This window comes from Lysinibacillus sp. NPDC096212, assembly GCF_044763105.1.
Lineage (GTDB): Bacteria > Bacillota > Bacilli > Bacillales_A > Planococcaceae > Lysinibacillus.
On record NZ_JBIWFQ010000029.1, the window covers coordinates 1 to 57,671 of the forward strand.

Here is a 57,671-nt window from a genome sequence, read left to right on the forward strand (position 1 = left end):
ATCTTATTAAATTTAAAGTATAAAGAAATCGGGGTTCATCTGGGTTAACGTGCTGAAAGATTTGTACACCCCAACATTTGACTTAGAACCTTTTTAACAAGGCGCTAATTTCCTCATGGACAAAATAAAATTCATCATCATCCCAATAATCAATACTGTCTTGTCGACATTTTTCAAGCTGCGCTCTAGTTTCAAACGCAATATCACCGATAAAAATTTTGCCTGCAGGCGTAAGTTGCTGCAATAATGCTGTAATGTATTGCACCTTCATTTCATCGGTAAAATGATGCAGCGCATAGGTGCTAATAATGGCATCATATTTTTGATGAAGAAACTCTACTGGCAGCCCTTTTGACAAATCCCACTCCATTAAGTTTGCATCAGGCATTTTTTCTTTGGCGATTTCGATCATTTTCGAGGAAAAATCGAGTCCATTGATAAAATGGCCATTGTCATAAAGTTTTGCCGTTAACACCCCTGTGCCAAATCCAATGTCTAATACAGTTGATTTTGGAATGGACATGACCTCGTTAAATATCGTATTTAATACTGCTTTATATCCCGCAAATGGATACTGATTGCTTTCTTCACTTAGCTGAACCGTTTTATCGTAACCATCAGCCCATAAATCAAATCCTTGTTGATTTAGTAGCATAATCGTCCTCCTATGTTTTCCATCGATTACTAGTCTGATAAATGAATAATCATAGCCCTCGTTTATAAATTGATATGTGTATTAAAAAATTCGAATATTTTCTCATACACGTAAATTTCATTCGCCTTTTTCGTGAATCCATGTCCCTCATCCTCTAGCACAATATATTCCACTTCTCGCCCCTTGTCCTTTAAAGCAGCAACGATTTGGTCAGATTCCTTTTGCACAACACGTGGATCGTTCGCCCCTTGAATGACTAACATAGGTTTCGTCATACCATCTAAATACGTAATTGGTGAATCGACTGTTAATCTTTCTTTATCCTTCTCTGGATCTCCTATCCATTGCTTCATATATGGCGCCCAAAAATCCGGAACAGACTCAATAAATGAAAACAAATTACTTGGACCAAAAATATCGACAACTGCTTTAAAGTAATCTGCATGGCGACCATGTAATAACAGTGCCATATAGCCACCATAGCTACCACCTGAAAGCAGCATTTTATCACGATCCGCATAGCCCTTCTCAATAAGCCAATCAACCCCAGTAATATTATCAAGACGTGGACCATGACCCCAATCGCCCTCAACCATTTTCATAAAGTCTAGACCGTAGTTCGATGAGCCTCTAAAGTTTGGTGCAAAAATAGTGTATCCCTGGGTCACAAGGAATTGGAACATCGGTCGAAATGATTTGCGTTCAATTGATTGCGGACCACCGTGTGGCCATAAAATAACATGGCCATTCGAATTTTCTTCCTTCGCCTTGAACAAGAGTGCCTCAATTTCCAAACCATCAAACGATGGATAACGTAGCACTTCGGGTTCCACCAAATCCTCGTCCCGAACACCCGGTACTCTATAGTGAGTTAACTCCAACCACGAGCTTCCCATTTCCTTTGAAACAAAAATATTATTTGGCTTCGTAGCCGATTTTCCAAGCAAATATAAATGTCCGCTTGGCATAATAACCATTTTCTCAATAATATCAACAGGTGTTTCTAGTTTTTCATTTTTCCCATCTGCCACTGTATAACGATAAAGCCGATCCTCTACACCATAGGAACCAACTAAATAAAGTGCATGCTCTTCTTTCGAATAATGAATACTTGTAAAGTTTTCTTTTACTAATTGAAGCAACTTTATAAATTGTTTCGACTGAATATCAAATTTTGCTAAGTAGCTAAAATCTTCATCGTAATCTGTTAAAAAATAAATTTCCATTTCAGAAGTATACACAACATCGGAAACTGTATGTTGCTTATCCGTTAATGGCGTGAGCAATATTTCCTCACCATCAATTTGTACATATGCTAAGGAATGCGTATTACCAAACTGTTTAATATAAACAAATGATTTTTCCTCTGGGCTAACTGTAGCGATAAAAGTAGGTGCATTACTACCCTCAATAAGTAACTTTTCCTCTTCACTCTCAATGTCATAAACTAAACTATTTAAATACGTCGAATTTCCAGCTGTAGTTGAGTAATAAAGATGTCTACCATCCTCAGTCAAATGTGCGTAGAAATGACGCTCTCCCTCTTTATAGCGAATTGGTACTAGGCTTCCTCCCTCAGGTGAGATTGCGTAAATTTGACTATTTTCATCGCCATCTTTATCAAATCCTGCTAAAAGGAATTCACCTGTTTTCGAATATTTAATAAAATTCGAAGTTTGATTATTAAAAGTCATTTGATAAGGAAATTTTTTCTCTAAATCCATTCCCCATAGATTAAAATATCCATTAAAATTCGTACTTAGTACCATCTGCTTTTCATCAGGACTAATCGCAAAATCACTTACCGTTAAATTTTGCAAAAAATGCTTTGTGTTCATCTTTTCAAACTGAATCATAGACGTTCCTCTTTTCTTAAAAATTTTCTCTGGTAACAGTACTTTTAAAAAAGGGTTCCATCCCTTTTCCTGTGATAACGTCTTCAAGGCCAAATCGGCTTATCAGATGCCCCCAGGAAGCTTTGCTCTGCGCGAAAGCGAAGCGTCAGCGACAATTGTTTTATCTGCGCGAAAGCGAAGCGTCAGCGACAATTGTTTTATCTGCGCGAAAGCGAAGCGTCAGCGACAAAGCACCCCGTCGAAATGGAAACCAACCCCATGTCATGATGAAAATCCTAATAAATACAATTATACCATTTATTTTAATATAAAAATCTGAATATTGTAACTTTATTTATTTCCTAATAAATGTTATGATAAAGATAGTTTTCTTTTCAAGGAGGAATCGAAATGGACGCATTCTTTTGTAATGCTTGCTCTAGACCAAACACTTTACAGGTCAAAGAGGTCTAGAAAAGTTAACGCAAATAACATAATTGAATGATCTCTTTAGGCCATAAATTTTATGAAAAGCCTACAATACAGGAGTGAATTCAAATGGAAAAACCAACAATTCAGCCGTTTTTAACGGTGGCAAACTATCATTTACTTGAACAGCAAATGAATAAAATCATACGAACACTTGCAACGACGAAAGATAAGGACGTCATCCTTGCCGTACACGGTATCATTGAAAACGAGATCACAGCAAAATTAGCGTTGTCCGCTGAGGAAGCTGAGCTAATTGAACAGCTTTTCGAAGTGACAAATCGTGCACAGGGTGATGAGTATATTGAACGATTAAAACCATACGTCATCCCTTTCAAAGCAGTCACTGCCAACACACTGAAGAGCCTTTTTAAAAAGGAAAAAAAGCTAAAACTACCGAAGCTTGAAGAAATGGATTTTCAGGAGATTTGTTATTTAGCATGGGATGATCCTGGAACACATCGAAAATATGTCTTGCTGGAACAAGATGAAAAGTTCAAATCGATTAAAGGCACATTCTCCAATGATACTATTCGTGGAATATGTGCAATATGTAACCGCCATTCCGATGTAGGCTTATTTACTACATCCGTAAAAGGGCAAACCGTTGGAACGTTCACGAATTATAGTAATTACATTTGCGCAGACAGCCAAACATGCAATCGACATGTAACAGATATCGAAAAAACAAGGGAATTTTTCGATCGCATCACTCAATAAAGTGAAACATTATTATTCAGTGGGGTTTTATCATCCCCACTGATTTTTATTTTTCACCAATCTCACTGAATGTACAGTTATAGAGGAATAAAAAGAAGCCTTCTCCATTGCGGGGAAGGCTCTATAAATAGTTTTTATTAATTAATAACGAAGCTGATTTTGATCCACTTTTATAATCGACGAAGCAATGATGACAAAGCCAAGCATTAAAACAAAGATTAAATCGAGTAAACCTGTATGCATAGACACCGTAAATACCGTAATAGTAAATGCATAGGCGACAGAATGGAAACTACGAATGCCCTCCTGTTTCACTTTATTATAAAGAAGCGAAATTAAAGCACCATATAAAAAGAAGCCAATTGCTACTAATAAATAGCCCCCATCTAAAAATAATTGACCGATAAAAGTTGGTGTAGTTGTACGATTTCCACGGGTAATGACCTTACCCTTCTCCACACTTATGGAATTGACAACTTCAGTTACCACCATACGAGGTGAAATTTGTTTACCAGGTAATATCGTACTAAAGATACCTTTATGGATTTCACCGTTTAAATAACCGTTTTCCTGCGTATACTCAATAATTGTACTTAACACAATATGCCCTGTTACACTTTCTTCATTTAATGCACGCACCCATAACGGCGTTTGATTTACCTTTTGTTCAGCCGTTAACAGTTGGTCTCTTGCCTCTTCCGTTAGCTCCACATCAGGCTGGTCTCGGTTATTAAATTCTAATGACCGATCCTCCGTTAACACACGAATAAAACTAAACGTAGAGAAAGCTACACCAATAACTAACAGCGTTGTTAAAAACCACGTTAATTTCACTCGTTTTACTACGTAGTGGACAATGATGATCCCTGTAAATAGGATAATAATTAATGGCGTTCGATAGGCAACTAACACAAATAAAAAAATGATAAATACATAGATAGAACCGTAGATAAACCCTTTCTTCCACGTCATATGCTTTTCTAAAATCATTTTATAGGATAGCAGCAATAAAACTCCAAACCATAGTAATTGACTAAAGAAGTTCAGCTTTGGATTTAGGTTTCGGCGATTTGACTCATCCGAAATACCAAGTCCGCCTCCAAAAACCATCCATATGTACGAACATAAACCAAGTAACGTAAGAAACACGATAAAATGAATCACATATTTGCCTAAAAACGACAGACCAAATGAAGGAATTGTCCATTTCATCTTGTCTATAACGTAAACACCTATGTAATAACAAATAACTGCTAAAATAACTGCTGGCCAAATGGAAACATGTATATTGAACATTTCAAACCTATGCCAATCAAACATGCTCGTAAAGAAATATAGCAGTAAAATAAATGGTAAAAAGAAATACGGCGAAAACGTATCGATTTTATTTAATTTTCTAAAAAATTGTTTCATGTCCTTTCACACCCCAAAACACTTTCTCCCCCATACTTTATATTAATTTCCAATTATGTAAAACAAGAATAGTATATCATACCAATGGATTTTTTTGCATATCTACTTACTATTTTTGTTAGTAAATTTAAACATTTAAAGCCTAGTAAGTAATTTCTGTCTTCGTTGTTCGGGATACGCATGCCGAGTGCACGAAAAAATTCTATAGCTATCAATATCCAAAACGAAAACGAGTACGGCGCTTTTGTGCTTCCTGTACTCGTTTTAAGGTTTTATAATTTAATTTCCGAGAAGCATAACCTTCATATCACCGTAATGGAATACCATGGAAGGATCTGCAACAGCAAGACCAGGATTTGTAGGACTAGAAAGGCCTGATCCACCAACCACTTCGATTTCAAGTCTTCCACGTAACGGGCGTTCTCCTACTAAATAATCGCCTGTAGATTTAACATGAAGAATTCCATTTACAAGAGAACTAATATCAAACTCCAATCGAGTACAACTCCTTGGAGGTATAACAGTTGACGGAAGACCTTCTAAAAAAGGTTTTTCATTCTCATTCGTTATAAAAGGAAGTGATATTCCTTCCATTGAAAGCTGTAAAGAAGGGCAATATTCAATCACAACATCAGCCTCTAGTGGTTTGCTTGTAGGGTTTTTTATAAGAATCACAAGTCGATTATTAGGCTGTCCAACCGCAGCATCCAATGGAACAAGAAATGGTCCTGTAGTAATTGTATACTTTCTATTTTGACATGTTGATGTTTGATTTGACAAAGATTCACCTCCTAATAAAAAGATATTACTTTCTGTATATCTTATTAAAATCCAAAAACAATTGTATAGACGGTTGTAGAAAGAATCCTACTTTATTTTTAATTGTAAATGTAGTGGCTGGGAGCTAATTTCTCAAATTTACCTATTGAAACAATTCAATTCATTTAAACAAAACTATTAAAAAGATGGAGTACACGCATCTTTTTTAATACATGAAATCGAAAAATAATGAAATTTTAATGTTGGGTGCATTTTGGGGTACATGTTTTTTCTTCGCTACCATTAGAACAATCTGCTACAAACGGTGATTTATCAATGTTTTCCAACAAAAAAACACTCGTATTTTAAACGAGTGTTTCGACTAGGATAACCATTTCGGTGGTGTATTTTCTCCCAAATAAATTTGCTGTGATAGATACTCTATCTAATCTTGCCTATAGACATTGATAATTCAATGCACAAAAATAACTATCATAATTTCAAACTATGCAAAGCATAAAACAACTTTAATCATGGGCTGTAAAATGTATATGTTTTGATCAATTTCATCTGTATTAGTTTAAAAATTATCAAACTTTTTTCTCACTTTCTTTCGAAACATAAAGCCAAATCGATTAGTATATACTTCATTCCTGGCAAGAAGTTTATATGCATCTAGGATATTGGACATATGGGTATAAATGTAGATACCGACTGCAATCAGCCCAATACAAATCGGATAATAAGGTGTCAGAAAACCAGCGGAAATAAATTTTTTCCTTTCTAATCCAATTGGTAAGAACCCCACTACAAATAATCCGAATCCTGCTATCATAATAATTGAGTATTTTCTCTTCATATTTTTATATCTAATGTTTAGCTCTTGGAGATATTTTTCATCAAACAATAAAGGTTCTTGTTTAAGCACTTTATATTTATCTTCTTCAAAAAAAGATGTTGACGCAAGTAAACCTATTCCTATGGTTGCAAGAATAATCGTTGGTACTAAATAAGTTGATGGGTCTTGTTTAAAAATAAAATAAGGGATAAAGGATAAAGCAATAAAAAATAAACCCATTGAGAAATATTTAGCTGATTTACGAACAGAGAGTAAAAAACCTTCTGCCATTTCTTTGCTAACATAATATCCTGACTCTTTATCATTGCTTGGTTCGACAGAGTCCTTTAACAGATAATCCATAGAAACACCAAAAATATTTCCAATCATAAGAAGTCTTTCAGTTTCAGGATACCCTTGACCATTCTCCCATTTGCTAACGGCTTGTCTCGTCGTGTTTAATTTTTCAGCTAAAGCTTCTTGAGAAAGCCCATTTTCCTTTCTCAAATTAAAAAGTTTTTCACCAAATGTCACTTGCTTTGAACCCCTTCCATTAGTAAAAAGTGATAAAAATACCGCTACCTTCATACAGCTAAACGTTTAGTTAGTAATAATACTTCAACAAATGTTACACAGGGAATATATATCACATCTAGCGGGTTATCTTTTAAAAAGTAGTGGATAATGAATATTTATCCAATTTACGAACTTTCACATTCCATTTTATTCCTATACATCACGATAACACGGGTATCTATTTGTTTCAATTCATTCGATTAGAATTGAAAGATATCATTTACCAGTTACCACTTTAGATATATCATATAAAGCAGCAACTATTATTTGGAGTGCAGCGAAGATTGCAACTATATTGAAAAAGGGATTTTCATAAAAACTTAACCTCTCGGTAAAAAATTCAGTCTGTAATATCCTATTTCCAAAATCACCGAAATTAACATTAGTAACTACAAATGTACCATCCAAAGTTGAAAAGATGAGGTTAAGAATTAAGAAGCCTCCAAGATTAATTATCCATTTTTTTATTAAACTCATCTTGTTATTATCCTCTCTTAATAATCTTGATTAATTTCAAATGTAGTAAACGACTCAAAATATTATTTCATTAAATCATAGTTTAAATAGCATCCTAATACTCCACCGAGGATTCCCCAAAAACCTATACTAACGGAATGCCAGAAGATAACTCTTCTTTTATTTGTTCCTGCAGCTAATGAAGTGAAAGCAGCAATATGGGCGGAAGCGACTAATGGAGCAATAAGTGCAAGTCCTGGAACTCCATATTTATCGTACCTTTCTCTCGCTTTCGTTGCGCGATTATGAATAAATCCTTTTTTTATTGAATTACGATTACGAATTTTTGTAAACAAAGCATTAAAAGGTAAAATAACGAACAAGATTGAAATCCAGTTTCCTATCATACTAATAATTACTGCAAAAATAATCGGGATCCCGATGAGAGAACCGACTACAGCCCCACCAGGAGATTCTACGAACGGAATGAACGATATAACAAAAACGCCCAAATACTGTAAAAATAAATCTAATTCAGATAATTGACCAACAAACTCTTGTACCATTTGACGGAACATGTTGTACTCTCCTTCTTTAAAGAACATTCCTTTTTATTTTCCAAGGTGTGTTCACTATTTTTTTCTAAATCGAGACATGCCATATATAATAGCAACAAAGACAAAACCTACAAATACGAATATATTTGTTATTGGCTCATTAACTCTTGGGATTGAGTCCTGAAAAATCTTTAAACAAATTAATACACCGATGGTAAAAACAATCCCGATAATTGATACTTGTTTCATTGTTTCTCCTCTCTAATCACTTTCAATAATGCACTGTTTTTTAATTTCGATTAAATATGAATCTCCTTTCTTAATTACTATCTAAATCTTAGAAAAACATTACTCTTACTTCTACAATGCTGCAGTTGCACTTTGTCAACTTACGGTTGCAATCATGTTAAACAGTGTATTTTGTATAGAAATTCCTCACCGAACCTTAAAAACATAACTCAACGAGAAATTATTATCTGTTTAAACCGTTATTAAGTTTCTATAAACTTAGCTATTTATCAATATGAATTTATTAACGCACACGCTATTTTTTTAATCACCATTAATGCAGTTATTGAAGAAGAAATACTTCATCGAAAAAAAATTAAGAGGTGTAAGCTTACCTAGCTAAGTATCAAATAAGGTAATACTATTCTCACGTTTAATTATCAACGTCCACCAGCTTTGCGTCTTGTATATCATTAAATGCAATACGTTTCACTGCTACATCAGTCTCTAGTAACATTTCCTTTTTGTGCTGGATCCGTCCCTGTTATCAATCCAGTTTTGTCGTGTAAATTATTATTTTGCCACAGCGTAAGAGTAACTAATTTTCGCAATTTAAAGGCACGTTGAATTGTTTGCTCAATTTCTTCTAGTTCCCACTCGGTTAAATCACGCTTCTTCTCATGAAATTGCTCTTCTTCCATTTTCTAATTTCAACTAAATGTTCAGGCAGCATCATCGCTGTCCATTTTATTGAACCACGGTCTTTTATCATAATATTGCCCCCTGATAAGAACGTTTGTTCGTATATATTGTAGAACTATCGCTCTGTTTTTGGCAATAAAAAACCAGGCACACAAATTTTTGTGACTACCTGGTTTTTAATGTTCTATTTAAGTACTGTTAACTATTATTTTCTACGTATTTCATCGTACGAGCCAAGAATGCTGCCATGTGAGCTCGAGTTAATGCATTGTGTGGTTTAAAATTTCCATCAGGGTAACCATTTGTTATACCTAGCTTTACAATACTTTGAATAAAAGGAGCACCATAAATTAAATAATCCACATCTTTAAACAACCTAGTTCCTATTGGTACCTCATCTAATGGTAATTGAAACGCTCTAACCAAAATTACAGACATTTGCATTCTTGTTAAAGGAGCTTTCGGCATAAAATCATATGGTGTAGATCCATAAATAATTTCTGCTTCAACAGCAGATTGAATATAACCACTATTTATATTTGATTTCGGTACATCATCAAATTTTGTTTCTCGTGGTGTACCATCAAGTCCCACAGCTTTAGCGATCATAACAATCGCTTCTTCTCTTGTAATCAATTCGGCAGGTCTGTATTTACCGCCTTGTTCTATAATGCCAGTCTCCACTAAATAACTAATGTCTTTGAAATTAGGGTGAGTTGAAGGCACATCATCAAATACTTGAATTTCTTTCGCTGAAACACCAGGTAAGACTAGAGTTAGGACTAAAATAGATGTGATGATCGGTATCAGTATTTTTTTCATCAAAATTCCTCCTTTAGATTATTATACCTAATCTCATTATTATTAACATTACAATGTGCGTTTCACTACTGAAATCAGCAGCCCTAAAGCTTCACCATCTGTCATAGAGCATACTTTTTCGCTGTGATCCACTTTTAAAATCCCTTTTTGATATGTCGTTTTTAATAGTGCTTTTAAATCCTCTTTAGCTGTTGAAGTTAGTGAGTTTGCCATATTTGTTTCCTCCTTTGGTTGTGTTGGTGTTATCGTTTGGGTTGTTGGCTTCATAGCCTGTTCAATTCGTTTCAAAAAGATATTCCAACGACTTTCACTTAAGATACGATGCGGACAGTATTTTCCGTTCCAATCATGGTGTTTTTTCACTCGCTCAATACCCCAACCGTATTGCTTTAATAATTTAGCGATGTATTGTACTGCATTCTCCTCTGCAGCAACATAACGAGCTCCTCCACTTTTGGTGAACCAATTGGTGAGCGTTATTTGAAACGGATTATTGACTTAATATGCGAGAGAGAAAAAATTACTCACTTTACACCTCACTACTTACGACATACATTTGTTACGATACAATTATCGAATAATATTCCTATTTCTACAGTTGCAGCATTGGTTGGTGATACTCCTGAGACAATTTATAAAGTGTATGCACATTCATTTGCAAAAGATGAAGTACATGCGTCTAATCTTATGGATGAAATTATCAATTTGAGTTCATTTGAAGAATCTGAGGAAATCAAAAAACGATGAATTTGGGGCACTTTTTGGGGCACTCGTCTTTCTTCTCCCTCCCCTACCCAGATAATGTGTAAATATAATAACTCAACAAATCGGTATAAATGTTGATATATCCATGTTTTCAAACAAAAAAACACTCGTATTTTAAACGAGTGTTTCGTGATTTTTTAGGATAACCATTTTGGAGGTGTGTTTTTCTCCCAGTAAATATCTCCTAAATTGTTATGTGCCATAAAGTCGTCCTCGGCACTATGGTAGTGGAAGTTGTAATAATAGCCTTCCTGTGGTCTTTTTTCTGTGCGGACATGGAAGCGAATTAAATCCATGCCTGTTTCATTGCTACTAATATTGAAAATTTTTTCGCCATAGTTGCCACTTGGCTTTTCAGAAATTGTTAACGATGCTAATGATGAATCGTCTAAGCTTGCTACTGTCATCGCAATAGCTTCCTCCATTTTCGGGAAGATAATGGAGTCAAATTCATTGCTAATTTTTGGGCCGATTTTTGTGCCGAATTTTTTATAGGATTGCTCTTTCGCAGCGTCAACGAGCAATGAGCCATAGTCGACTGGTTCTTCTTGTATTTCTGTTTCTATCGGAAGAGCAGCCGCTTCTGCAGTGCTTGTCCCAGGTGATGGTCCGATAGAAGCACGATTTGATGGATTTTGATCAAATGCTTCCCATATCTCATGTGTTGGCGTAATTAATCCAAAAGTTAAAAACGCAACCATAATGACGATACTTTTTTGAACCCATTTCTTCATTAATTAACACCTTCTCTTTATGTACAAATTGGTAATTCTATTACTTATATATACGCATAAGCCTATAAAAGGTTTCATATTTCTATAATTCATTGTACAATATTTATGTATAAAGTAAAAACTTCACATCCTGTGAAAACGTTTGTATGATCATCATCCTGTTGCCTCAAACTAATCGGGCATTTATTAACAGTATGCTGGTTAAATGTGTCGTTTTTTTTAAAAGGAGGTACAGAACATGGAAATCGCAATGGGTATTGGTCTTTTAATAATGTTAGGTTACTTATCATCTTTATGCTTCACGAACTAATACAATTCCTTTTTACAAAGAAAGTCCGCGAGCTTGCGGACTTTTCTACTTTGATAGCCAATTCTTCCGCTCACAGTCCTGAACTTTTTGAGCTACTTGCGAATCTTCCCCAGACCTCCTCTCTGATCATTAATTTTCGACAAAATTAAAAAGACTGTAGAGTAAATTTATCTATAACATCTACAGTCTGGAACGTTCTTTTTAGTCTTGTTATAAGTATTCAAGTACCATTCTTGCTACTAAAGTACGTGGCAAAATTGTAAAAATACCACTCTCTGTTCTAACAAACTGCCTATGCTCATCATTGTATCCCATACAATCTAAAATAATTAAATCCACCCGGTAATCTTTAAGATAACGAGCTGCTTCTTTAAAGTTCCCATAATCATATGGTGAGGCAACAGCAACTGTGATATCATCCGAAACCTCTTGCCACTTTTTAAGCTTACTTCTCCTCTGTTCATCTAATGGGATAATTAAACCTATCTTCGGTTTTTCGGCCATTGCACTTACAGCTTGGGTTACGATTCGATTTGGATAAAAAATGGGCTTTCCACATGTTAAAGTCGGCAAATCATCTGTGCTTAATACGACGACCATATCAACCGCTTGTTCCAACTTCGATAATTCATTTTGTAATAATGGTAGCAGTTTTCTTCTGCTCATGATTATCGATCTACCATCACGCAATCGCGAAGCACATATATTCTTTTCGTTTCTCGCAATAACTGATAGTAATTGTGCTTCATTTAAGGAATCCAATGCTCCTCTTTCAACAATTTCTATATCTTTATGAAATATTTCTTTAAATGTTGGTGTAATGTCTGAACGAGGTGATTGTCCGATAGTCAAAAAACCGACTTTATTCATTCATAGTCACCCCTACTTTTGGTTGATCTAATACATCTAAAATCAATAATATCTGCTTTACCGCCATATCTATTCCTCCACAATTTTTCTCTATAATTTTGGCACGACAGCTTTTAGCTAGTATCATTTCTAAAATAAAAGTAGAAATATTCAGAAAAAAAGGTTCAGTAAGGCTATTTTGCACTTTGATCAATTGATATCTTCTAATTCAATATGTCACTTTACTACTTTCCATAACATCCCATATTAACAAAAGGCATCGCTTTTGAACATGGTATTAACTTGTTACCAACGAATACGACAGTCGGTAGCTATTTCGTTTTCAACATTTGCACTATAGTAATATTGTAAATAACTCACAAATTTTATATAGGTATTTTTAAGTTAAAATATTAATAAACATTGTTACATAAGTTCATATATATTGAAATATTCATCTGAAAAAATAATCAAAAAGAACTATATAGAATGTAACCGTTGGGAATTCATTATATAAAAAAGAGTAGACAAAGTTCGGTCTACTATCAGATGGCTCTTCTATATGTCTTTTTGATGGTTCTTTTCGTCGCTTCAGCTTTTCTATCCGCAAATTAGACAAGGGGCAGCCTCGCTTTTGCGAAACCACCCCTTTAGTATTTAATAGGTAACATTTTTCGTAAATTGTAAAGTCTCAACCCAATCATCTGGGGAATATTATCTTGAAACGTAAATGTTTCATCACCGCGGTAAAATTCCACTGTGTGCTTTCTAACTTAAGCAACGCAAACCCAACCTTCTTTTGCGTCCTTGCAGCCCTATAGCATGCGCCAGTGTGAATAAGTATCTACAAAAACAAAAAGCAGAATTCCAGATTACGTAAATATGCCACCTAAAATAGCACGATTCATATTATATCATAGAGTTTTCAAAAAGTAAACAGTTCATTTTAAGTTACAAAGGTATAACAGTTGAACATTCAATTTGATACCCATGTTGAGAAGACCATTTTAGTAATGAATCCCAATAGTTCTCGCAGATCGCAATAATATGTTGTGGGTTTGAGAGATTCCCAGACATCACCAATTCGCATAGAACGTCAAACCCTTCAGGCTTATCTGTTAACGACAATGCTTCAGGTAATACTTGTGCAGAAGTTGTGAAAACTTGTTTATTGTGTAATCCCAAAATCATTGCACCAGCAGTAGCAATTTTCATCGCCAAAATCGGTAAAAATGTATGAGGACCATTCATTTCAATATTTCTCAATTTACCGATATACTCGTACATTTCTTCTATTAACGTTCGACAGATAGCTTCTTTAAATATTGAACTAGCTACTGAGTTGGCTTTTGTTTTTAGTTCATGAAAAAAATCTTCCGGGTCATACACAGGTAGAATGTCGAAAAATTGCCCATGTGTCAATGGCCAATCTTCTTCAACTGTAATTGCCTCTTCCATAATATCTTCTGCACTTTCAAAGTTCACTTCTGCCTTCCAATCACCAGCTGTCCATTCATAGTTAAAACTCTCATCTAAAGAGTTTAAAATACATTTAATTTCTATATCTGAAAATAGTCCATCACTTTTTCGAGCTAACGAACCGTAAATTCCTATAGCTTGAACCTGTGAACCATATCTTTCTAAAACTTGGTTAGCAATTGAATAAGCAATTTCCATTCTTTCTTCTCTCGTTACTTTTTTCGGACCAATCATATTTGTCTCTCCTTGTTAATTATTTAAATGAGATTATAATTGGCCGCGGAGGACCACGAGCTTAACGAGGAATTTTGTCTGCCGTCATGTGCAAAATCTCCTTTCCTAAATTAACATTCTGCTTCTTTTTTCCAACAAATCAGAAATTTTTTCTATATCCATTTCAAACATAACCGAGTCATGTAATAGAGGTGCAAAATAATAGGTAACTTTTTCTTCCCCATAGTAAAAAATAAATTATCTTCACTTATACTGTCATAAGCCGTATTAGCATCATAAGCTCTATGTATGCGAGAACCAGTAATTGGCTCTGTCATGCTGTATCCTGAACCGCTAATCAGAACAACGTTTTCATCTTGATCCCATCCACACGCAATTACACCAGATGCAGGGATTACTGTTTCATGACCCCACGGACTAGAGGGTTTCGTAAGTTCCATTGACTGTGCCTTTTTTAATAAATCAAGTTCAAATAATGTTCTTATTTCTTTTTCAGATCGCCACATCTTTCTTTTACTTATTAAATTATTCTACTATATTAGTAAACGCACTAATGCAGCTGTGATTTTTAGAGGTGTCTAATACGGCAAACCTAATCTCTGTGAACAATTGTCCAAAGCCTTCATCCTCTAAAAGCTCACGCCACCATGTAGCAATTTTTTGTGGATCATTTCGAAAGACACCACAGCCATATGCTCCTAAAATTAAATGCTTGTCTCCTTTATATGCGAATAGCGCTAATGCTAATCGCATTCGATCTTTCATTACACGTTCTGCTTCCTGACTATCTTCTCCCTTCGCCAAAGCCTGTCCGTAGTTCACAGCAGGTAAAGTTAGCACCGAGGCTGTCACGGGCTGTTTCATCAGAGCAAAGCGCTCATCACGGAAAAAGACTACATCCGGAGAGTAGATTGCATAATTCGTATACATCATCGATCGATTCGAACGATTTGCCTTATAATAGCCCTCGTTACAAAGCTGCGTTTTATATAACCCACTGGAAGCTGCCAAACTTTCCTCCTGAGCCATAGCCCCCTTTAAAAATCCACCACCAGGATTTTTTGCACTCGCAAAGTTTAACACCCCAATTTTCTCTTTTCCTGTTGCAGCAAAGTCAATAATTGCTTTTACCGTTGCTTCATTTCCCAAGGAATATACAGATTGTTGTTGCAGTTTAGGAAGATTAAGATATTCTTTGACAATGTCTTTCCCCTGTTTCGGGTCAATCAACTCACTATTCTTCTCCGAAAATTTTTGTGCTTCCGCAAAATCTATTTGCTCATTGCCATATTTATAATAGCCTTGCTCCTGAATTCGCAATGTCTCCTGGGCAATTTCTTTTCGATTCATTATTAGTGCTCCTTTTTATAGAAATTTCGTTTGTCTTGGAATCAATTCTATTCTTCTCTTTAAAAAGGAATAGATATCACTCTAATTAACTATCCAATACTGTTTTATATTACCATATTTTGATTTTTAGATAAAAAAATAGAGGCCCGTTCACAATGAACAAACCTCTTGAAAACACAATATTTACTTCATTCAACATCCAGAACACCATAATGAAACTTCGCAGTTGTTCTTGTTAATTGTCTAAATTGATATTTGGTAAACCATTCTGAACGAAAATGAGCCTTTAACACTACCCGTTTTTTTGCCACTCGTTTTGCCTCACTTACCCATTCATCCGTTAATGTCACATGTTCCCCAGCGAAGCGTAATGCTTCAAAATTATTAGCTTCTTCAATAATCTCTTCAAACATCGGATCCATATATACGACATCAAAAGTATTGTCCGGTAAAGTTTTCAAATAGTTAACTGCTTCAGCCTGCACCACTTCAATTTGGCGCATACATGCAGTTAATGGCAACTCAGTAGTATCGTAAGATTGCATTCCATGCTCAACAATAAAGGCCACATTAGGATTCGCTTCTAGCCCAACGACTCTCCCCGCATCGCCAACTGTATAAGCCGCTAGCATAGCATCCGCAGCAAGCCCCAATGTACAATCAAGCACTGAATCTCCTTTTTCAAGCTGTGCCGCTTCTAAAAACGGCTCCGCTTCTCCACGAGCTACACGCTTTAAGCGAAACGCTGCAGAATTTGGATGGAAGAAAAATGGCTCATTGGCTCCAAAAGCATAATACTCAAAACGATTTTTCCCAGCAACGATCACATGTGCATGCAATTCCTGAGAGATCTTCCGAACAGAACGCTTTTTTCTTGGCTCAAACGAAGCACCTAAATGTTCACACGCAAAAGCAGCGAGCCCCAACGATAAATCGTCTGGTCTGCCCGCTGTTGTAATAATGGTTTTTACTTCTCGCATGTTTGCTCTAAAACACCTGTTAAATGTGAAACAATTTGCTCCACAGGGAATCCTTCAATTTGTTCACGTGGAATAAAGTATGCCAATTGCCCATCCTTTAAAATTGCCATTGATGGTGAACTTGGTGGCACATCCTCAAAAAAGCTACGCATTGCAGCAGTCGCTTCAGGATCCTGGCCTGCAAAAACAGTCACAAGATTATCAGGCTTTACCGCCTCCACTGCCTCACGAGCAGCCGGACGAGCCAACCCAGCCGCACAACCACAAACCGAGTTAATTACAACCAACGAAGTCCCCTTCGTCTCCGCCATAAACTCATTCACCGCATCAGCCGTCGTAAGCTCCGTAAATCCAGCCCCCACTAACTCCTCACGCATCGGTTTCACTACCTGTTTCATATATTCATCGTAAGCGTTCATGCTTTTACCCTCTTTCATATGTATTCGCAATGGTTATTATAGCAAGGTTTTTCGTCATTGTATAATGATTCGATTTCACCGTTATTCACTTACTTTCGGAATTTTGGTTGCTTTTTTGTTGCTTTGGTTGCTTTTTATTTTTAGATAAACGTTTGTATTTTAACCGAGAACCAAGGGAATAAAACTGACGGATCTTCTTGGAGAATAAGATAACTAATCAAAGTTGTCTGTTTTTTTGTATGTACTTTTCCCTCTGAATTCCCTAAAATGGTAATGTAGAGGAGGAATATAAATAATGAAAAAATTAGTCTACATAGGAGTTTTGTCTGCACTTTTACTTACTGCTTGTGGCGAGGAAAAAGCTGAAGTAACAGATAAGCCTCAGGAAGCATTAGATAAAGCTAAAGAAAAAGATGCGGAGAACGAAGCTAAACAAAAAGCTAAGGAAGAAGAAAAAAAGGCTAAAGAAGAAGAGAAAAAAGCCAAGCAAGATGCTAAAGAAGCAGAAAAAGAGGCTAAAGCTAAATCGAAAGAACAAGATAAAATAGCTAAACAAAAAGATTATTTTATTAAAAACACTCAACCAGCCATCGACGAGTGGACCAAATCGTACGATCAATTATGGAATAAATATTGGAAACCAACATTCGAAGCAATAGGAAATGGTAGTACTGATGTATACACAGCTTACGATAATATGAAAGCTTTGAAAGAAGGATATGGAGAGTTAACTCTTAAAAATTCATTACCAGTTGATGAATTAAGTAAGCAGCAGAAAAAAGATGTTAAAGATGCTATGGATCAGTTTAAATATGCAGCTGCTTCAAGACAAATGGCTGCTGAAAAGGCTATGAAAATGTTCGATGAAGGCAACTTTTCTCCTTCTCAGATGGATAAGATAAAATCTGATATTACAGCTTCTGATAGTCAATTATTGCAAGGAATTGTCGGGATTACAACAATTAAACAAGAATTAGGCTTAATTGAAGACGTAAAGAAATAAGTCCACTCAAATGAGTGGCTTTTTTCTTCACATAAAAAATAGGCACTTTTCTAATCAGTCCCTTTCATTTGTTTATATGGCTTAAAAGTAATTTCTCAACCTTCGTTTTCAATGTTTGATTGGCATATCGTAATACTAGGTCATCTCTAGGTGTTGTAACGGTCTAGTCACTAAAATTGTCGTCAATCTTCTCCCACTTAACGATTTTTATTTTTTCTTTAGCTAATACCCTTTTGATGTTGTTATAGTCGTTAATTGCCTTTTAGTAGTTTTTTCAATAATTGGTAGATAAATCTTACTCAATTTAAGATTTCCTAACACTGAGAAATCTCGCTGTAATGATTGTATTGCCAAATCCAATTTTAGTGCCTAATTTTGAAGTAGCCGTTTGGTCTACAAAGGGACTAGCTGCAAGTGTCTGTTTACTATGCTTGTCACACACCCCAAAAATGGATTTTAATCCGCACTAACAATTTAGCAGTTACTAATTTAATAGGTATTAATTACAGTTTTCTATTTGTCTATGTACTTCTTCCTCCAAATTTCCTAGAATGGTAATATAAAGGGAGGATTTTTAATGAAGAATAAATTAATTTTTAGTGCAGCATTAGTATTAAGCTTAGGATTAACTGGATGTGGAAGCGATTCATCAAAGGACGATAAGCCAAAAGAGAATGGTGCTAAAACTGAAGAACATCAAAAAGTTCTAGCTAAAACAACAGATGATGTAATTAAACATTTTAAAGATGATGGTTTAGAACTAGGAGAAGCTTCAGACTTACCAAAAGATGAATTTGGAAATATCCGAAAAGAAGGTAAAAGAATTTTTATCCCTTCTCTCGGTGATAATTCAGGTGGTCGAATATTTTTATTCGATAATGAAGAAAATCTAAAAAAAGCAAAGAGTTATTATGATGAATTAGGAAATTCAAGTCCTATGTTTTATTCTCACACTCATCAAAGTGGAAAATTTTTATTACAAATGAATGGTGATATGGAAGATAATGAATTTGCTAAGTATGCATCTTCACTAGAAAAAGCTGTAACAGGTTCGACTGACATTAAAATAGAAGAAAGCAAATCCAATAAAGTAGATAATTTAACAGAAGCGAATGTTGGTGATGTAGTGAAAGATGATTTTGCAGGTACATATACAATCACGGATTTATATGAAGCACCAACTGAAAAATACAAAAGTGCTGATGTTGAATTTTCAATTGATGGCATGAAAACAGCTAAACTTGTTGCGCGTGATCCAAAAATGATTGAAACAGAAGCTGAAACAAATGTACTTATCCTATCGATAACGGGAGAAAATTTATCTGATGACACTTTAAGTTTTCATCCAAATTCAGCGAAAATGACTACTGATACAAAACGTCAAATCAATTCTATTGTTGAAATTTCTCATTTTGAGTCCGAATTTATTGGCAAAGTAATACAAAAAGGTGAAGTTATATTTGATTTAGGAAAAGAAGGTTTAGAAGGTGTCAAAGAATTAAAATTTGTTTTTGATAGTGCTTCAAAAGATAACAGATTTATTGGCGAAAAAGTAACAGTAGTTGTGCCAGTAAATAAAAAATAGTCACTCAATCGTATTTCACCCCAAAAGTTAGACAAAAAATCTATCTTTTGGGGTGACATACAGTTAGATGTGACTCATAATATTATTTTCTATGTAATTTAATCCTTTCGATTCAACCTTGGCGTTATACAAGGAAACCGATATTAATTTATTCTCTAGACATTCACGATAAATGCTCGCACCAGAAATGAACCCTTTTTCTTGGATCATTTCAACTATTTCTCCGAATGTTTGTTTTTCTATTTCAAAATCATAAAATTTAGGCTCTTCCTGATTAATTAATCCTTCTAGAATATCTAATATTAATTTTTCCTTATCCAAACAATGCTACCTCCAATCTATTTAATAATATAGATTAAAAGGTAACATTTGTCACATAATGACTCCATAATAAATAGCCTTACCGTGCTAGCCGTCAAAATGCTGAATAGAGCTGTAAAACGTATTGCTTCAAGAACACAAAAATAGAAAAGCCTTTTAACACTGAAAAACATACCGTTTTTATTGCTAATATCCGAGTACAATTCTTGCTCATGATATTGAACAAGAGTTAGTCTTCTTCTATTCTCCACTACTATCTTCTCTCTAATATAATGATTGTTTCAAATTCACGGTGATTGTATTTCCATATCAAATTGACCCGAAACTGCTGCTGTATCATGCCCTTGTCTATTCTTTAATTCACTATTTTTTGCTTCTATCGAGTACGTGCAAGCCCCTTAACTCTCCCCTGTTTTGGAATGCTTCTCCTTTTTCATACTTATATAAGAACTATGAATTTTGTTTTTTATGAAAGAGGCACAAGGTTATTTATGCTGTAATGTATATATAAATTATGTTTATTCCTCTAAAAGTAGGGAAAAGACAAAATATAGAGTCAGATTCTATATTTTTGGGAGGGATTTATAATGGCAAAACGAAGAACAGGTGTTGTAATTGCAGGGTTAGCTTTAACAGCATTTTATTTAAGTAACAAAGAAAACCGTGATAAAGCATTAAGTATGCTCAATAGCGCAAAAGCTAAATTAGGGTCCTATTTAAATACTGCGGAGATGGACAAAAACATATCAGAGCGGATAACTGCTCAAGCAGCGACACGAGCTGGAACATCTCCAACAAAAATAGCTTCAAACGAAATGGTTGCTGAAGGTGGAGGACATACAGGTATCCATTTTTTCAATGAAGAAATTCAGGGTAAAGAACAATAATAACAAAAAGCTTTCTCCGTTCGCGTAGGTATACTTTGCTCATTTTTCAACTGTTCAATTGATATCGGATAATACTTATTCTTATCAACTGTTATGCCACTAGGCTTAGAATCATAAATAGACCGCAAAGCTTTCTTAGAGAAACGCTTTGCGGCTTTTTTATCTCTTTAAGGTTTCTGCACTAGAACCTCTTTTGCTAGACCCCCTTCTTTCCCGATCTCCCCCTCTTTTTCTAATACATCTCCTTTTGTATCGTTTTCAAAAGTATCATACATTTTCTCTTTAATGAATAGTGCAGGAATTAACCCCATGATTGCATAAGAAATACCTAACACAGCTAGTCCAAATCCAATTGATTGTGAAGTAGCGATAATTCCAATAAGGATAGGAGCTATCGCTGCACCTATTCTTCCCGTATTATAAGCTGCACCTACAGCGGTTCCTCTAATATGAGTCGGGAAGCTTTCACTTAAATAAGTAGCATTTACACCATACGGCGCTCCGTATACGAAACCTAGAATAGTCATTAAAATAATGATGTTTCCTGGTGATTGATAAAAATATATGACTGGTAGCATGACTGCTGTAGATAATCCTGCAATGACGAAAACCCCACGACGACCAATTACATTGGCAACCCAACCAGCAAGTGCTTTACCAAGAATCGATGCTGTATATGTTCCAATTAAATATCCTGTCATTTCTTTGAAATTAAAGCCTAATTCTTTCACTATATACGTCGGTAACCAAGTACCTATCCCGTAATAACCGAATTGCAATAGAGAAGAAGTTAATATCCATAATAGAAAGATTGTAAAAACTTTCTTATCTCTAAACAACGCAAGCCATTCATTTGATTTCTTAACTTTCGATGTCTTAGCTTGTTTTTTAGCCAATCTCCAGCCAGTAGGTTCGGGTACTTTTACTCGAATATAGATCGCCACAACAACCGGGAAGATTGAAATTAAGAATAATGGTCTCCAACCATATTCAGGTAGAATCGCGCCCGCTAATAAAACCGCGACTAAATATCCTAATGAATAGGAAGAACCTAATACGCCCATAATCGTTGCTCTATTTTTAACTTTTACATATTCAGCCATTAACATTGTGGCCAATGAATATTCAGCCCCCATACCAATTGCTGATATGAAACGAACAATAATAAATTGTTCATATGTCTGTACAAAAGCTAAGAGAGCGGTTCCAACTGAGAATAAGATCATCATATAGGTCATCATTTTAACACGGCCAAAGCGGTCGGATAACCAACCTCCTAGGATTCCACCAAGTGCCATCCCTAATAGAGAGAATGTACTGATCCAACCAGCAGCCTTGGTATCTAAGACGAATTCGTCAATTAGGCTCGGCATAGCCAATGACAGCATTTGGATATCCATACCATCAACTGTTAAACCTATAAAACTAGCTACAAATACAATTTTCCATAGATTTGAGTTCTTTTCCATAACATATCTCCTCCGCATTCCTAGATTGTTTTGAAATAATAATCTATAAGCAAAATGAAGATACTGCATAGAATGTTTTGGCAAAGAAGATATAATAGTATTGTTTTCTAGTTTAGATTTCAAGTAGAGGTAATATACATAGAGGTGGAAGATTCTTATGAAGATTAAACATCTCCTACTTGTTTAACCGCGAATGATAATTTTAATTTATTTGGAAATGAACGACACCAAAACAATTTATACGGTATTTATTACCTCCATTTAAATAATTATACATTTTATCGAATTATTTTCAAATAATTCTGAAAGTTTAGCAAACAGATATAATCACTTTAATCCAATAGAGAAATGGCTACTGGAAAATGTACACTTATATCACGAACGTTTACGCCAGTTAGCTTAAGAACTGTTACATAATAAAAGCCTTCCACACTCATCTGTGAAAGGCATAATGTTTATTTCTACTCAGTTATAATCCCTCGTACAACATCCCAATACACACCGTAAAAAACTAAACTTTCAAAATTGAATCGCTCTACGATATTCCAAATCTGTTCACCTAATCCATCAATGCATTCCATAGTAAATCTAACGTAGCAATTATCGTTAATTTGTTCTACTTCAACATTATCTACACCTTTAATAAAAGATAAGTAATGTGCAAATTCATAGGCTTCTTTTAGATTGGTTGTAAAAACTGAGTCATTTCTTATTACACTCAATTAAAATACACCGCCTTTCATCTACCTTCTTCGATAACGGTAGAATGCATAAAAATAAATATTTTTGGAGAACTAATTTCAGTTTATAGTTTTCATCAATTTGAAAACCTTACTTTGAATAGTATTTTATTTGGCGATTCCTTTGTTCTAATGATTAAAAAATCATATGATAATAAATTGTCAAACGACATGAATAAAATTTGCAAAAGATATGAGAAATTATAAAGAATGATAATATGATTAAATCATTTACATTAATTGAGTTTGAAAATTGCTTTAAAAGAAACATAATTATGTATTTAACACAAACAATTTTGTAAATATAAAGCAATAATGGATTGTTTTCTCATGAACATAATAGTAATATTTACTCGAGGTCATTAAACCTAATGTTTTACATCAATTAACAATAATAAAGGAAAATCTACTTTAATTACTATTGTTATTATGTATTTCATTATAAAACAATAAAAATAATTCTAGGAGGAACATTTTTGAAAAAATTAGCTACTTCAATTATCGCAGGTGCATTATTAATTGGTGGAACAATGAGTATCCCAACACCAATAGAGGCAGCAGCGAAAACATACAAAAATTGCACAGAGTTAAATAAGGACTACAAAGGTGGCGTTGCTAAGGATGCCAAAGTGAAAAACAAAGGCGGAAAAACAAAATACGCACCTTTTGTATCAGCTGAACTATATAAAGCAAATGCTTCGAAAGATCGTGACAAAGATGGTATTGCTTGCGAGAGATAAAGTTTAAATTCTGTTAAGGTGAATAATATGAGTTTATTTTAAGGAATAACTACCTCGGCTGAAGCTGATGTGGACCTTCATTACATCGATGCATTCTAAATTCACTGCCCTACTCGATGATTAATCCTCAAAACGTTAATCAATATCTTATTGTATCAACGTTTACAAAGGTTTTTTGGTTCAAGTTGGTTCAAATCGGCTTGAACCTCATAAAGAACTTAACAGATTTTTTCCTAAGGTGGTAATAAATACATTGATATTATCTCAGTGTAACTTCTAGTGGGAAAGGAGTTTATAGGTGAAAAAAGAGAGTGATCGTTTATATTTCATCGATAATTTAAAAATAGCTTTAATTATGCTTGTAGTAGCTCACCATGCTGGACAAGCTTATGGACCAGGTGGTTGGTGGTATTTTTTGGATGATGAATCTATCAATTGGTTGGGCAGATTTTTCTCTGTAAATGCAGCATTTTTTATGAGTTTGTTTTTCTTTTTATCAGCCTATTTTCTCCCCCAATCAATCTCAAGAAAAGGGCCGAAACGGTTTTTAAAAGAACGGCTTATTAGAATTGGTATTCCATTACTACTGGGATTTCTCGTGATGATTCCTATTCTGATGTATTTATATTACATTAATTTCAGAGATTATGAACCCATCCCATTTTTTTCTTACTATGTTAATATATTTTTTGGACTTGGTAATGAACCCGCGAATTGGACTGGGCCATCATGGCCTGATATGCAATTTGGCCATTTATGGTTTTTAGAGCATTTACTTGTGTATGCGATTGTGTTTTCGGTCTGGACCTTCTTTACATCTAAGAAATTCACACAAAAGTCTGATAGAAACATTAAGGTTTATCAGATTCTCTCCCTGTGGTTGGTCGTTAGTTTAGTGACTTTTATTACAAGGATATGGTTTCCTATTGATCATTGGACAGCTTTTTTAGGATTTATTCAAACTGAATTTGCACATGTACCACAGTATGTGACTTTCTTTTGTTTAGGCATTATGGCTTATCATCGCAAATGGTTTTTAACTATGAGTGCGAGAGCAGGATACATCTGGCTTGTTATTGGAATATTAATAGTGACCATTTTGTATTTTGGAGGAAATACGATAGATCCTTTTCTTTTAAAGGGTGGACAAAACTTCGGTTCGTTGGCTCGATCATTAATTGAGACGTTACTGTGTATTTCACTTGTAATCGGTCTTCTAATTATATTTAGAGAGAAAGTTAACGGCGCTAATCGTTGGTCAAAGATGTTAGCAAACAATGTATTTGTTGTTTATTTCATCCATGTCCCAGTAGTTGTCTTCCTTCAATATACATTGAATGACCTACCAATATCAGTCTGGACTAAATTTCTTATAACGGTATTTTTAGGAATCATTCTAAGCTTTTTGCTAAGTCATTTTGTATGGAGAAAGATTCCATACCTCAAAAAAATGATGTAAAAGGAAATAATTTTTAGATAAGTGAAAAAGCCAGCATTAATGCTGGCTTTTGTCTTAATAGGATAATGATGTGTCATAAAAATAATGGTTCTTGTTCAACGGGTGCTTTACTTTAATAAGCTCCATTATTAAAAGTCTTTAAATGTACACATAGCAGTGGAATATATTAGCAAAATGTATTCAACTAACATTGGTTCAAATCGGTTCAAGTAATGTCAATTTCAATCCTTTGCCATACATTTTTATCCATATAACAATTCCCAAAACGTTGATATAAATGGATTATGATGTATTCAATACACTTAGAATATATCTGTATATTTCTCAAAACATTAATAGGATTCTCTTCATTATTATGAGATTGTAGGTTAAAAGCTGTTTTCTTTATTCCGCAATCTAGTAGTTAGCTGAATACATTGGTTATATAATTTCCGTTGAAAAATAAAATTAAGTCCCCAATTCCAAAAAATACAAAATAATAACTTGCAATTGTCGCCTTTTTGTTAAATAGTTCCTTGAGTGCTTGAATAAACAACTCGTCAAACTTAAACCAGCTTAATATTCAACTAGTTAAAAGAAAACTTATAATCATCATTTCTTTATTCTGCCCCCTGTTATATGAACCTTTTAGTAAATACATCTTTTTCTTTTATAGATTTCTTAAATCTTTTGCACAACAACAGCTTTTGAAAACGGAAATGTATAAAAAAATTGCTTTACTTCAACGCGATTGGAAACTGAATTCAATATTTGAATGTATTCAGAAGTTTTACTGAAATCAGAAATGACTATTCGACCATTTGGTCTTAAAACTCGCCACATTTCAAGAATCGCCTTCCTTCTTCCTTCTACACTTTTAATGTTATGAACTACGAAGTTTGAGACAACAATATCGAAACTTTCGTCCGAAAATGGAAGTTCCCGAGCGTCAGCATCCATGATGTCGATTTCTTTCACACTTTCAGCAACCATATTAGCTTGTAGTTTAGCTTTTCCATTCCCCCCCAAATCCCATTTTGACCAAATATCAGTGGCTGTCACCTTACAACCCCTTTGAGATGCAGAAATAGCTAAAAGTCCACGACCTGTTCCCACATCAAGAAGTTCATCACCTGATTTAACTTGTGCAAGGCTCAAAATCACCTCTCTGTGTGCGATTTTGATTGTTGTTGAGTATGTAAACATCCATAGGCCCGTCACAAGACAAATCAAACCATAGCCCAATACAAATCCATTGACTGAACCAATTACACCCGATAACGTAAATACCAGCCCGATAATAATTAAAAAGGCAACCCAAAATGGAGCGTCAACCCCATATCGCATAGTAATTTTCATTTATTTTGACCTCCTTCCCTACCTTGCATTTCGAAAAGCACTACATTGTGTTTTCAATAAAATGACGTTTGTTGCATACTATTTTTCTCGTTTCCATATTATAACATTAATACCTTTTTATTTGAAATGAAATTCTTGTATAAGCCTTATTTTGATTGTATGTATGTAACATTGATATAAATGGATTATGAGGTATTCGATATTCTTAGAATTTATCTATATACTTCTCAAAAAAACTAGTTTGGGAACAAAGAGAGGATAAATGTTGCTGTTAGGTTGCTCTTTTGCAAAATCAGCTTCATTTATCCTCTAGAAACGTTGATATATAAACGTTTCTTACTCTATTAACTGTGAAGCAACCTAAAATGAAAATACGTTTATACTCAATTAGATTTTTTAAATTTCTATTACTGATTTTCTATTTGTATGGTTACATACACTAACTGGCTTAGTGGCATGTCCAAAGTCATCTGTACACCAAGACTGCGATTGGAAAGCTAGGAATATACCAACCCATCTATTCTCTTCCTCAAAATGAATGAGTACACCACCATCTTGCCAGATCCCGTCGTCTGTTCTAAAATCCCTACTATTTCCTTGATTCATATGAATATCATGAATGCCTCTGCCTGGAGAAAACCCGAAATATTTATCTCTTTCATTTTCAGTTTTAAATTTTTCTCCGTAAGCATAAACTGTAGCTTTTTTAGTCATTGCCTCTTGCATATATTTATTAACTTTCTCATTTAAGTCATTGTCTGGTCCATTTTTTGTTGCAGGGAGAGGAATCATTTTTGAGGGATCAAATAAGCCACCACGAATATAATCTAATGCAATTTCGCGATTTTCATTAGTAACTTCTGTAAATCCTTCTTCGTAATTTGGAATAATTGTTATTTGTTTAGAGTTAAAATCTTCACTAACAAAATATAGGACTTCTGAAGGCTTTACCTTAGAGGCAACATTGATCGCAATCCTATAATCTTCCTCACTTTGATCATTCTTTGTTGCTCGGATATGCACTTCGTAATGGGGCGTCTTATCATATGAATCCACAGGTCTCACGTCAACAACCTTACCTTTTAGCACTCCGTATTTGAATAAGGGCATGAACTATTACCTCCTATAAAGTTATGATAATAAAACCTTATACCAAGATTAAATACATAATAATAATTGCTTGACTCTTGGCAGCATCATTAGATAAACACAAGTTCAAACTTTCTATTCATATAATCAATCACCATACGCCCATCCTTAGCAATATCACTACCAAAAACACCGTCTAGCTTGAAAAAAGTAGCAAGATCTGTCAACATCTCTCTCACGTTGTGTAAGCTGATCGACTGATTCTCATTAAGATTAACAATTAAACTTTCTATGCTGTCTAATTCTCTTTCTTTTACATCACCGAAGCCTCCTGAATGTACCTTTCTTCTTGCTATTTTAAGATTCTCGATTTTCGATAGGAGTGGTTGTCCAAAATGGCTCTTATTCGCACCGGTGTCTAAACCGAAATACAACGGGACTTGATTCTGACCTTTCACTTTCAAAATCGGATACCCACAGAAGAAAAGGTTGTTCTCTACACCATCTTTTTGTTGCGGTTTCTGAATTATTACCTGTTTTCGGCCATAGTCGATTTCCAGAAAAATATGTTGTATGATATCCCATCCAATGATACCGTCTACCTGCATTATTTCTTCTGTTTTAGGGTTTTGAATCATTAATAAATCATTCGCTAACACCAATGTAGGCTGATTATGAATCGTTAGCCCCTGTATGACAATTGAATCTATGACGGCCAAATCGGCACTAAAATTTTGGCTTGTTGAATTTCCAACCTCCAATTCTTCATCTTTCACAATATTAATATTACAGTCACTCATTAAAGCATTTGAGATGACGGTCATCCCTGCTCCGGTATCTAACCAAAAGCTTTTTTTATTTCCATTAATCATTACATCAACCGTTGGAGAGCCAGAAATACTTAGTTTCATTGGAATACGTATTTCATCGTTTAAGAAGGAGAACGTTGTTTGTTCAGACTTGCTGCAAGCTTTCGCAATTAAACGATTGCTTTGATCAATGCTTTGATCATCAAGAAGGCCGAGCATCTCTAATTGTTTCCATTCAGATTTAGTAAAATAAAGCTCAAATAAAATCTTGGCACAACTACTTCGCAATGAAAAATCATGAGGCTCACAATACAGATTCTTTAAAATTTCTGCAGCCAAACATTCTTTTCCTTCTGTAATTAATGTTAAAGCAGAGGCAAATTCTTTTTGTTCATCATTCATTTCTAAAGTTGCAAAATCAAACTTCTCCATTTTGTCTATCACTTTCAAATTATCCCCTTCCACAAAGAATTTATTTTTCTTTATTACTTCTTTATACTTCCAACAAATTCCTTCTAACTAAACTGAATTTCATCGTTAGTTGAAGTATCCAACCTTTTTGAAAAACTAAAAAGAAGCAGCCTTTCGACTACTTCCCCATCTGATTCAAATTTGTTTCTGTCTCTAAATATTTTGTACTGGAAAGCTTCATATGCTTACTAATTGCTCATACCACGCTACAACTTTTTATTTTTAATACTATTTCTCAGGCTATGAACTATACAAATAAAGCTATTACGACATATTAATAGTAATGTAAAGCTAATTTAGCCTTACACCTCCGAAGCTTGTTACTAAGGGTCACTCCTATCCCAAGTGACCCTTTTTATAGTTTTTTCCCATAATGAACTTAAAAGTATATCCCCTACGCTCTTTTCCATTGTCATAATATTATTATGAATTATGGCCGTGTAATTGTTATCAAAGAGTTCTCTGGAGTAAGATAGGAACCATTAGCGACAGAAAACTCTAACTGTTGCCTATCAATTTCAGAGTAATGAACGACCTTCTCCTTGTTGATAAAAACTATTAAATAAATATCATCACTCGTGTCTATTCTACTATCATTAAATTCCAAACCTATCATCTTGTTAAGACTATCCCTCGGGGTATATGGCGAAAAGAGATATGCTTTTTCCCAATCAAATTTTATTATTTCATTCAAATCTATAGCTGTAATATTTTTTGTATTGGCTGTTTTCGTATAGATTGTTGATATTAAAACAAAAAGACCAAGTTTAACCTACACATTTTGTAGATTAATCCGATCTTTATGTTTTGAGCTTTCGTAAATTTTTCTTAAACTGGACAGTTTAGTTAACGGGATCATTGTCCCACGCACCCGTACGTCCTACTCTGGCTACTGATATAATAAATTCTATTAAAAAAAGGTCAACCAGTAAAAACTGGTTAACCTTATAATACGAAACCACCCGTTACTTGAATAAGAAAAACAATATTTATTACTTCTATTCGTTAATATTAAGTATCTTGTAATAAGCAAAAATGATGGTGGAGATACCAATCCCAAAAAGGATACTTCCAGCAGCTAAGAAATTATTTGTATAACCTTCAATTACAATTAGGTATTGCGAAGTGTCCATCCCACCTTGTGTAACTATCCGATATTCAGCAAGTGATAATCCAATATCAACACTGAAAAATAGCAATATAAAACCAATTGCAGTTATTACAGAACCTAAAGAAACTAAACCTTTTAATTTTTTTTGTCATTACTCTTCCTCCAATCTATTCTTTCACTAAACTGCACCGTTAGTTGAATAGCAACAATCTTTACGAAAACAGCCTTTGTATTAAAAGGCTCTTGTAACTCCGTATTTAACAAATCTTTATTAGTACTGGATCCACCTAAAACAACTATAAAAAGGATGATAAACATTTTTTCAATGACAACACCCTCTTAAAAAATTTGTTGATTTTTCCTGTTTTTTGTTTTATATTTACAATATCCATGTGCTGTTTAACAGGTAACTGTTAGGCAGCTTTTTAATTATCAGCATGCAATATTTACTGATACACTAATGACTATAATGAGTAACTCCCATATTACACAAAATTCTATATGTTTCTGATCTCGGCCATCCTCTGGCGTATAAAGATAATTCACTAACCGTTTCAGCTTCTGAACCATCACTTATCCACTAATACCAAGCATTCATGCAACGATAACTTTTTTGAACATTTGGCACCTCTAATTGTTGCAGTCCATTAATGATCCTATCCACTTCTATGAAATCAATTTACTGACTTATTTGTAGTGCTTCTAAAATTTGAATAATATCATATGCTGTTTACATTGTAATTTTCCAAAAACACATTTGTTTTCCCTTGCTCCGATAGCTTCGTAGATTGCCTTACGATGCTTGTTAGTCGTTAATACACGACCGTTGATTTATTCATGTTACAACCTCCTGAAAATTATCTAAGGTATTTCGTGGAATATTTACAAATAAAGGAGTTGTTATTAGTGTCTTCAAAAAAAGTATCTATCGGTCTAACGCAATTTACAGACTTTACTTTCAAAGGCGTTACTGGTAAGACTTCAATGGTTAGACAAATAAAATATCAAGATGATTACAATCCTGCTTTTGATTACTGGAAACCTTTACGGGATGGTATCCGAAAATTTCATGAGAAGGAATTTAGTAACGATTACCTAATTTCTCTTGCTAACAAAGTTTCTCAAGCTAAACAAAAGAATTACTTGGAAGCAGCCAAAGCACATTTAAAATTTATAAAAAATAAAGAAATTGAATGGTTTGACCCTGGCAAATCCAATTGGTATAGCGATTATTTAACTGTCCGTTCATCACCAGAACTTGGATTAATGATTGATGGTGTTCCACACTTAATCAAGTTATATTTCAAAGGGAAGGACGAACGAATTGATAAAAATAAATGCCGCTCATCTTTAACACTATTAAAACAATCTGATTTCACCATTGATCATTCTCCTGATATAAAACCAGCAATTTTAAACGTTCAAAAAGGTAGGTTAATTTCAGATGAACCCTCTACTGAAGATCATCTAATTGCACTTGAGTCTGAAGCAGCACAATTTATGGTTATTTGGAACAAAATCTAATCAAATTCGAGCCCCTGTGTGCATACACATGTGCTCCAAATCGAATTAGTGTTTTTTAAAAAATCTATTTCTCAGGCTATGAACTATACAAAAAAACTATCACGACATATTAATAGTAATGTAAAGCTAATTTAGCCTTACACCTCCGAAGCTTGTTACTAAGGGTCACTCCATCCCAAGTGACCCTTTTTATAGTTTCTTTCTTCAAAATATTCATCAATGGAATTCTACTGCTCCATTATCTGCAGCCATTTCGAACGCATCTTGCCATAGTTCGTACTGACCTATCCACCAATCTCCATTATCTAGGGACTTTGCAAAATCCTCTGCTTTTACTTTATTTTTCGCAAAATCCTTTGCAAGTTTCTTAGAAACTATTGGGCCTATAACTCCTTCGTTGTCGGCAAAATTTATTAATTCTTGGAAGTCATTACCATCAGAAAATTCCTCTAATTTTGCTCGCCACCAGTTATATCCTCTATAACTACCTGCACAAAATTCAATACCTTCTTCCCATGTATAAACTGTTTGTGGATTAACACCCTCACCACGACCAGGGAAATTTTCTTCAGACCATTCCATACTTTCACCAAGTTTCCATTGGTTATCCCAATCTAGTACTTCGCCATCTTCATCTAATTCAGGGTTTTCTACAACTACCAATTTTCTGTAAGCAGTAATATCTAATCCCATTTTCTAATTCCTCCTTAAACTTGTTATGACACATAATCCTCTAAAACGATTCACACATTCTTCTACTTTGATCAGATTCAAAATCACAATGATAATAATGATATGTGACTATCTTCTCTAACCCCGCTATCTGAATAACCACAACTAAAACAAGTAACCCAATCGCAGTCATGGTCAGTCGCGTTTGCACCACAACCTATACAAATGTCGCTAAGACCTAATCTTTTCAATCTAAACACCTACCTGTAAATATCTTACAACCATTCTTACTAATGCGCTGTATTTTTTTAAATAAAGATTTAATGTGATACTCCCAGATTAATGACGGTATATCTCTATTGTTCCACAAAAATCAAGCACACCTTTTCCCTCAAATTGTGCAGTAATAATTTGGTTTTAACGCCTAATTTATGTTAACCTGAAATCGTAGTTTAATTAACATATATTGGAGGATTTGAAATGTCTCATAATTTTAGCTTTTATTCTCTCATTGTTTCTGCAATATTATTTGTCATCCTTGTATTCATGAATTTTTTTGGATATTGGACGGCAGATAGCTTCCAACAAATACTCTATTTCATTTGTATGGTATCAGTAGTTTTTGGTGCGGGTATTGAAACAGGAAAAAAACTAAAAAACAGAAGCTGATTAGAAGATTTTAATTGGCTTTTTTATTGCACATTTTCCTTCGAATTTTCACTTCGCGCATCTACGCATATTATTAATTTGCCATTTCCCGATGCTCCGTAGATGCCCATAAGTCGCTTTACTTTCAATATTTCCAACTTTAATATTATGGTAATAAATGAATAAAACGGAGTCTAAGTTCAATGTTTTCATAAAAATGATTTTTCGGAGGAATTATTATGTTGATTAGAACTGCAAAAGTTCAAGATTGTTATCTATTAAGCAATTTAGCTTATAAGTCAAAAGCCTATTGGGGATATACAGAAGATTTTCTACAACAATGTAAAGATGATTTAACTGTAACAAAAGAGTACATAGAAAAAAATCCCGTTTACGTAATGGAGAGTGACAACAAGATAGTAGCATTTTATAGCTTTACTATAAATGAATTGAAATTGGATGCATTATTTATAGATCCTGATTATATCGGTAAAGGATTAGGAAGAATGATATGGGACCATTTATTAAATAAAGCGAAGGAGTTAGGAATAAGCGAGTTTACTCTTGATAGTGAACCTAACGCGGAAGGTTTTTATTTAAAAATGGGAGCGAAGAATATTGGCTCTACTCCATCTACTGTGTTTCCTGACCGTCAACTTTCTCTAATGAAAGTTAACGTGTTTTAAATTTTATGTAGGTATATGGTTTGCCATTTGTAACATACGAATTGGAGGAATGGCTTTACGTCCATTGTCTAAACAATATTTTGTTTTTAACTCTTCTAAAATGAATGAAAAATCAACAAGTTCATTGATTTGGCGAAGTATATTATCTTTTGGCACAACAATATCGTAGATCGCCATATATGGACTTAAATTAAGGGTTTCTTGATTTGAAATCATCGGGGGCACCACCTACACATTAATTCTTTTAATATAAAGGAAAGCGTGACTAAAATAATAGTGTGATACATTGCGTTGTTTGGAGAAGCATCGCTCGACTCCTGCGGGAAAGCGAGACAGACGAGACCCCGCACGAAGTGAAGCGTAGGAGGAGGCTCGGCGCTCGCCCGCGGAAAGCGAGCGGAATGCTTTGGAAAACAACAGTAGAGTCACAGTGCCAAATGAATACCTCGCAATGTGAGAAGAATAGACTTTTTCAGTGCCCTCAAAAGATCATTCATCTTTTTTCAATTAAGTGCTTTTTCGATTTCCTTTAACATAAGTATAATCTCCTCAATCACAATCTCTGGCTCATCATGATGTATATAATGTCCACTATGACTAGCAATCCGAAACTTGCTTGACGTTGACAGCTTCTTGAATTCTGCTTGGAGATTTTGTTCAATTTCCAATATCTTTTGAGATGGCCATCCCTCTTCTCCACTATCAGGTAAACCTCTTGCAATAATTGTGAGAGGAAGGTCAGTTTGTCTTGAATGATCAACAATTTGCTTATAGCTCTGCATTTTATCAATATTTTCACTATTCAACGAAGGGTTTTCTAAATATTCTCTATTTCCTGCAACCAGATTTTCCGGTAAAACCTGTTCATAAGCAAGTTCTTTAAATTCCGGTGCAGCGTCAACCAAAATCATGCCGCAAATATCGAGTGGATTGAGACTGGCAGACAATCTCGCGATTAAACCACCAAAAGAATGTCCTACTAGTATATATGGTTTCTTTACGTCAAGTTCTTGCAACAATTCTGAAAGCTCCTCGACCAAATCATGACAAGTTTGCGGGACAGCTGTTACTGAACTACTTCCAATACCCACCCTTGTGTAGGACAAGGTTGACGTTACATCCGATATTCGATCTTGGACCTTTTTCCATATCTCAAAGCTATCGCCTAATCCAGCTATAAAGATGACACTCGGAGCACTGGTACATTGATATTTCGTATACAGACTGCGATTATCACCGATATAGATTATCTTTTTATTTTGTTTATTCACTTTTAATCACCTATTCCAATTATAGGCCTTATATTACTTATATCTCCACAATGATTCTTAGAGACCTGGCAAATAATCTTTCATTTTCCAAACTCCTGTTAGAGTCATGAGCAACATAACTTTTAACTCCTATTCCTTATCACGTATTATTAATGCCACTATGCATAATTTCGGGTAATGCTTTAAGCCTTAAGTCTTGCATAAAATTAAATACCTGTTCCTTCTATGATTAGGGTTATAACTCGAAACAGCAATGTTTGTGTTTTGACAAGGAAAAGTTAATGGCAAAAAGGCTAGGCCTTTTCTCTCTTTTAAATAGCTTATTATTGCACGAATTGGAAATAACAGTTGTTATTACGTTATACGTTATATCGCCAAACGTAATAAACTTTTAAAAGGATATATTGTATGAAAAAGGATAGATTTTCAGAGCCTTCACTGTTTATTTTAATTAGTCTGGCAGAAAAAGATTGTCATGGCTATGCAATTATGGAGGATATTGAAAAGAATTATAGTATTAAGTTAGGTGCTGGAACTTTATATGGAGCAATTACACGTTTAGAAAATGCGGGCTATATTCAAGTGCTTGAATCAGATGATCGCAAAAAACCTTACAGGCTAACAGATGCCGGACGTGAATATTTAAGCAACCAAATTAAAGATATCCAAGCAATAACTACACTTGGCGCAAAAAGGCTTGGGCTTATATGAAGTGGTTAATTTATTTCTATCCAAAAAGTTGGAGAAAACGATATGGCGATGAATTATTTGATCTATTAGAACAAAAAGATTGGACATTCTTTATGACGATTGATTTACTCAGAGGTATAGTTGATGCTTGGAAAATCGAAATAAAAGAACGAGAAGTTTTTGGCATTCGAATGAGTAATGTATTATTGCTTGTCGGTTTGATTAATATACTTATTATTCTACAATACAGATCATCACAGGAGGTCATTTTTATGGAACAAATTGCGTTAATCATTGCAATGGTATCGTTTTTCTTAGCAGTATCTATTTTCATTGTGCATCTTTTTAAAGAAGGATTACAAATGGCTTTTTCAATCAGCACTAAATTATCGAAAATGAGTCTCGGATTTATGGGCATATATGGTTTGAGTTTTATTACATTTTTAGTACTAACTAATTAACTATCGTATAAAAACTCTATAACATAAAACTAATTATAATTAATAAAGCGTATTCGATTTCTCCCGAATACGCTTCTATTTTCTAATGGCGAATAAATTAAAATCGCCCCATTCTTTAATTATCCTCCGCCAATTCTAACTTCCTGTTATGTAAATAATTCGAATAAAATAAAACGATTAATACTAGTCCTACGATAAATGATACATTCCCTATTTTCAGAAAAACGATCTTTGTATAGTTGTCTAACGGAGTCAATTGGAAAATATAATATAGTGTCAAAGGGATTCCAACTAAAGAAGCCAATAATATATTTTTATTGTTCCAATAACCAAATAAGGTTTTTATGAAATAAGTGAAAAAAATCCAAAGACTAAAAACGATTAAAGCATGCGATATTCTATCAGCTAATTGTCCCTTCAGTACAGTTAAAAAAAGAATAGAAAACACGACTACTGTAACAAAAGGAGCAAACACAATTAACTTATCCATTCTTTTAATTGGTAATCGTAATTTTGAATCAGCAACCAATGAAAATGAAGCTCTTTGTAAATATAAAAATAAACAAGCAATCATGATCAATCCTAAATATAACAATAAAATACCTTCCTTCAGCCCTTTATCCTAATAAAGGAAATTTGTTTTTGTTAAAAACATAGAATATTATACTAAAATATAGAACTTTATACCATATTTATTGCAACAATGCTCTGCCAATTTTTTTATTAGAATATTTGGGTTTTGTTTCAATTTAAACAACTGTCCACCGAATAAACAAATACTTAATTTTACAGTATTAAATGCGAGTAATTTCACGAAATCACTTTAGGCCAAATTGCAGCCCCCTTTCAACAGAATGTCTTTTACAGTCATTGTAAAACCCCCTACTTTCACTACTATTCACATAATACCTGTGTTTTAAATGCTTGTTTAAGACGAAAATTGCTTTCTTCACTGTTGTTTAATTGTATTTCCGCTTCAAGAGCATTTATTTAGCAATTGGAAAATAGTTGACAACCAAGGATTACAAATGTAATATCGAATTACGGATTACAGTTGTAATACTTGGAGGTGAATTTCAAATTATGAAAGAATTACCTAAAATATCTGAAGCTGAATTGGAAATTATGAAAGTTCTTTGGTCAAAATATCCACAAACAGCAAATGAAATTATTAAAGTACTAGAGTCAACAACAGATTGGAAACCGAAGACGATTCGGACGCTTATTAATCGGTTAGTTCAAAAAGAAGCTATTTCTTATCATCAAGACACAGGGCGTGCGTATGCTTATTATCCTTTAGTTTCTCAAGAATGTTATTTACAAGTAGAAACAAAATCCTTACTTAAGCGTTTCTATGGAGCAGCATTTAAACCATTACTTGTGAATTTCTTAAAAGAAGAAAAACTGTCTTCAGAAGATATTAACGAACTCAAACGTATTCTGGATGAGAAGTCTGAGGAAAATCAGAGGAAGGATCGCTAATAATGATAGATATCTTCGTAAATCTCTATCTACCTCGTTTTTTTGATTGGGTGTTAGAAACCTCAATTATGGCAAGTATACTAGTCGCTCTAATCTTAAGTGTGAAAATTTTGCTTAGAAATCAGTTAACTCCACGGTGGCAATATTTGTTATGGATGATATTAATTGTTAGACTTTTATTGCCTTGGTCACTAGATAGTTCCTACAGTATCTATTCTATCTTTTCCTTTAGTAATGGAACTGTAGCTACTACTTCAAAAGAACATGAGCAAGAATTAGAAGTTATAGACGATTCAAAGATAGCCACAAAAAATGTTTCATATATATCTAGTTCACCCAAAGTAGCTGAGGAAAATAAAAAACAAATACACAATAATACAAAACGAAATGATGAACCGTTTTCTTTTTATACAATCCTTGTATACATTTGGCTTACTGGAGTCATCATTTTGGGCTTTACTACCATCATTATAAACAGGCGTTTATTTCTTTACATAAAAGGACAATCGATGATAACAGATCAAAGGATTGTCACTATCTTTGAGAATTGTAAAAAATCTATGTCTGTACAACAAGATATCCCACTGTTTTTAGCTGGAAAGATATCGAGTCCAACTGTGTTCGGCTTTATTCGGCCAAAAGTTTTATTGTCAAACGTACACACGGAAGTGCTAAATGAGCAACAGTTACGATACGTTTTCCATCACGAATTAGCCCACATCAAACGAAGTGATGTTGGTGTGAATTGGCTTATGTATAGCTTACTCATTTTAAATTGGTTTAACCCCATTCTTTGGTATGCGTACTCTCGCATGCGGGAAGATCAGGAACTAGCCTGTGATGCGTTAGCTCTTACATATATAAATCCAAAAGAGCAACTTGCATATGGTCATACTATTATTAGCCTTTTAGAACACTACTCCAATTATTATCAAGTACCAAGTTTAGCAAACTTAAGTAGAAATAAAAGAACCTTAAAAAGGAGAATTTTGATGATTAAAAAGTTTAAAAAGAACTCTTATCGCTGGTCTCTATTTGGAGTTGCTACTGTAATTGCTGTATCTTCTATATCTCTAGTAAATGCACGAGCAGATATACCAACGAAAGAACAAATTGAAGTTAGTAATGATATGAAAGAAACAAAAACTGAAGTTCCTATACAGCAAATTGTAGAAAAAATGATTGGTACAAAAGAACAGGCATTTGCAGATTTTCATACCTCAGAGAATAGATATGAAGCTATACTTGAAGAAATTGAAGTAGCACGTAATGTGTTAACAAAAGAGGAATTTGATCAATTAATCAATTTGGAAACAGAAGAATATACTATTACTAAAGAGATGAGAGCCTTAGGGGGACCGGAACATTTTGATCCGGATAAACATAAAAAATTAGAGGAAATTAGTAAAGCTGCTGGACCCTTATGGAAAAAAATCTATTCACATTTCACATTTACTATAGAAGAAGCACAGGAGTTAGTTGATTTTCCGATAAAGAAGCCAGCTTATCTACCGGGAGGTTACGAACTAAAGAAGGAAGAAGTTGAAACAGCTATTACGACGAAGAAACTGAATCCAGTCATTCACTCAGAATATAGAGGCGAGAGGAAGTTTGGCTTTAAAATTTATCAATCTGCTATTTTAGAAAAACCAAGAAAACCTGGCATTATAGAAATTGGCAAAGATCCTTTCTATGAACGTATATATGACAACATAGAAAGTTATGAACTGGAAGGTACACAATTCACTTTTGCTAAAAGTACTGGAGAAAATAGTAAAGCCATGAAGATGATTGTTCCTGAAAAAGGAAAGGACAGTGCCTATCAAATAGTAATCATTGATGATGTTTTAAATAAGGCAGAGTTAGAAAAAATCATGATTTCATTTTTGAAATAAATGTAGTAAGTCTAATTCCATCAACAACAAGAAGAGATTTTTAAGGTAAAAATGAAAAAATTTTTATGTTAAAAATAGCGCCATTTTTAGGCGTTTATCATATCATTTATCAATACTAAAGTATCATTTTTGAATACAGCTTTATTTCATTCAAAAAGGAAGGGAAAAGAATCCCTTCCTTTTTTAGTGCACAACCTTTTTATTGATTAGCTTGGTACTACCAAAAGCAATTACTAGTGCTATTAAAGAAATAACAAGTGGCGGAATAAAGCTTGTATTTCCAAACACCACTTGTGATGATAAAGTCGAAGCCTCTTCCCATTGGTTGCTAGGCGTATAAAACATTGTTAATAGCATACCTGAAAGTACTTGCAATACGACAAAAGCCAGCGTAAAAACCCCTGCAAATAATAAGTGTTTTTTCAAGTTAATCCCTCCCCTCTTATATATTACTACGACTTAAGTTTAAATAAGTTTCACAATATTCTATTTAGAAATTATTCTGTAACACCTCTGTATCCTTGTATGGTGTTATGATCAATGTTTCTAGTTCATTCATACTTATTTTGTTGTGTACTACTTTGTCTAGCTAGCGTCTATAACGCCTCGGCCGTTTTTATGTTACACTTTACACAAATTACATACTGAGGTGATATTATGGAAAACAATAAATTGATTTGCAAGTCTTGTGGTAGTGATTCATTTTCTCAGGGGAAACTTGATGGTTACGCTGCTTTAAGACCAGTTGACACAATTTTTTCTAATGGATCTCCACTTATTTTCACTCTGTGTCAGAATTGCGGAGAAATAGCTTCTATTAAGGTGAAAAAACCCCATAAGTTTACTAGCTCCATATAGTTTTATTCAGGGTCACTAGCCTGTAAGTGACCCTTTTTATTTAACCCCCAAAAACAAACATGTAATTAGCCCCGCTTCATATACCTTCCCCACATCTTATATTGTACTATCCTTCAAAAATGAAATAGCAAAATCACGAAAACTATTTGCGACAAATGAACTTTTTCTCTTTTTATTCCAAGCAATCCCTACCGTTTGAAAGCAATCAGGATTTGAAATTTTTAATATCTTTACATTGTCTAAATACTGATCTAAAAATGAATATTTAAAAATAAAAGAGATGCCCTTTCCTTCGTTCACCAATTGTAAAATAATCGATAAATCTTCACCTTCAAAGGCAATTTGCGGAGTAAAGCCTGCTCTTTCAAATAATTGATTTTCTGTTGTGCGGAAATTTTGTCCTGTTTCTGACAAAATAAACAATTCATCCTTAGCCTCGATTAGTGAAACACTTTCTTTAGCAGCTAGGGGATGATCTTTCGGCACTACTAAAAAGACTTCTTCTGTAAATAATGGCACCCACTCTATTCTGTCATCTTTAATTGGATTAATGACGATCATTAAATCAATTTCACCACAAATTAATTTTTGTAGCGCTAATTTATCAGGTAATAAATACTGTCGGATTTTAACATTTGGGCGTTTTTTATAAAAATCATAAAATAATTTTGGCAGTAGTTTTGAATTCATTACATTAATCGCTATACTATCTTCTCGTATATTTGCGAGTTCTTGAATTTCTGATTTTGCCTCTTGTAAATCATCTAGAGCCTTTTCCACCTTCTCATAAAAAATGCGTCCATATTCATTCAAACGAATAGATTTCCCTTTTCGATCAAAGAGTGGTACTCCAATATCATCCTCTAAACGAGCAATCGTTTTGCTTAATGAAGATTGCGAAACCTCTAATTCCAATGCCGCTTTCGACATATGCTCCAAGCGGGCTACTACTATAAAATACTCTAATTGAGTTAATTGCATTATTAGTCACCTTCTTATGCTTATTACTATAAAGGAATAAGCTCATTCATTCAAAAATATTGAATACGTTTTTTAGTGAAAGCTATACTACACATGTAAAGTAGACTTACAAATATGGGGAGGCAATATTATGAATGTTAGAGATTTTGAAGGTCGAGTTGTCTTAATCACTGGAGCAGCTACTGGTATTGGCCGTGCTACAGCAATCGCTTTTGCACGTCGTGGCGCGAAAGTTGCTATTGGCGATGTTGATGACCGTGCACAAGAAACTGTAGAACTAGTTCAACAAGCAGGCGGAGAAGCAGTATTCTTTAAAACAGATGTAACAAGCCCAGAGCAATTGAAATTACTTGTTGAAAAGACAGTAGAGAAATTCGGTGGATTACATCACGCATTCAACAATGCAGGCGTTTTAAACAAACCAGCAAAATTCGTTGATATTGAAGAAGTTACTTTTGATAAAGTAATGGCAGTTGACGTTAAAGGTGTATTCTTTGCGGTGAAACATGAACTTGAATACATGGTTGCTAATGGCGGTGGTACAATTGTAAATACAGCTTCAGTAGCTGGTGTCATTGCTGATCCAAATATGGCACCATACGTAACAGCAAAACATGCCGTAACGGGTTTAACAAAAGCAGCTGCAATTGACCACGCTCGAGACGGTATCCGAGTAAACGCTATCGCACCTGGTTTAACAGAAACACCAATGACTCAAATGTGGAAAGATAATCCTGAAGTTTGGAACGAAGTTGTTTCTAACGTTCCATTGGGTCGAGCTGCTAAACCAGAAGAAATTGCTGAAGTCGTTGTATTCCTTTCTTCAGACGCTGCAAGCTTCTGTAACGGCTATGTTTATGTAGCAGATGGCGGACAAGTTGCTCACTAAGTCAATTTCGTAAATATTTATTCCTAAATAATAGAATGACAAAAAATAGACCAAGACGGATATCTTGGTCTTATTGTTTATTCAAATACAATATCTGTTCAACCAACAACGAAAACATATTATGGGGAATAAAAAAACATAAACGTAATACAATCCTCGTAAACGTTCATGCCTTTTCCCTCTTTCCTATGTATTTGCATTCCTAAGTTACTCACTAATCTTCTCTAAAGCATTAGTAAGTTCATTTAGCCAATGTTTCCCACCATAAACGACAAATATCGTTTCATTTTCTTCTCTTTCAAAAATATGGAATCTTTGCGATATGAAGAGATTTAAGCCGAGTTCAGTTCGATCTATTTCTTTTAAATCCAACTCCCAATATAAATGAGGATTTAAATTGATAGCATGCACACAAAAAATTAATCGTTGGTTTGTTAATAATAGTCGCCCACCATCAGAACGAGTTATACTGTAAAACATATTTGCAAAGCCCGAGCGAATTGGTATTTCATGTTCACGCATTTCATTTCCATGAAAAAAGATTTTTTTATATTTGGGTTCTTGTTCATCCAAATTATAAGTGATTTGTTTAGCTTTTGATGTAATAATATAGCTACCACAATACGCACAACTATTATCCTTTGGATCAAATGCTGCAGCACAGTTGGGACAATTTAAAGACTTTGCCATTGCTCATTCTCTCCTCTAATAATCAATGATTTACTAATTATAGAAATTATTCCTTCATATAGTATACTTTTAATTACAAAGAATACCAGTAAAGAATGGGATTCAATTGAGTAGCCAGTCAATATTATCGTTTAACCTTTAAACCTAGCACTTCAGCAAAGCCAATTGCTTGTTCAGTGGAAACCACACAGCCATTTAAATTATTCAATGTTACATTTAATCGTTCAAAAGTGCATGTACTAATATCCACATTGTTGAGAGGCGTGTCGCTAAAATCAACTTCATCAATATTACAGTGTTCAAATTTCACTTTCTTAAATTGGCAGTCGTAATAGCTTGTCCCACGTAATGATGACTGCACAAAACAAATTTGTTTTAGTCTTGCTACTCCAAAATTACATAAATTCATCACACAATCTTCAAAAGAAACATTCCCTAAATGGGCCTCCGAGAAATCAACACCTAACAGCTTACAGTTTTTAAATGTAACTCGATGTATAATTCCTTCGTTGAATTTTGAGTTAGATAAATCGCAGTTTTCAAAGATGACATCAGTCATATCAATTTTATTGAAATTCGAGTTAATCAAAGATACTTTTTGAAACATTACTTTGGATACTATTAAACGCTCAATACTATCATTCTCTCTACTTGTATTCGTAATTAGCTGATTCGATAGATAAGGTTCTTCATCATAAAAAATGTCTTCAAAAGTTCCTTGAGCCAAATCATTTGGAATAAGCGGAAGTTCAATTTTAAATTTTGTCGTCATTCTATTTGTCCTTTCTCACTTTTATTATCTTAATTCTACTCTATTATAATTGATATAACTTTAATAAAGGCTGTTTTCGAAAAGAATGTTGCTATTCAAATAAAGTTAGCAGGATAATTCAATAAGATACAAGAATAAGTATGCTGATTATCGAATACTTAAGTATCTTTGATTCGGGGGGAAGTGTATGTACGATTACATAAGTATTCATTCAGATAAATTAGCCTTATTTATTAAAACTGATGTCATTGAAAATTTCTTAATATTAAATATGAGTTGCACTAAACTAAGTACACTAGTGTTTACTAAGGAGTTAAGTGGCTCCAGTATCATAATTAGAGGAATTAATGCTAATTTACAAGGTAATTATGCGTATGATTCCGCAGATGAATTTACGGAGATAAATTTAATTGGGATTGACTTTCCAGATAACTCTAATGGTGATTTAGAGGATGAAATATTGAAAATTGCACAGGAAATTTCAAATGAGTTTTTATGGAAAATTGATTTAAGAGAGTAAATAAGTAAGCTTTCCTTATTAAACTAACAATGCTTTAGTTGAAGAAGATAGCCAAATCAGAAGCAACTTGGGAAAACAGCCTTAATATTAAGGAGTTTTACTTTAGATTTAGTTACCTCATATGTTCTGAACAAATAACTCTTGCTCAATTCAAATTACCACAACCCAAACGATTGTGGTAGAAAATATTATGCGTTCTTCCTTAATTATTTATTACGTTTTGAGGAAGTGTTTTCGTTGTATTGTTTTTCATTGTATGCATTGTTCAATTGTTCAGTAGTTAGATCATTTTCTTCACGCACATCTAAATCATCAGGGCTTAAATCTGCTCCAAATTCTACTTGTTCTTCTTCACTTTTATTGCGTTTTTCTTTTGCCAAAATTATCACCTCCGATATATAAATTATCCATTTTGGCGTAAATTATACTTGTCAGAATATATGCTAAATGTTACGTTATTTCCTCGGTAATAAACTATTCTGGTATCATTTAGGAAGTGCCATTTCAACGATGCGGATTGTTTCATTAATATAGATTAGATAAAAGGAGAAATAATTTATGGCTGAAAAATATGTACACCACATTTGCATACAAACGAATACATATGATGAATCTTTAAGTTTTTACACTGAAATATTAGGATTTGAAGTAGCACAGGAGTCACCAAATTTCCACGATAGACATTTTAATACTTGGTTAAAACTTGGAGCATTTTATATCGAACTCCAAACTGGAAAGTATAATGAAGTCCTTGATACATGCAATTCAAATGCTCAAGGCATTGTACATTTCTGTTTATGGGTGAACTATCTCTCTCAAGAAGTAGAACGGTTGAAGGATATGAATGTTCATTTTATTCGCAAAAATGATGAAATTTTTTATAAGGTTGAAAATGGCCAGCTATGTAAGTTAAAAGCACCTGAAGGAACTATTATAGAACTTCGCGATAATACGGGAATAAAGTGATCAGGGATTTTTCTTCATATCTCTTCGCTTTTTTCAGAAATACGCCAGGACTCATTATAATAATGAGTCCTGGTCTTTTGTTTAGATGGCTAAATATAGCTGTTCTAAGTTTTTCACTACTTATAATCCTTTCATTTTTTGTCCAAACTATAAGCAAAACCCCTTTACTCCGCAAGATTACACAGAATTTCTAAAAGTAGGGATCAAAAAATGAAGAAAAAAATAACGTTAATAGTAAGTTTAGCAGCTGTACTATTACTTTCCGGGTGTTGGGATGTTACTGAACCACAAAGAATGTACTATATTGACGGAATTGGTATCGATTATAAAGATGGTCAATATGAAATATATATGCAAATCATTAATTTTGCGAATGTAGCTAAATCAGAAGCGCCTACTCCTCAAGCAGCACCGTCTGAAATTGGATTTGCTAAAGGTAAAACGATGGAAGAAGCCTTTTTTAAATTATATCGCTCCATCGACCAAAAAGTATTCTGGGGGCATATGACTTTTCTTCTTTTTTCTGAGGATGCCTTAAAGAACGGCAATTCCATTCCTATTATTGACAGTTTTTTACGTCATCGGGAAACAAGATATCAAATATTGACATATGTTACAAAGGACTCTATTAAAGATATTCTTTTAGTCACACCAATATTAAATAAATCACTAACAGCTTCAAAGCTAAGCAATCCAATGCATACAAAAGAGCTACAAACATATGTAGAGCCCGTGGATTTGCGAAAACTACTTATCAACTTAAATGAGCCGAGTCATGAAGTGAATATTCCACTTGTATCAATTAATAAAAACTGGGAAACGACTGATAAACCAACAGAGGAAACTGCTTTATCTGGTTTCGGAGTAGTTTCAAAAGATGGATTTAAAGGCTATATAAATGATGGGGAGGCAAGGGGTATCCAATGGATGTATTATAAAAAAACCCGGGGAGACGTAACGATTAAATTAAACAATAAAGAAAAAGAATACTTAACAGTTGATTTAGAAAAATTAAGTACCAAAATTAAACCAATTGTAAAAAACAATGAAGTAACATTTGAAGCGGAAATAAAATTAAATGCAATCATCAATGGTTTCAAAGGGAAAGTAACTACCGATCAAATAAGAGAAGGTATTATTAAGGAAGTTAAAAAAGATATAAAAACATCCTATGAAGCAGGTTTACAAATGGATGTTGATGTTTTCCGCTTATCAGAGCAGCTATACCGAAAAAACATAAAGGCATGGAAAAAAGTACAGAAAGATGGCAAAATTCCATTGACAGCCGACACTCTTAGTAAAATAAGTATTACTGTAAATAAAGTTAATCCTGGTCGAAAAACATTTGCTGAAACAATTAATGAATAGCGATATTAATGATGTATTGGCATAATGATGAAAGAAGTTAAAACACATTTGTGTCAGCTATCCAACGATCTATTCAATTCATTGAAATAAATTCTCATTCGAACTGTGATTTTTCGTTCTATGTGTTATAATGCTGTTGATGGCTAAGCCATTATAAGGGCAAGACCAATTCTGAGCTGTAGCGTTGTCATACGCTACAGCTTTTTAAATTGTTATTTTTTTAAAAATTCGGACGTTTAATCGGACGACGAACTACTATCACTGCAACTAGATGTATCACTATAACTAGAGACACTATCCGAGCAATTGTCTGTATTTGAATCTTCCATGGATACAAATGTATTTGTTGAACTATAATCTATATGAGTACTCGAATGATTGGAATGACTTCTTGTTGAACTATCATGATTAGTGAATTCCTTTTTTATTAAGCTAATCACACCTACTAAAATAATGAATCCGATAATTACAATAAAGAATCCCATTCTTCTCTCCCCCTTTCAGATAACAATTAAATTTTATCATTATGAGAGTTGATTAACCATTTTTAACCAAACGAAATAGAAGACGCTACTCGCTTTCTAAAAGGTTAAAATTCGTTCGTTACAACATTGAACCCTAACGTTTCAGCTTCTTGACGGTCAAAACCTTTATCTACATGCATACACCAAAATTTTGAACGTACTTCAGAACTCACTAACTCACTCAGTTTTCGTAATGACAAGTGCACATTGCCCTCATAATCAGCTTTACAAGTATCTACATAAACAAAATCGAAGACCTTTGGATTTCGTAAAGATTCTTTTAGGTAATTTGTATCTCCTGTATAATAAATAAGTTTGTCATCTATAGATAATTCAATTGAATAAGAAGGTATTTCTTTAACATGACTAGACCTTTCGAAAAGTACTTTACAGAAATTAAGTGTGTACTGTGTATCCGATTGACATTTTTTTATGAAACATTGAACTCCTGGCATAATGCCATTAATGGCCAACAATTCTTCAATTTTTACATCATAAGCGGAATAAACAGATACATTAGGTTTTGCCATTTCGCCATGGCAATAATAGCTATAAAAAATAAAATCAGCAAGGCTACCAACATGGTCCGCATGAGTATGAGTGATCAATACATGGATATGCTTGATACCTTCCAGTTAACTATTTTCCTTAATTCGGTGAAAAATATTGCTACCACAATCAATTAACAACATCTGATTTCCTACTTTATAATACGCTGAATTATTACCTAATTTCGTATTAAATGCACTTCCAGAGCCGATAAATTTCAACATAAAGTAACCTCTCTTCCACATTTACTTTATTTTACAAAGAATATTATCAGTTATCCACTTCTCCCCCTAAAAATGATAAAAGAATGAAACGCTTAAATTTTATTATTTACAAATGATGGCCCCTCTCAACAAATAATAAATAATGTGTGTTATTTTAACGACTGGTCATATTCTTTAATACGCTTGGTTAGCGGCGGAATTTGATGTGTTAGCTGCGGTCTTCTCTTGGTTAGCGGCGGAACTCGATGCTTTAGCGGCGCTCTTCTCTTGGTTAGCGGCGGAACTCGATGCTTTAGCGGCGCTCTTCTCTTGGTTAGCGGCGGAACTCGATGTTTTAGCAGCGGTCTTCTCTTGGTTAACGACGGAACTCGATGTTTTAGCGGCGGTCTTCTCTTGGTTAACGACGGAACTCGATGTTTTAGCGGCGGCCTTCTCTTGGTTAGTGGCGGAACTCGATGCTTTAGCGGCGCTCTTCTCTTGGTTAGCGGCGGAACTCGATGTTTTAGCGGCGCTCTTCTCTTGGTTAGCGGCGGAACTCGATGTTTTAGCGGCGGCCTTCTCTTGGTTAATGGCGGAACTCGGTGTTTTAGCCGCGGTCTTCTCTTGGTTAGCGGCGGAACTTTATTGGATATGAATAAGCACCTTCATCCACCTCAACCATATCATTATTATAAATTGTTTATTCAATGTGAGATTATTGGCGGGCATGCAAGAAATGGTTTGGAAACAAAAGGAGTACACTTTTATCATGACGATAATTTACCAAACCTTTCATTAGAGAGAAATACAGGTGTTCAAATCAAAATGCTTTTCGAATTCTTAAGAAACCCTCATAAAGATACGATTTTTGATTAATAGCTATAAAGTTAATGGAGTGAAAAAAGTCCAATTTCTTAATTTTAATGTTAAGAAATTGGGCTTTATAATGGCGTGGGTTTAGCTCTGATTAAATTTTCCCTTAACATTTTCCGGTAAGTCATCCACATTCATTACTTTGGGATCACCAGTATATCCTTCTAAGCTTCTTGGGACGCGGACAATCGTTCCTTTTTTATAAGGTTTTTCTGCAAAAAAACTTACAACCTTTTCATTTCCATCCTTATCATAGCCCTCTAGTGCGTATACGAAATGGCCATTGCTATTTGGAGTTTGTAATTCCTCGTTAATTTGAACATAGTAGTCTTTTTCTATCAAAGCACCCTTGTCACCACAACCAACTAAGAAAGTAGTGAATAAAATTGTCATTGCTAAGAATTTCATAATATTCATTTCTTATGCCTCCTCTTTTATAACGAAATAATCTCGTTACACAAGAGTATAGATAAATTCTCCACTACCTTAAATTTCGGAACATGACAGTTAGTTGACAAAATTGTCATCTTTAAAAAATCTATGAACTGCCCTCTCGACCTTTAACTTAATATCTATACCTACCTAGCTCATCTCTCCTTTTAAGTATGGACATAGCCCTCCCAATAACACACGAACAAAATATGCTACACAATCTCCCCAAAAAAAGCCGAATTTCCTTTACTCTAAGGAAATCCGGCATAATTGTAAAAGCGCAATGGAGGATTAATCTTTAGGGTAATTAGCGAAGCTGTTACCAATAGATCAATCGTCATTGTGTTTTACCGCTACATATTCTTATGTTTACGAACTATTTTTCTAGTTATAATCAAAGCACTTACACCAGTTAGAACAAAGAAAATGCAAATAAGTAATTGGACGTTTTCCGGAAGATATAGAGCAATAAACCAACTGTGGACCTTTACGCCTGAAAGCTTTAGAATTATAGGCACAATCCCCTGTGGTAATGTGAAAATAATCCCCATCGTAACGAGTAGACCTACCAAAGCGGACTTTCCTGCAGATAGATTAGAAAATGTGTCGTCTGTTTGAGCTACTTTGTTATCCACGGATTGAGCTATTCCGCCGCTCTGCATGATTGCGAGGATATCTGGACCAAAAGCTTCCAAACGACGGTATGCCAAGCGTCCGAAATACCAAGCGATGAGTAAGCCGGTACACAATCCCACAGGAACACCAATCAATGTTAGTAAGTTTTGATGTAGAAACGTCCCTAAGGTCAATATGACTAATGTAGGTATCGAAGCAAAAAACAGCAATATCAACAACAATAAATTGGTTATAAATAATGCCCCTGCGTTCATGTCATCACCAGAGACTATGGTTCCGCGTCCACGCCTATGCGGGTCTGTCACAGGTATGAGCTTGTAAACTGAGAGGAATAGGATTAATCCCGCTCCTCCACCTAACAGCGATGGAAGCAAGGCTAAAACCCATGCCCACGCCCAGTCCAACTTACTGACATAAAGGAATAGGAGAGATATTACGATCGATACGGGTGCTACAACCATTATCCATGCAATTTGCCTGCCCCGCACATCGTTTCGTTCTGAGCCCGGTGTAGTAATAGACATCCAAAGAGCACCGCCATCAAACCCATAAAGATTGTTAGAGAACACGCAAGTGAACATCACAAGGACTATGCCGACCCAGGGCATTAATAAAGTAACACCGCTCAACGATACAAATAAGCCATAGAATAATCCCGTCCACAGCCCCATCCGCAACAATCGCCCTCGCTGCGGATCGCGCATCCAAGTCTTCAGTTCCTTAAGAACGACCACCCCAATTTTCGAAGTTTTTGTCGGTAGAATGTTGGCCCAAGTAAGGAACAATGATTTATTTCTGCTATAACGATTTATACGAGCCGCATTTTTCGTGCTCCCTGACAGCAGTCTTGCCCATGTCATCAATAGTAATCCACACAATAAAGCCAACCCACAGAGAACATCGACAGCTAAAAAGTAATGGGATCGATTTACAGCTTCGATTGCTACCACAGCCCAACCTGATGGCAATATTCGAGCCACTAAAGAAATTGCTGGCGACGGTTCCTCTACGAACAAGCTAACCGAAGGAAGTAAATACCAACCGACGTTAAGAAAAGCTATAACGGCTCCTATGATCAACGCCCCGAATTCTAAACCTAATCGGGATTTCGATGCCTCTCCAATCACCCCCATCACCACTTTGGACAATAGCATGATGATTACTAGTTGCAACAACATCGCAGGTACGGCAACGATCACAGCCCAAAATCCAAGTCTTGCTGCATAAATGACGAGAGAGAAACAAGCGACTAAGCTAATGATCGGTCCAATACCGATGAAGGAGGTACCGAGCAACCCTATAGCCAATCTTCGTTGGGCGATAGGCAACAAAGTGAAATATTCCGTTTTCAATACCCCTTCTCCGCCAACTAACATAGGCCCTATGATCCAACCAATCATCCAAAAGCCAAAAGCGATACAGATAAGATCTGCTGATATTTCATGATTATATAGTACACTAAGCAGAATCGTACTAACTGCCAACAATAGACCGATAACCCCGCCGATAATCATGAGAGTCGCTCGTCCTCCGCTCATCGAGTGGCGAAGCAAGGAAATCTTCATTCGAATCATTACATTAACCATGATAATCTCTTTCCTTCTCCAGGGCGATTCCCAACTAACTGAACGAAAGCCTCTTCCAGACTTTCACCATTACGCACAAAATCCAATGGGCCTGCAGCAGCCACTCTCCCCTTCGCAATAACAGCAACATGATCACACAATTGCTCGACCAACGCCATGACATGGCTGGATAAGATGACAGAACCACCATTGGCAACAAAACTCTGCAAGATGGTTCTAATTGTTGACGCAGAGATGGGATCAACCGCCTCGAACGGCTCGTCAAGCACAAGAAGCTTTGGGGAATGTAGAAGGGCCGTGGCAAGACCAATCTTCTTTCTCATTCCAGTGGAATAGTTTATAACAAGCGTACGCTCATCATTACGGAATTCTAAAATATCAAGCAATTCTTCTGTACGCTGGGCAACAGTCTTCGCATCAAGTCCACGCAATAATCCCATATAAGTCAAAAGTTCACGCCCGGTTAGCCTTTCTGGCAATGACATGCCATCTGGCAGAACCCCAACTAATGTCTTTGCATGTAAAGGATTTGACCAAACATCAACACCGAATATTCTAGACGCTCCACTGTCTGGGCGCAGCAGCCCTACTACCATAGATAATAGAGTCGTTTTTCCTGCACCGTTCGGACCTACCAAACCGAAAAATGAACCGCAAGGCACAGTCAGGTTGACACTATTAACAACAGTGTTTTCTCCAAATTGTTTGCTCAACCCGAGCAGTTGAAGGGCCGAATCCCCGTCTGTCATAACATTTTCCTCCTTAAATTGCCTACTGATTATGCTCACAAAGTTACGTTCTTATCGGTTGCCAATTTAAATAAAGTGATTAATTCTTGTGCATAAGCATCAAGATCCAGTTCGGGGTTCATCATCATTTGCGGCGGCAATGCATCAATCGCCTGTCTAATGGTTATAGCCATTACTTTGGGAGAAAATGTTCGAAATTCCCCGTTCTTTTGCCCATATTGCAAAATTTGCTCTAAATCGTAAATGGCTGCCTCCTGGAGATTAAAAACAAACGACTCCTTTCCTTCCTCAGGGCGAATTCCAGACCAAATTTCTAATAGAGCTAGCATATACGTCTTATGTGTAGACATAAAAGCAATGTTACTTTCGAGGTATACGCTTAACATATCCCTTGCGCTAGTGGCAGATTGTATAAGCGGACGCATATAAGAATCGCCAGAAGTATAAACCTTTTCAATGACATGCCGAATCAATGTTTCTTTGTTTTTGAAGTGGTAGGATATCACTCCCGTACTGATATCTGCACGTTTGGCTATTTGCGCTAAAGATGCTTGTGCAAATCCCAAACTGGCAATTGTCTCGATTGCGCATTCCACAATTTGTGTTTGCCTAGCGGCTTCAATAAAAGAAAGTTTTTTTTGACTGTTCGTATTATTATTTATATTCATATTTAAAAATTAGCATGACCGTTCAAAAATTTCAATTGTTATTTTGGTTAATTTTGTATTTATTTTGATAGTTATTGGAATTTCCTCATTCTTCATGTCATTCCTACTTGATACTCCATATCTTTTTTCGATTGGTGTTTAGGATATCGGAGTTGCTTTTAGACCAATTAACTCTCCAACCACGCAGTAGTTGCATTTTTCACCTTGCACTCTCAGTTAGATTCCTTAATGTTTCCAAGACTTTTTGTCGTTCAGCTTCAAAGTCAATTGCTTGTCCATTATCTATATCATTGGAATTCCCACTACGTTGATGGAACCAATCAGGGACAACCTCTTTATGCACTTGTTGATTGGATTGATAAGTACGCTGTTGTTGTTTTCGGGCTACAAATCGAAGTTTATCCGCTTCTACTTCCTCAATTGTTGTAAACTTCTTAGTAGTCCAAACGTGCAAAATCTTTTCAACGTAATTCCAACGAAGCACATTGTTTTCTATGGCTTGCTTCATAGCATGGATCACAAGGTCTTCCGACAATTCATTTATCCAATGACCGATTTTGTACGTGACATGAGCGACTAGAGAACCAAAGCCATTTTGCTCATAAAATTGGAACGCGCTTTGTGGTTTTGGTATGTTCTCTTCTGAGGAATGGCTCTTATTATAATAATTATTTAGTAAATTATTATTTAGTGATTTATTATTAATTAGTATTGACGGTTTTTCCGTGAACGGGTCTTCCGTCAACGGTTTTTCTATCAACGGATTAACCGTTATCGGATTTTCACTATACGGTTCAACTTGTGGTGTTTCGAACACTGAGAGTTCGACTTTCCTAAATTTACCCATGTTTGTTCTACCCTGCACTTTGTGAACATAGCCAGCTGTCGATAACTCCTTAATAATGTTAGCAGTAGATTCACGACTGCATTTGCTATGCGTGGCTAAATTAGAAATACAAAATGACCAATCATCTGGCAATGACAACATGTAAGCAAGCAAACCTTTTGCTTTCCAGCTTAAGCGAGTGTCCTTCAGAAACCCTTTGTCTAACACAACATAATTCTCTTTTTTACGAACCCTAAATATTGCCATAATGTCCCACCTTTTGTTTTATTAGTACTTTGAGTCATTCATTAACTTATATACTGATTTGACACAAAATAAGGGACATATATTTAGATTCTGAAAGAAGTTAAATTAGGCAAAAAAACAGGACATGCTACAATAGCACATCCTGTTTTTTCCTTTTCATGGTCCTTCAACGTTTTATTTATATAACTCTTTATAAACAACTACTTTTAAGGCCGTCATTTCTTCGTCTGTTAATTTACCTTCCATTTCTTGAATGACTTGATCTTTTGTCATCGAACCATTTTGTACTTTTACTCTTATATTATTAAGCTCCGAAATACCAACTTTTTGAATGATTACTTTTGTAGCTTCTTCTTTTGTTGTAAACGGCAACTTGCTGCTGTCTGCAGTTTTAGCCTCTTCCATAAATGATTTTAGTTGAGGGTCACTTTCAATCGTATTTTTAATTTCATCCATTTGTCCGCTTTGCTCTAATTCTGTTGAAATAGTATCAACAACCTTATCGGATGCATACTTCATTCCATAATGATAAACCCCATAACCAATAACACCGATGAAAATTACAATGATCAGAAGGAATTTAATAAATCTCATACTCTCACACTCCTTAATTCTAAACATAATAATACTATATAGTGTGGAAAGATGAAAAATGATAACCTTGCGAACAAAGCCTTTTACAGATTTTCCGAACGAGAAAGCCTATGCAGGGTGTAGCCCGTCTTTAGACATGGGATGAAAGTGAGGTCAGACAAGAGGTAACTATTGCTACCTTAATTGTCTGAAAGGGTGTTATACTTCATCTATAGACTAGTAAAAGTCTATAAAACACGCTCGTTCATTGAAAATTGGATATTGTATAAGGTTCGATAGCCTAATTCATGCTATCGGTAAAACAATATGTGTCGTCACGAAAAAGACGCTAAAACACATCGGACGAAACCAACTATACGCTATGGTAACAGTAGTGTAGCCCTATCTGCTATATGCACTGGATAGGGAGGGGTAATGGGATACCCCAATCTTGAGAACTGTTCAAAACAGAAATGGACTGCGAACGCATAGTTACTCAGGAATCCCACTGACATTAGTCAGCTTGTCCCTTTAGGGCTGGGAGTCTCAAAAGCAAATTAACCCTCTACTATTTCTTTAAATTCTTTTCCCTTTTGGACGTATGTGTCGATTGATAACTGGATTAACTCGATGTCTTTGTCTTGTAGCTGACGTACGACTTTCCCTGGTGAGCCAACAACTAATGAACGTGGTGGGATTTTTGAGCCCTGTGTAATAAGTGTGTTTGCACCAATAATGCATTCTTCCCCAATTTCAGCATGATCTAAAATAACAGAACCCATACCAACAATCGAGCGGCGACCAATTTTGCAACCATGTAAAACTACTTGATGACCTACTGTTACTTCATCCTCTACAACAACTGGAGCCCCTTCATATAAATGAATGGTTGAATTATCTTGGATACTACAACGTTTTCCAATGGTAATACTATCTTCATCTCCGCGTAGTACAGCATTAAACCAAATAGACGATTGTTCACCAACCGTAACATCTCCAATAATATACGTGCCTGGCGCCTGAAAAACTGATTCATGAACATTTGGCTTCTTTAAAGCGTATGTAATCTCCATTAAAATCATCCTTTCAATCTTCTGAATATTTTGCTAGAATTTAGTATAACATATTTTTAACGGGGGTGCTATTTTTGAATCAATTATGTTCTGTATTAGCAATAAAATACCCTATTATCCAAGGGGGAATGGGTAATATCAGTAGTCCTATACTCGTGGCAGCTGTATCGAATGCAGGTGGCTTAGGGACAATCGGCTGTGGGACAATGACACCTGCAGAAGTTGAAGAACGCATTGTTGCAACGCAGCAATTAACGCAAAAACCATTTGCCCTCAATGTGCCAATCAATGTCAACCCTTATACAAAGGAATTATTGCAATTAGCTATTACACATAAAGTACCGGTCGTTTCTTTATCGGCAGGTAATCCAACTTTATATATAGAGAAATTGCATGCTCATCATATTCGAGTGATAGCTGTTGTAGCATCTGTTAAACATGCGATTAAGGCCCAGCAAGGCGGTGCAGATGTGATTGTTGCTGAAGGTTATGAAGCTGCAGGAATTAACTCCGATTTAGAATTGACGACCTTTACATTAATTCCTCAAGTAGTTGATGCGGTTTCCGTACCTGTTGTAGCAGCAGGTGGTGTTGGTGATGGTCGCGGATTAGCAGCTGCGTTAATGCTTGGTGCAGCCGGTGTTCAAATGGGAACTCGCTTCATTGCTACACAGGAAATGCCAGTACATCAGACCTATAAACAAAGACTAGTTGATGCAACTGATGTGGAAACGGTCATACTAGGACGTTCGGTTGGACAGGTTCGCCGTGTGTTATGTTCACCTTTCACCTCTTCGCTTCTTGCTGATGAAGCAAAAGGTATAACACTTGCTGACTACCAAGAACGTACATCCGAAACCTATCATATAAAAGGTGCTATGGAAGGAAATGAGCAAGGTGGTTTTATGAATAGCGGTCAAATCGCAGGGATAATTCAAGACCTACCGACCGTTACGACGCTTATCGAGACTATGATGGATGATGCTCAGCAATGTCTAAATCGGACATTACTGAATACTTTCCAAAACTCAGTTAGGGGTGTTCAATTATGACGACTATGATCGATTTAAAGCGAGTGATTGATGGAGAAATTGAACCACCGGCATGTGATAAAACATTAGGTATTCATGTAAAATCAGCTATTGCCGGTAAAGCCGTTTGCTCTTGGAACGTCGATGAACGCTTTTTAAATGGGCATCAAGTCGTTATGGGAGGATTCATTACTTCTGCAGCAGATATTACGATGGCCTATTCGATGGCTTCAATATTAGAAAGTAATCAAGGATTTGCGTCGATCAATTTACAAACAACATTTTTACGACCTCTTTTCATCGGAATGGCTACGGTTGAATCAACAATTGTCAAGCAAGGCCGAAAAACATGTTATGTGGAAGCAACCGTTTCTCAAAATGGACAGTGTGCAGCCAAAATAACATCTTCTATCATGATCCTATAAACGAATACGTTCTCGTTGTGTCGAAAAAAATAGTCGGGAAAATATTTGTAAGTATTGTCGCGCTTTAATAAGAATGATTTCCGCCCCAGGCTTTTCGCTTTTCTATGGGCTTATTTCAAAAGTGAACATTATGAGTTGCCGAAGTTTCTTTTTATCACTATAAATTAGAGTAACATGCCAGAAGATTCATGCTAAAGTTCAGTGGTTGATTGGAGTGGAGGCTGGGCGACTCCTCGGGGATCAGCGATTAAGGAACGAAGGCTAAAAACATCACGTCCTGTGATAACGCCTTCGTGACCAATATCGTGTTTGCCCGAGACCCTGCAGCGAAGCGAATGTTTTCTATGCGAAAGCGTTGTGCTAACGTAGCGTCAGCAAATGTTTTATCTGTGCGAAAGCGTAGCGTCAGCAACAACAAAGCGGCTCATCGGACGCCCCCAGGAAACTTTGCTCTGCGCGAAAGCGAAGCGTCAGCGGCAAATGTTTTCTGCGCGAAAGCGAAGCGTCAGCGGCAAATGTTTTCTGTGCGAAAGCGTAGCGTCAGCAACAAAGCGCCCAGCCGGAACGGAAATCCTCCCCTCGTTTTGCAGAAAAAACATATTTTAACACAACAAAAGAGCCTGAGACAGAACTCGATTATTTTGAAAAATAGCGAAAATAGATAATAACCTTTTTCGCTTCAATGAGTAAG

Annotated in this window: 63 protein-coding genes and 3 pseudogenes; 22 read left to right on the forward strand and 44 right to left on the reverse strand. The window is 35.1% G+C overall.

The annotated features are described in order from the left end of the window. Positions 1–82: 82 nt before the first annotated feature. Positions 83–655, reverse strand: coding sequence for a class I SAM-dependent methyltransferase (locus ACIQ7T_RS22195; protein ID WP_402873612.1), 573 nt, complete (start codon positions 653–655; stop codon positions 83–85). Positions 656–717: 62 nt separating this feature from the next. Continuing rightward, entirely contained in the window at positions 718–2,511 is a 1,794-nt protein-coding gene (locus ACIQ7T_RS22200; protein WP_402873615.1) for a S9 family peptidase, read from the reverse strand. Between the two features lie 537 nt (positions 2,512–3,048). On the opposite strand from ACIQ7T_RS22200, the gene ACIQ7T_RS22205 reads away from it, so the two are divergent. Beyond that, positions 3,049–3,699 carry a FusB/FusC family EF-G-binding protein gene (locus ACIQ7T_RS22205; RefSeq protein WP_402873618.1) on the forward strand — a complete coding sequence of 217 codons (651 nt, stop codon included), beginning with the start codon at positions 3,049–3,051 and terminating at the stop codon, positions 3,697–3,699. A gap of 141 nt (positions 3,700–3,840) precedes the next feature. On the opposite strand, the gene ACIQ7T_RS22210 is transcribed toward ACIQ7T_RS22205, so the two are convergent. From ACIQ7T_RS22210 to ACIQ7T_RS22250, 9 genes are all read right to left on the reverse strand, one after another. Then, positions 3,841–5,112 (reverse strand): oligosaccharide repeat unit polymerase, encoded by a 1,272-nt coding sequence (locus tag ACIQ7T_RS22210; RefSeq protein WP_402873621.1) that lies wholly within the window; start codon positions 5,110–5,112, stop codon positions 3,841–3,843. Between the two features lie 279 nt (positions 5,113–5,391). Then, positions 5,392–5,892, reverse strand: coding sequence for a hypothetical protein (locus ACIQ7T_RS22215; protein ID WP_370078997.1), 501 nt, complete (start codon positions 5,890–5,892; stop codon positions 5,392–5,394). A 559-nt stretch (positions 5,893–6,451) separates the two neighbouring features. Further along, positions 6,452–7,243 carry a helix-turn-helix domain-containing protein gene (locus ACIQ7T_RS22220; protein WP_370078999.1) on the reverse strand — a complete coding sequence of 264 codons (792 nt, stop codon included), beginning with the start codon at positions 7,241–7,243 and terminating at the stop codon, positions 6,452–6,454. A gap of 258 nt (positions 7,244–7,501) precedes the next feature. Next, entirely contained in the window at positions 7,502–7,762 is a 261-nt protein-coding gene (locus ACIQ7T_RS22225) for a YfzA family protein (protein WP_370079001.1), read from the reverse strand. Positions 7,763–7,824: 62 nt separating this feature from the next. Then, positions 7,825–8,319 carry a small multi-drug export protein gene (locus tag ACIQ7T_RS22230; protein WP_402873625.1) on the reverse strand — a complete coding sequence of 165 codons (495 nt, stop codon included), beginning with the start codon at positions 8,317–8,319 and terminating at the stop codon, positions 7,825–7,827. A gap of 54 nt (positions 8,320–8,373) precedes the next feature. Next, positions 8,374–8,547 carry a hypothetical protein gene (locus ACIQ7T_RS22235; protein ID WP_402873628.1) on the reverse strand — a complete coding sequence of 58 codons (174 nt, stop codon included), beginning with the start codon at positions 8,545–8,547 and terminating at the stop codon, positions 8,374–8,376. Between the two features lie 479 nt (positions 8,548–9,026). Further along, positions 9,027–9,227 (reverse strand): YolD-like family protein, encoded by a 201-nt coding sequence (locus tag ACIQ7T_RS22240; protein WP_402873631.1) that lies wholly within the window; start codon positions 9,225–9,227, stop codon positions 9,027–9,029. A gap of 199 nt (positions 9,228–9,426) precedes the next feature. After that, positions 9,427–10,050: an S-layer homology domain-containing protein gene (locus ACIQ7T_RS22245; RefSeq protein ID WP_402873634.1), complete on the reverse strand. Its 624-nt coding sequence runs from the start codon at positions 10,048–10,050 to the stop codon at positions 9,427–9,429. 48 nt (positions 10,051–10,098) lie between these two features. Further along, on the reverse strand, positions 10,099–10,413 hold the full coding sequence (locus tag ACIQ7T_RS22250; protein ID WP_402873637.1) for a hypothetical protein: 315 nt from the start codon (positions 10,411–10,413) through the stop codon (positions 10,099–10,101). A 117-nt stretch (positions 10,414–10,530) separates the two neighbouring features. Between ACIQ7T_RS22250 and ACIQ7T_RS22255 the strand changes: the two genes are divergently transcribed. Beyond that, positions 10,531–10,797 (forward strand): tyrosine-type recombinase/integrase, encoded by a 267-nt coding sequence (locus tag ACIQ7T_RS22255; protein WP_402873639.1) that lies wholly within the window; start codon positions 10,531–10,533, stop codon positions 10,795–10,797. Between the two features lie 155 nt (positions 10,798–10,952). Here ACIQ7T_RS22255 and ACIQ7T_RS22260 read toward each other — a convergent pair whose 3' ends face one another. From ACIQ7T_RS22260 to ACIQ7T_RS22295, 8 genes are all read right to left on the reverse strand, one after another. Then, positions 10,953–11,549, reverse strand: a complete 597-nt coding sequence (locus tag ACIQ7T_RS22260) for a YpjP family protein (protein WP_370079005.1) — start codon at positions 11,547–11,549, stop codon at positions 10,953–10,955. A gap of 520 nt (positions 11,550–12,069) precedes the next feature. Beyond that, positions 12,070–12,729 (reverse strand): AroM family protein, encoded by a 660-nt coding sequence (locus tag ACIQ7T_RS22265; RefSeq protein WP_402873642.1) that lies wholly within the window; start codon positions 12,727–12,729, stop codon positions 12,070–12,072. After that, complete coding sequence (locus tag ACIQ7T_RS22270; RefSeq protein ID WP_402873645.1) at positions 12,722–12,922, reverse strand: hypothetical protein; 201 nt, start codon at positions 12,920–12,922, stop codon at positions 12,722–12,724. Before ACIQ7T_RS22270 ends, ACIQ7T_RS22265 begins: the two co-directional genes overlap by 8 nt. 737 nt (positions 12,923–13,659) lie before the next feature. Next, positions 13,660–14,421 carry an ANT(4')-I family aminoglycoside nucleotidyltransferase gene (locus tag ACIQ7T_RS22275; protein ID WP_402873648.1) on the reverse strand — a complete coding sequence of 254 codons (762 nt, stop codon included), beginning with the start codon at positions 14,419–14,421 and terminating at the stop codon, positions 13,660–13,662. 152 nt (positions 14,422–14,573) lie between these two features. Next, positions 14,574–14,927 (reverse strand): hypothetical protein, encoded by a 354-nt coding sequence (locus tag ACIQ7T_RS22280; RefSeq protein WP_402873651.1) that lies wholly within the window; start codon positions 14,925–14,927, stop codon positions 14,574–14,576. A 19-nt stretch (positions 14,928–14,946) separates the two neighbouring features. Then, the gene (locus ACIQ7T_RS22285; RefSeq protein ID WP_402873654.1) at positions 14,947–15,771 is read right to left on the reverse strand and encodes a TIGR02452 family protein; all 825 of its coding nucleotides are present in this window, start codon (positions 15,769–15,771) and stop codon (positions 14,947–14,949) included. A 188-nt stretch (positions 15,772–15,959) separates the two neighbouring features. Continuing rightward, positions 15,960–16,751 (reverse strand): class I SAM-dependent methyltransferase, encoded by a 792-nt coding sequence (locus ACIQ7T_RS22290; RefSeq protein WP_402873657.1) that lies wholly within the window; start codon positions 16,749–16,751, stop codon positions 15,960–15,962. Further along, the gene (locus ACIQ7T_RS22295; protein WP_370079017.1) at positions 16,739–17,170 is read right to left on the reverse strand and encodes a BrxA/BrxB family bacilliredoxin; all 432 of its coding nucleotides are present in this window, start codon (positions 17,168–17,170) and stop codon (positions 16,739–16,741) included. The genes ACIQ7T_RS22290 and ACIQ7T_RS22295 overlap by 13 nt, the downstream gene beginning before the upstream one ends. Before the next feature lie 295 nt (positions 17,171–17,465). On the opposite strand from ACIQ7T_RS22295, the gene ACIQ7T_RS22300 reads away from it, so the two are divergent. Together ACIQ7T_RS22300 and ACIQ7T_RS22305 are read left to right on the forward strand one after the other, a co-directional pair. After that, a complete protein-coding gene (locus tag ACIQ7T_RS22300; protein ID WP_370079122.1) occupies positions 17,466–18,173 on the forward strand; it encodes a hypothetical protein in 708 nt (235 codons plus the stop codon). A gap of 577 nt (positions 18,174–18,750) precedes the next feature. Then, positions 18,751–19,758, forward strand: coding sequence for a hypothetical protein (locus tag ACIQ7T_RS22305; protein ID WP_402873661.1), 1,008 nt, complete (start codon positions 18,751–18,753; stop codon positions 19,756–19,758). A 63-nt stretch (positions 19,759–19,821) separates the two neighbouring features. Here ACIQ7T_RS22305 and ACIQ7T_RS22310 read toward each other — a convergent pair whose 3' ends face one another. Then, complete coding sequence (locus ACIQ7T_RS22310) at positions 19,822–20,079, reverse strand: YjcQ family protein (RefSeq protein ID WP_370079124.1); 258 nt, start codon at positions 20,077–20,079, stop codon at positions 19,822–19,824. Positions 20,080–20,666: 587 nt separating this feature from the next. Between ACIQ7T_RS22310 and ACIQ7T_RS22315 the strand changes: the two genes are divergently transcribed. Beyond that, entirely contained in the window at positions 20,667–20,966 is a 300-nt protein-coding gene (locus ACIQ7T_RS22315; protein ID WP_402873664.1) for a hypothetical protein, read from the forward strand. A 26-nt stretch (positions 20,967–20,992) separates the two neighbouring features. Here ACIQ7T_RS22315 and ACIQ7T_RS22320 read toward each other — a convergent pair. The 3 genes and pseudogenes from ACIQ7T_RS22320 to ACIQ7T_RS22330 all read right to left on the reverse strand — a co-directional run. Further along, positions 20,993–21,133, reverse strand: a pseudogene (locus ACIQ7T_RS22320) (IS6 family transposase); the annotation flags it as partial. Next, entirely contained in the window at positions 21,134–22,435 is a 1,302-nt protein-coding gene (locus ACIQ7T_RS22325; protein WP_402873667.1) for an MFS transporter, read from the reverse strand. A gap of 461 nt (positions 22,436–22,896) precedes the next feature. After that, positions 22,897–23,157, reverse strand: a complete 261-nt coding sequence (locus ACIQ7T_RS22330) for a hypothetical protein (protein WP_402873670.1) — start codon at positions 23,155–23,157, stop codon at positions 22,897–22,899. Between the two features lie 548 nt (positions 23,158–23,705). Between ACIQ7T_RS22330 and ACIQ7T_RS22335 the strand changes: the two genes are divergently transcribed. Both ACIQ7T_RS22335 and ACIQ7T_RS22340 read left to right on the forward strand, forming a co-directional pair. Further along, complete coding sequence (locus tag ACIQ7T_RS22335; protein ID WP_402873767.1) at positions 23,706–23,915, forward strand: excalibur calcium-binding domain-containing protein; 210 nt, start codon at positions 23,706–23,708, stop codon at positions 23,913–23,915. Positions 23,916–24,213: 298 nt separating this feature from the next. Beyond that, entirely contained in the window at positions 24,214–25,374 is a 1,161-nt protein-coding gene (locus ACIQ7T_RS22340; RefSeq protein ID WP_370079132.1) for an acyltransferase family protein, read from the forward strand. 660 nt (positions 25,375–26,034) lie between these two features. Here ACIQ7T_RS22340 and ACIQ7T_RS22345 read toward each other — a convergent pair. The 3 genes from ACIQ7T_RS22345 to ACIQ7T_RS22355 all read right to left on the reverse strand — a co-directional run bounded on the left by ACIQ7T_RS22345 (position 26,035) and on the right by ACIQ7T_RS22355 (position 29,054). Beyond that, on the reverse strand, positions 26,035–26,712 hold the full coding sequence (locus ACIQ7T_RS22345) for a class I SAM-dependent methyltransferase (protein WP_402873673.1): 678 nt from the start codon (positions 26,710–26,712) through the stop codon (positions 26,035–26,037). Between the two features lie 396 nt (positions 26,713–27,108). Continuing rightward, positions 27,109–27,822, reverse strand: a complete 714-nt coding sequence (locus ACIQ7T_RS22350; protein ID WP_402873676.1) for a DUF2278 family protein — start codon at positions 27,820–27,822, stop codon at positions 27,109–27,111. 89 nt (positions 27,823–27,911) lie between these two features. Then, positions 27,912–29,054, reverse strand: coding sequence for a retropepsin-like aspartic protease (locus ACIQ7T_RS22355; protein ID WP_402873770.1), 1,143 nt, complete (start codon positions 29,052–29,054; stop codon positions 27,912–27,914). Between the two features lie 2,044 nt (positions 29,055–31,098). Between ACIQ7T_RS22355 and ACIQ7T_RS22360 the strand changes: the two genes are divergently transcribed. Continuing rightward, complete coding sequence (locus tag ACIQ7T_RS22360) at positions 31,099–31,716, forward strand: hypothetical protein (RefSeq protein ID WP_370078812.1); 618 nt, start codon at positions 31,099–31,101, stop codon at positions 31,714–31,716. A 216-nt stretch (positions 31,717–31,932) separates the two neighbouring features. Here ACIQ7T_RS22360 and ACIQ7T_RS22365 read toward each other — a convergent pair whose 3' ends face one another. Further along, a complete protein-coding gene (locus tag ACIQ7T_RS22365; protein WP_402873679.1) occupies positions 31,933–32,409 on the reverse strand; it encodes a hypothetical protein in 477 nt (158 codons plus the stop codon). Between the two features lie 459 nt (positions 32,410–32,868). Here ACIQ7T_RS22365 and ACIQ7T_RS22370 point away from each other — a divergent pair, with 459 nt between their 5' ends. Next, entirely contained in the window at positions 32,869–33,057 is a 189-nt protein-coding gene (locus ACIQ7T_RS22370; RefSeq protein ID WP_370078808.1) for a hypothetical protein, read from the forward strand. 218 nt (positions 33,058–33,275) lie between these two features. Continuing rightward, on the forward strand, positions 33,276–33,722 hold the full coding sequence (locus tag ACIQ7T_RS22375) for a GNAT family N-acetyltransferase (RefSeq protein ID WP_402873682.1): 447 nt from the start codon (positions 33,276–33,278) through the stop codon (positions 33,720–33,722). Positions 33,723–33,749: 27 nt separating this feature from the next. On the opposite strand, the pseudogene ACIQ7T_RS22380 reads toward ACIQ7T_RS22375, so the two are convergent. Both ACIQ7T_RS22380 and ACIQ7T_RS22385 read right to left on the reverse strand, forming a co-directional pair. Then, a pseudogene (locus tag ACIQ7T_RS22380) lies at positions 33,750–33,938 on the reverse strand (transposase); the annotation flags it as partial. Positions 33,939–34,225: 287 nt separating this feature from the next. Then, entirely contained in the window at positions 34,226–34,993 is a 768-nt protein-coding gene (locus ACIQ7T_RS22385; protein ID WP_402873685.1) for an alpha/beta fold hydrolase, read from the reverse strand. Between the two features lie 408 nt (positions 34,994–35,401). Here ACIQ7T_RS22385 and ACIQ7T_RS22390 point away from each other — a divergent pair, with 408 nt between their 5' ends. Together ACIQ7T_RS22390 and ACIQ7T_RS22395 are read left to right on the forward strand one after the other, a co-directional pair. Beyond that, complete coding sequence (locus tag ACIQ7T_RS22390) at positions 35,402–35,704, forward strand: PadR family transcriptional regulator (protein WP_370078802.1); 303 nt, start codon at positions 35,402–35,404, stop codon at positions 35,702–35,704. Further along, positions 35,701–36,144: a hypothetical protein gene (locus tag ACIQ7T_RS22395; protein ID WP_402873688.1), complete on the forward strand. Its 444-nt coding sequence runs from the start codon at positions 35,701–35,703 to the stop codon at positions 36,142–36,144. Before ACIQ7T_RS22390 ends, ACIQ7T_RS22395 begins: the two co-directional genes overlap by 4 nt. A 115-nt stretch (positions 36,145–36,259) precedes the next feature. Here the strand turns inward: ACIQ7T_RS22395 and ACIQ7T_RS22400 are convergent, their stop codons facing one another. After that, positions 36,260–36,739 carry a hypothetical protein gene (locus ACIQ7T_RS22400; protein WP_402873691.1) on the reverse strand — a complete coding sequence of 160 codons (480 nt, stop codon included), beginning with the start codon at positions 36,737–36,739 and terminating at the stop codon, positions 36,260–36,262. A gap of 488 nt (positions 36,740–37,227) precedes the next feature. On the opposite strand from ACIQ7T_RS22400, the gene ACIQ7T_RS22405 reads away from it, so the two are divergent. Both ACIQ7T_RS22405 and ACIQ7T_RS22410 read left to right on the forward strand, forming a co-directional pair. Then, positions 37,228–37,626 carry a BlaI/MecI/CopY family transcriptional regulator gene (locus ACIQ7T_RS22405; RefSeq protein ID WP_370078796.1) on the forward strand — a complete coding sequence of 133 codons (399 nt, stop codon included), beginning with the start codon at positions 37,228–37,230 and terminating at the stop codon, positions 37,624–37,626. A 2-nt stretch (positions 37,627–37,628) separates the two neighbouring features. After that, complete coding sequence (locus ACIQ7T_RS22410; RefSeq protein WP_402873694.1) at positions 37,629–39,521, forward strand: M56 family metallopeptidase; 1,893 nt, start codon at positions 37,629–37,631, stop codon at positions 39,519–39,521. Positions 39,522–39,704: 183 nt separating this feature from the next. Here the strand turns inward: ACIQ7T_RS22410 and ACIQ7T_RS22415 are convergent, their stop codons facing one another. Together ACIQ7T_RS22415 and ACIQ7T_RS22420 are read right to left on the reverse strand one after the other, a co-directional pair. Then, entirely contained in the window at positions 39,705–39,947 is a 243-nt protein-coding gene (locus ACIQ7T_RS22415) for a hypothetical protein (protein ID WP_370078792.1), read from the reverse strand. A gap of 528 nt (positions 39,948–40,475) precedes the next feature. Further along, positions 40,476–41,360, reverse strand: coding sequence for a LysR family transcriptional regulator (locus ACIQ7T_RS22420; protein WP_402873697.1), 885 nt, complete (start codon positions 41,358–41,360; stop codon positions 40,476–40,478). A gap of 130 nt (positions 41,361–41,490) precedes the next feature. On the opposite strand from ACIQ7T_RS22420, the gene ACIQ7T_RS22425 reads away from it, so the two are divergent. Beyond that, the gene (locus tag ACIQ7T_RS22425) at positions 41,491–42,249 is read left to right on the forward strand and encodes an SDR family NAD(P)-dependent oxidoreductase (protein WP_370078788.1); all 759 of its coding nucleotides are present in this window, start codon (positions 41,491–41,493) and stop codon (positions 42,247–42,249) included. A 207-nt stretch (positions 42,250–42,456) separates the two neighbouring features. On the opposite strand, the gene ACIQ7T_RS22430 is transcribed toward ACIQ7T_RS22425, so the two are convergent. Continuing rightward, positions 42,457–42,939, reverse strand: coding sequence for a PH domain-containing protein (locus tag ACIQ7T_RS22430; RefSeq protein WP_370078786.1), 483 nt, complete (start codon positions 42,937–42,939; stop codon positions 42,457–42,459). 124 nt (positions 42,940–43,063) lie between these two features. Beyond that, complete coding sequence (locus ACIQ7T_RS22435) at positions 43,064–43,711, reverse strand: pentapeptide repeat-containing protein (RefSeq protein WP_370078784.1); 648 nt, start codon at positions 43,709–43,711, stop codon at positions 43,064–43,066. Positions 43,712–43,898: 187 nt separating this feature from the next. On the opposite strand from ACIQ7T_RS22435, the gene ACIQ7T_RS22440 reads away from it, so the two are divergent. Then, on the forward strand, positions 43,899–44,231 hold the full coding sequence (locus tag ACIQ7T_RS22440) for a hypothetical protein (RefSeq protein ID WP_370078782.1): 333 nt from the start codon (positions 43,899–43,901) through the stop codon (positions 44,229–44,231). A 206-nt stretch (positions 44,232–44,437) separates the two neighbouring features. On the opposite strand, the gene ACIQ7T_RS22445 is transcribed toward ACIQ7T_RS22440, so the two are convergent. Beyond that, a complete protein-coding gene (locus tag ACIQ7T_RS22445; RefSeq protein WP_370078780.1) occupies positions 44,438–44,620 on the reverse strand; it encodes a hypothetical protein in 183 nt (60 codons plus the stop codon). Positions 44,621–44,789: 169 nt separating this feature from the next. Here ACIQ7T_RS22445 and ACIQ7T_RS22450 point away from each other — a divergent pair, with 169 nt between their 5' ends. Continuing rightward, entirely contained in the window at positions 44,790–45,197 is a 408-nt protein-coding gene (locus tag ACIQ7T_RS22450) for a VOC family protein (protein ID WP_402873703.1), read from the forward strand. 210 nt (positions 45,198–45,407) lie between these two features. Then, a complete protein-coding gene (locus tag ACIQ7T_RS22455) occupies positions 45,408–46,565 on the forward strand; it encodes a Ger(x)C family spore germination protein (protein WP_402873705.1) in 1,158 nt (385 codons plus the stop codon). A 236-nt stretch (positions 46,566–46,801) separates the two neighbouring features. Here ACIQ7T_RS22455 and ACIQ7T_RS22460 read toward each other — a convergent pair whose 3' ends face one another. Together ACIQ7T_RS22460 and ACIQ7T_RS22465 are read right to left on the reverse strand one after the other, a co-directional pair. After that, positions 46,802–47,050: a hypothetical protein gene (locus tag ACIQ7T_RS22460; protein ID WP_402873708.1), complete on the reverse strand. Its 249-nt coding sequence runs from the start codon at positions 47,048–47,050 to the stop codon at positions 46,802–46,804. 104 nt (positions 47,051–47,154) lie between these two features. Then, positions 47,155–47,883, reverse strand: a pseudogene (locus ACIQ7T_RS22465) (MBL fold metallo-hydrolase). 184 nt (positions 47,884–48,067) lie between these two features. On the opposite strand from ACIQ7T_RS22465, the gene ACIQ7T_RS22470 reads away from it, so the two are divergent. Both ACIQ7T_RS22470 and ACIQ7T_RS22475 read left to right on the forward strand, forming a co-directional pair. Further along, positions 48,068–48,496 carry a hypothetical protein gene (locus ACIQ7T_RS22470; protein ID WP_402873714.1) on the forward strand — a complete coding sequence of 143 codons (429 nt, stop codon included), beginning with the start codon at positions 48,068–48,070 and terminating at the stop codon, positions 48,494–48,496. Next, on the forward strand, positions 48,487–48,717 hold the full coding sequence (locus tag ACIQ7T_RS22475; RefSeq protein WP_370078770.1) for an NUDIX hydrolase: 231 nt from the start codon (positions 48,487–48,489) through the stop codon (positions 48,715–48,717). Before ACIQ7T_RS22470 ends, ACIQ7T_RS22475 begins: the two co-directional genes overlap by 10 nt. Before the next feature lie 81 nt (positions 48,718–48,798). On the opposite strand, the gene ACIQ7T_RS22480 is transcribed toward ACIQ7T_RS22475, so the two are convergent. The 7 genes from ACIQ7T_RS22480 to ACIQ7T_RS22510 all read right to left on the reverse strand — a co-directional run bounded on the left by ACIQ7T_RS22480 (position 48,799) and on the right by ACIQ7T_RS22510 (position 55,524). Then, positions 48,799–49,131 (reverse strand): DUF1093 domain-containing protein, encoded by a 333-nt coding sequence (locus tag ACIQ7T_RS22480; protein ID WP_402873717.1) that lies wholly within the window; start codon positions 49,129–49,131, stop codon positions 48,799–48,801. Between the two features lie 368 nt (positions 49,132–49,499). After that, positions 49,500–51,368, reverse strand: coding sequence for a hypothetical protein (locus ACIQ7T_RS22485; protein WP_402873719.1), 1,869 nt, complete (start codon positions 51,366–51,368; stop codon positions 49,500–49,502). Next, the gene (locus tag ACIQ7T_RS22490) at positions 51,356–52,117 is read right to left on the reverse strand and encodes an ABC transporter ATP-binding protein (RefSeq protein WP_402873722.1); all 762 of its coding nucleotides are present in this window, start codon (positions 52,115–52,117) and stop codon (positions 51,356–51,358) included. The genes ACIQ7T_RS22485 and ACIQ7T_RS22490 overlap by 13 nt, the downstream gene beginning before the upstream one ends. Before the next feature lie 35 nt (positions 52,118–52,152). Then, positions 52,153–52,785, reverse strand: coding sequence for a TetR/AcrR family transcriptional regulator (locus ACIQ7T_RS22495; protein WP_370078763.1), 633 nt, complete (start codon positions 52,783–52,785; stop codon positions 52,153–52,155). A gap of 199 nt (positions 52,786–52,984) precedes the next feature. Further along, positions 52,985–53,878, reverse strand: coding sequence for a DnaD domain protein (locus ACIQ7T_RS22500; RefSeq protein ID WP_402873725.1), 894 nt, complete (start codon positions 53,876–53,878; stop codon positions 52,985–52,987). A gap of 174 nt (positions 53,879–54,052) precedes the next feature. Continuing rightward, a complete protein-coding gene (locus ACIQ7T_RS22505; protein WP_370078759.1) occupies positions 54,053–54,472 on the reverse strand; it encodes a hypothetical protein in 420 nt (139 codons plus the stop codon). 536 nt (positions 54,473–55,008) lie between these two features. Beyond that, complete coding sequence (locus tag ACIQ7T_RS22510; RefSeq protein WP_370078757.1) at positions 55,009–55,524, reverse strand: gamma carbonic anhydrase family protein; 516 nt, start codon at positions 55,522–55,524, stop codon at positions 55,009–55,011. A 74-nt stretch (positions 55,525–55,598) separates the two neighbouring features. On the opposite strand from ACIQ7T_RS22510, the gene ACIQ7T_RS22515 reads away from it, so the two are divergent. After that, on the forward strand, positions 55,599–56,576 hold the full coding sequence (locus ACIQ7T_RS22515) for an NAD(P)H-dependent flavin oxidoreductase (RefSeq protein WP_370078755.1): 978 nt from the start codon (positions 55,599–55,601) through the stop codon (positions 56,574–56,576). After that, on the forward strand, positions 56,573–56,980 hold the full coding sequence (locus tag ACIQ7T_RS22520; protein WP_370078753.1) for a PaaI family thioesterase: 408 nt from the start codon (positions 56,573–56,575) through the stop codon (positions 56,978–56,980). Before ACIQ7T_RS22515 ends, ACIQ7T_RS22520 begins: the two co-directional genes overlap by 4 nt. The last annotated feature ends 691 nt before the right edge of the window (positions 56,981–57,671 follow it).

Coding starts and splice junctions, on each gene's coding strand:
- ACIQ7T_RS22195 (WP_402873612.1), bottom strand. CDS start 655: ATGCTACTAAATCAACAAGGATTTGATTTATGGGCTGATGGTTACGAT.
- ACIQ7T_RS22345 (WP_402873673.1), bottom strand. CDS start 26,712: ATGAAAATTACTATGCGATATGGGGTTGACGCTCCATTTTGGGTTGCC.
- ACIQ7T_RS22275 (WP_402873648.1), bottom strand. CDS start 14,421: ATGATTGGTCCGAAAAAAGTAACGAGAGAAGAAAGAATGGAAATTGCT.
- ACIQ7T_RS22305 (WP_402873661.1), top strand. CDS start 18,751: ATGAAGAATAAATTAATTTTTAGTGCAGCATTAGTATTAAGCTTAGGA.
- ACIQ7T_RS22495 (WP_370078763.1), bottom strand. CDS start 52,785: ATGAATATAAATAATAATACGAACAGTCAAAAAAAACTTTCTTTTATT.
- ACIQ7T_RS22395 (WP_402873688.1), top strand. CDS start 35,701: ATGAAGTGGTTAATTTATTTCTATCCAAAAAGTTGGAGAAAACGATAT.
- ACIQ7T_RS22280 (WP_402873651.1), bottom strand. CDS start 14,927: ATGTGGCGATCTGAAAAAGAAATAAGAACATTATTTGAACTTGATTTA.
- ACIQ7T_RS22410 (WP_402873694.1), top strand. CDS start 37,629: ATGATAGATATCTTCGTAAATCTCTATCTACCTCGTTTTTTTGATTGG.
- ACIQ7T_RS22205 (WP_402873618.1), top strand. CDS start 3,049: ATGGAAAAACCAACAATTCAGCCGTTTTTAACGGTGGCAAACTATCAT.
- ACIQ7T_RS22490 (WP_402873722.1), bottom strand. CDS start 52,117: ATGACAGACGGGGATTCGGCCCTTCAACTGCTCGGGTTGAGCAAACAA.
- ACIQ7T_RS22365 (WP_402873679.1), bottom strand. CDS start 32,409: ATGGGATTAGATATTACTGCTTACAGAAAATTGGTAGTTGTAGAAAAC.
- ACIQ7T_RS22295 (WP_370079017.1), bottom strand. CDS start 17,170: ATGAACGCTTACGATGAATATATGAAACAGGTAGTGAAACCGATGCGT.
- ACIQ7T_RS22485 (WP_402873719.1), bottom strand. CDS start 51,368: ATGGTTAATGTAATGATTCGAATGAAGATTTCCTTGCTTCGCCACTCG.
- ACIQ7T_RS22460 (WP_402873708.1), bottom strand. CDS start 47,050: ATGGGATTCTTTATTGTAATTATCGGATTCATTATTTTAGTAGGTGTG.
- ACIQ7T_RS22315 (WP_402873664.1), top strand. CDS start 20,667: ATGGCAAAACGAAGAACAGGTGTTGTAATTGCAGGGTTAGCTTTAACA.
- ACIQ7T_RS22200 (WP_402873615.1), bottom strand. CDS start 2,511: ATGATTCAGTTTGAAAAGATGAACACAAAGCATTTTTTGCAAAATTTA.
- ACIQ7T_RS22290 (WP_402873657.1), bottom strand. CDS start 16,751: ATGCGAGAAGTAAAAACCATTATTACAACAGCGGGCAGACCAGACGAT.
- ACIQ7T_RS22325 (WP_402873667.1), bottom strand. CDS start 22,435: ATGGAAAAGAACTCAAATCTATGGAAAATTGTATTTGTAGCTAGTTTT.
- ACIQ7T_RS22285 (WP_402873654.1), bottom strand. CDS start 15,771: ATGAATCGAAAAGAAATTGCCCAGGAGACATTGCGAATTCAGGAGCAA.
- ACIQ7T_RS22240 (WP_402873631.1), bottom strand. CDS start 9,227: ATGGAAGAAGAGCAATTTCATGAGAAGAAGCGTGATTTAACCGAGTGG.
- ACIQ7T_RS22455 (WP_402873705.1), top strand. CDS start 45,408: ATGAAGAAAAAAATAACGTTAATAGTAAGTTTAGCAGCTGTACTATTA.
- ACIQ7T_RS22300 (WP_370079122.1), top strand. CDS start 17,466: ATGAAAAAATTAGTCTACATAGGAGTTTTGTCTGCACTTTTACTTACT.
- ACIQ7T_RS22450 (WP_402873703.1), top strand. CDS start 44,790: ATGGCTGAAAAATATGTACACCACATTTGCATACAAACGAATACATAT.
- ACIQ7T_RS22520 (WP_370078753.1), top strand. CDS start 56,573: ATGACGACTATGATCGATTTAAAGCGAGTGATTGATGGAGAAATTGAA.
- ACIQ7T_RS22420 (WP_402873697.1), bottom strand. CDS start 41,360: ATGCAATTAACTCAATTAGAGTATTTTATAGTAGTAGCCCGCTTGGAG.
- ACIQ7T_RS22235 (WP_402873628.1), bottom strand. CDS start 8,547: ATGAAACAAGTATCAATTATCGGGATTGTTTTTACCATCGGTGTATTA.
- ACIQ7T_RS22425 (WP_370078788.1), top strand. CDS start 41,491: ATGAATGTTAGAGATTTTGAAGGTCGAGTTGTCTTAATCACTGGAGCA.
- ACIQ7T_RS22225 (WP_370079001.1), bottom strand. CDS start 7,762: ATGAGTTTAATAAAAAAATGGATAATTAATCTTGGAGGCTTCTTAATT.
- ACIQ7T_RS22245 (WP_402873634.1), bottom strand. CDS start 10,050: ATGAAAAAAATACTGATACCGATCATCACATCTATTTTAGTCCTAACT.
- ACIQ7T_RS22370 (WP_370078808.1), top strand. CDS start 32,869: ATGTCTCATAATTTTAGCTTTTATTCTCTCATTGTTTCTGCAATATTA.
- ACIQ7T_RS22430 (WP_370078786.1), bottom strand. CDS start 42,939: ATGGCAAAGTCTTTAAATTGTCCCAACTGTGCTGCAGCATTTGATCCA.
- ACIQ7T_RS22405 (WP_370078796.1), top strand. CDS start 37,228: ATGAAAGAATTACCTAAAATATCTGAAGCTGAATTGGAAATTATGAAA.
- ACIQ7T_RS22510 (WP_370078757.1), bottom strand. CDS start 55,524: ATGGAGATTACATACGCTTTAAAGAAGCCAAATGTTCATGAATCAGTT.
- ACIQ7T_RS22265 (WP_402873642.1), bottom strand. CDS start 12,729: ATGAATAAAGTCGGTTTTTTGACTATCGGACAATCACCTCGTTCAGAC.
- ACIQ7T_RS22435 (WP_370078784.1), bottom strand. CDS start 43,711: ATGACGACAAAATTTAAAATTGAACTTCCGCTTATTCCAAATGATTTG.
- ACIQ7T_RS22505 (WP_370078759.1), bottom strand. CDS start 54,472: ATGAGATTTATTAAATTCCTTCTGATCATTGTAATTTTCATCGGTGTT.
- ACIQ7T_RS22375 (WP_402873682.1), top strand. CDS start 33,276: ATGTTGATTAGAACTGCAAAAGTTCAAGATTGTTATCTATTAAGCAAT.
- ACIQ7T_RS22210 (WP_402873621.1), bottom strand. CDS start 5,112: ATGAAACAATTTTTTAGAAAATTAAATAAAATCGATACGTTTTCGCCG.
- ACIQ7T_RS22390 (WP_370078802.1), top strand. CDS start 35,402: ATGAAAAAGGATAGATTTTCAGAGCCTTCACTGTTTATTTTAATTAGT.
- ACIQ7T_RS22500 (WP_402873725.1), bottom strand. CDS start 53,878: ATGGCAATATTTAGGGTTCGTAAAAAAGAGAATTATGTTGTGTTAGAC.
- ACIQ7T_RS22335 (WP_402873767.1), top strand. CDS start 23,706: ATGAGTATCCCAACACCAATAGAGGCAGCAGCGAAAACATACAAAAAT.
- ACIQ7T_RS22480 (WP_402873717.1), bottom strand. CDS start 49,131: ATGAATATTATGAAATTCTTAGCAATGACAATTTTATTCACTACTTTC.
- ACIQ7T_RS22230 (WP_402873625.1), bottom strand. CDS start 8,319: ATGTTCCGTCAAATGGTACAAGAGTTTGTTGGTCAATTATCTGAATTA.
- ACIQ7T_RS22350 (WP_402873676.1), bottom strand. CDS start 27,822: ATGCCCTTATTCAAATACGGAGTGCTAAAAGGTAAGGTTGTTGACGTG.
- ACIQ7T_RS22440 (WP_370078782.1), top strand. CDS start 43,899: ATGTACGATTACATAAGTATTCATTCAGATAAATTAGCCTTATTTATT.
- ACIQ7T_RS22260 (WP_370079005.1), bottom strand. CDS start 11,549: ATGAAGAAATGGGTTCAAAAAAGTATCGTCATTATGGTTGCGTTTTTA.